The organism is Streptomyces sp. MA5143a (assembly GCF_900290235.1).
In the GTDB taxonomy this organism is placed as follows: Bacteria; Actinomycetota; Actinomycetes; order Streptomycetales; family Streptomycetaceae; genus Streptomyces.
Genome location: NZ_OLMK01000088.1, coordinates 1 through 56,892, shown reverse-complemented (window position 1 = coordinate 56,892; position 56,892 = coordinate 1). Strand labels below are relative to the sequence as shown.

Here is a 56,892-nt window from a genome sequence, read left to right as displayed (position 1 = left end):
GAAGTCGGTGGCCAGCCCCGCGAGTCCGGACGCGTATCCCTGTCCCACGGCGCGGAACTTCCACTGACCGGCCCGCCGGTACAGTTCTCCGCCGATGAACGCGGTCTCCGTCGTCGCCTGCATCTCGAACAACGCCAGCTGCCCGCCCGTCGCGGCGTCCAGCAGCCGCAGCCGCAGACCGGACAACTGGCCGAAGGTACCGCCGTCCGCGGAAGCGCCGAGAACGACCCGGTCGATCCCCGGCTCCAGGGCCTCCAGGTCCACCCCGACGGTGTCCGTCGTCCCGGCACCGTCGCTCCGCTTGCCCAGGTGGCGCACGGCACCCGAAGCGTGCTGGGGCTGGTTGTAGAAGACGAAGTCCCCGTCGTCCCTCACGCGCCCGTCGGTGCCGAGCAGCAGCGCCGAGGCATCGGCGTCCGGCCCTCCGGGGCTCCCGGACCAGCCGAGCTCGACGTGCACCGCCTTGGCGGCGACGGGAAGGTTGCCGCCTTTGGCCATCGATGTTGCTGTCATGCGCCCAGTCTGCCCAGAGAACCCGCCACCGGGAAGCTTCGGCGGATCCGTTGACGGTCTTGGCCGACGGCACGCAGTACCAGCAGCGAGTGTCAGATCCATCATGCCTGTTCGGAGGCGGTTTCGGTAGGACGGAGCGCACGTCCGTTCGGGCTTGTCGCGGGTGGTGGTCCGCCCGCAGACTCGTCGTCATCCACTCTCCGACGTCCGTGTCGGCATCCGTTCCCGGCTGCCGGCGCGTTCGCTGTGCTGTCCCGTCGCGCGACGGGACGGGTCGGAGGGGGTGAGGGTACGAAGGGGGATCGATGGATCAGGACATGGTTCTGCGGGCGAAGGTCCAGCTGCTCAGCGCGAACCGGCGGGTGGTGCGCGGCGTCGAAGGGCTGTGGATCTACCGCCTGCTGACGCAGGTCGAGCCGGAGGTGTACGGGTCGAAGTTGGCGTACGTCCTGGTGGAGGCCAGCGCCTCGCCGCTGGTGCGGGAGCTGCCCGGGCAGCGGCTGGCCCTCCTGGACGAGGCGGTGGCGGTGGCGACGGCCCTCGACGCCGCGAACCCCTACCGCGCCAAGATGCTGGCCAGAGCGCTCGCCGCCCGACGGGAACTTGACGGCCCGCAGGCCATGTAGCGGCGGGAAACGCCCCATTGGATGCGCGTCAGGTCCGCGGCACACGCGGACCTGACGCGCACCACCAACGCCCCCTGGCGCTCAGACCGCCGCACTCTCCTCGGCGAGGAGCTTCTCCACGAACTCCTCGGCACGGCGGTCGAAGTCCGCGTACTGCGCCTCCCGTTCGGCGCCGGTGACCGCGTCGCCGACCAGGAGGTTGCCCTCGGCGTCGACGCGCTGCGGGCGCTCCTCCGCGTCGGTGAGAAGGCCGACGGTGGAGTGGGAGAAGCCGCAGTAGGAGGCGATGCCCTCGCTCAGACTGGTCTCGAGGACGCTCCGCATCCCCTCCACGAGGGGATCGTCGGCAGTGGCGCCGGCCAGGCCCAGCCACAGGATGCGTTTGCCGGCGAGGCGGGGCTCGCTGCGTCCGTAGGCGAACCCGTAGTTCCATACGCGGTCGATCCAGCCCTTGAGGATGGCGGGCACGCTCTGCCAGTACACCGGGAAGACGGCGACGACGGCATCGGCGTCGAGGACGCGCCGCATGTGCGCGTGCACCTCGTCCGAGTACCTCTTCTCCCGGTCGCCCCAGTCCGGCTGGTCCGCCACGTTCATCCGAGGGTCGAACCCCTCGGCGTGCAGGTCGAGAAGGTCGACGCGGTAGCCGGCGGCCTCGAGCCGGGCGGCGGCCCGCCCGGCCGTGTGCGCGGTGAGGGAATCGGTGCGGTGGTGTGCGACGACGACGAGTGCTGTGGCACGGCTGTCGGCTTGCGTCACGGTGTCTCCCGCTGGTCTCGGTCGGTCCGATGAACGACTCCAGTACAGCCCCGACGGCGTAGATGATCCATGGGAGATCCGCTCGGAAACATAGGAGATCGTCTACGATGTGCGCCGTGGATCCTCTGAGTTCGCTGCTGAGCGGCATCCGGGCCGAGGGCTCGGTCGTCTGTCACGCCGTACTGGCGGCGCCCTGGACCATCCGCTTCGCCGACGCCGCGCCGCTCGTCATGATCAGCGTGCTGCGGGGCGGTGGCACGCTGCTGCTCCCCGACGGAACGGAACGGACGATCGGTGCCGGTGACACCGCCATCGTGCGCGGACCCGAACCGTTCCATCTCGTGGACCACCCCACCACCGTGCGCGGGCCCCGTGCCGCGTACGAGATCGCCTGTTTCACCGAGAGTGCCGACTGCACCGCCCAGGAACTGGCCGGTATCCACTGGGGCGCCGACTCGCAGGAGGCGACCGCGTTGATCGTGGGCGCCTACCGCGCCTCGGGCCACCGCCATGAGCGGCTCCTGCGTGCCCTGCCTCCCGTCCTGGTGGTCGAGGAGGACGCCGAGGTCTGCGCCTGGCTGGAGACGGCCGCCGCCGACGCCGCCCAACACTCGGCCGGCTCACAGGCGTTGATGGACCGGCTCCTCGACTGGGCCCTGGTGTGCACCCTGCGCAGCTGGTTCGGCAAGGCGGGCGCCGACGCGCCCAGTTGGTACCGCGGCCTCGCCGACCCGGTCCTCGCGCCCGCCTTGCAGTCCTTCCACGACCGGCCCGCCGCACGCTGGACGGTGGCCTCCCTGGCCGCTCGCTCCGGCGTCTCACGGGCACTGTTCGCCAAGCGCTTCACCCTGCTGATGGGCCGTCCGCCGCTCGCCTACCTCACCGAATGCCGCATGGACGAGGCCGAAGTGCTGCTGTCCGACACCGACCTCGGCATCGCCGAGATCGCCAGGTCGGTCGGTTACGCCGACGCCTTCGGCTTCAGCGCCGCGTTCAAACGCCTCAAGGGCCTGAGCCCCAGCGGCTACCGCGCCACCACGGCCGCAAGGCCGGGTTCTCTGCTACCGGCAGACCGACCCTTGTCAGTGAATCCTCGGCCTCACTTGCCGTAGTAGGCGTTGTGGATCGAGATCGTCGACCTGTTGCCCTTCCTGTCGATGATCTCGGCGCGGAGGGAGATCCCCTTCCCCTTCGCCGGGTTCTTCACCGTGATCCCTCCGTTCCGGACTTCGGTCTTCTTCCAGGTCCTGCCGACGTCGTACGAGACGTACACCGACAGCGACTTGAGGTTCCGGCCCCTCGCCGCGCCCAACCGTACGGGCTCCCGGACCGGCGGCACCGGCCTCGGCCTGACCATCGCCACCGGTCAGGCCCGCCTGCTCGGCGCCCGCCTGACGTTCCGCAACCACCCGGAGGGGGGCGCGGAGACGGAGCTGCGCCTGCCCCCGGACTGACCCGCCGGGCTGACCCGCCGGGCTGACCCGCCGGACTGACCCGCCGGACCGACCGCCGCCGGACGGGTCGAGGTCTGACGGCACGGCGAAGGCGCCCCCTCCTTGATATACGTCCCGGCCGCGCCGAGCAGGCCCGGTGGGAGGGTCGCCGCCACCACGGCGGCGACCCCGAACCCCCAGCGATCAGGTGCGGGTCCAGCGCTGGCTGCCGCTGTTCGAGCAGGTGGAGATCTGGATCGGGGTGCCGTTGGCGGTGCCGCCCGACGCGGTGTCGAGGCACAGGCCGGACTGGACGCCGACGATGGTTCCGTCGGAGTTGAGGCGCCACTTCTGGTTGTCCCCGCCCCAGCACCCGTAGATCTGGACCTTGGTGCCGTTGCCGGTCCCGGCCGCGTCCAGACACTTGTTGCCGTAGACCCTCAGTTCGCCGGCCGCGGTGTACGTCCACTGCTGGTTGGTGCCGCTGTGGCAGTCCCACAGTTGGACCTGGGTGCCGTCGGCGGTAGCGCTACCGGGCACGTCGACACAGCGGCCCGAACCGACGCCCTTGACCGGTTTGGCGTCCGAAGGCGGCGTGGGGGTACCGCCGTTCAGTGCGTTGAGGACGGAGGTGTAGGCGGGCTTCTTGCTTCCGTCGCGGTTGAACAGCAGCGGCGAGTGCTCCGGTCGCCAGGAGTCGGAGTCGCGCACACCCCAGACGGTGATGCCGAGGCAGCGCGGGACGGCCAGGCAGTCGTTGACCACGTTGGCGTAGGTCGTGCCCGAGGCGCCCTGGATGTCGAGTTCGGTGATGGCCACGTCGACGCCGAGGGCGGCGAAGTTCTGCAGGGTGGTGCGGAAGTTGCTGTTGTACGGGCTGTCGTTGTTGAAGTGCGACTGGAAGCCCACGCAGTCGATGGGCACGCCACGCTGCTTGAAGTCCCGGACCATGGAGTACATCGCCTGGGTCTTGGCCCAGGTCCAGTTCTCGACGTTGTAGTCGTTGTAGCAGAGCTTGGCGGCCGGGTCGGCGGCACGCGCGGTGCGGAAGGCGACCTCGATCCAGTCGTTGCCGGTGCGTTGCAGGTTGGAGTCGCGACGGGCTCCCGAGTTGCCGTCGGCGAAGGCCTCGTTCACGACGTCCCACTGAACGATCTTGCCCTTGTAGTGCGCCATCACGCCGTTGATGTGGCCGATCATCGCCTGGCGCAGGTTGCTGCCGCTGAGGCTCTGCATCCAGCCGGGCTGCTGGGAGTGCCAGGCCAGGGTGTGGCCGCGCACCTGCTTGCCGTTCTGCACCGCCCAGTTGAAGACGCGGTCGGCGCCGGAGAAGTTGAACTGACCCCGCTGCGGCTCGGTGGCGTCGATCTTCATCTCGTTCTCGGCCGTCACCGAGTTGAACTCACGGTTCGCGATCGTCGTGTACGCGGAGTCGCCCAGCCTGCCCGAGGCGATGGCGGTACCGAAGTAGCGGCCGCTCTGCGCCGCCGCGGCGCCGAGCGTGCTCTCGGCGGCGTGTGCGGTCGGCGGCGCGACCAGCGCGGCGGCCGCGGCGAGCACGCCGACGAACAGTGCCGGCAGCAGGCCGCGGATCTTGCGGCGGACACCTGGTCCTGGAAGGGCGTACAAGCCCATGACTGTGCCTCCAAGGTAGAGATCACGGAATGGCTGTAGCGCGGGGGAACGTCTCGACACGGGTATGGGGGGGACTCCATAGCGGCTCGCCGACGCGGTCGAGGGCACGGTTTCTGGTCGGCTTCCCGACACGGATGATTGAGGGATTGACGATGAATCGTCAATACTCGCCACACAAAAAGTTTCAGCTTTCGCTTCGAAACATTCGGAAACCCGCAGGGTGGCGGGAGCGCACCTTCGGGGCCGCCGACCGTCGAACGGCATAGGCCTCGGGTCGAGTCCGGAGCAGGCGCGCGGAAACCTCTGGCGCCGCCCTCAACTGCCGTCCTTCACACTCCTGGGTCGGGAAGCCGTGTGGGGACTGCCGGTCTGACGCCGGTCGGATTCCCGGCTCGGCAAGCTCGAGGAAGAGGCCAGTTTGTAGACAGATCAGCCAGAGCCCTTGACCGCAGGGCTCCGCATTCCTAGGTTGTGGCGTCAAAGATTCTGGGAAATCTTCGAAACTTTCGAGACCGGCAAGGAGGCAATCCGACTTCACGTGCCGACCGCAGGTCGTTACGCCTCGTCGCGCTGCTTCTTGGCGATGGCCGCGAGGTCGGCACGGCGGACGACCCGTCCCCCCGCCCCCCAGGTCCCGTCGGGCTGCTCGTGCACCAGCACCCATACCCGCGGTGCGTCCGTCCGGGAGAGTCCGGCCGCCGACAGGACGACCTCGGTGGCTTCCGCCACCAAGCCGGCGGTGCCCTCCGCGGAGAGCACTCCCTGGGGGACCGTGACGTCGACGAGGAAGCGGGACGCGTCATCCTCGGCGGTGGTCTGGGCCCCTTCGGGCAGTTCGACGAGGTAGCTCCACAACTGGGCGCGGAAGAACGACGCGTCGGGCGCCCCCTCCCAACGCAGCAGGGCAGCGGCCAGATCGCGCTGGACGGACTTGCGGCCCTCCTCGGTGAGGGAGTGTGCCGGAGCCGTGAGCCGGATCATCGACATGCCGAGTTCTCCCTTGTCGGCCGTGCGCACCACCCAGCGCCGCACGGCAAGATCTACGACGGTCGTTCACGACCAGGCCGACACGACGGTGACGTGAGAGACACCCGGAGGACCCCGGTCCTGAGACCCGCCACTTCATCGCGCGAACGCATCGTAGCCGGTTCACCATCTCGTTCGATCACCACCTCTCTCCCGCTTCCGCACCTGATGCCGGCAAGCCCAGGGCGGCCCTGTAGGAGCCCCCGTTGTCAGTGGCGCCTGCAAGGCTTGGTCGGATGAACGGCGACGAGCAGCTGCTGAACGGCCGGGTGTACGGCGCGGAGCACGACGACCCCCACCCCGGCCCGCTCCCACACCGGACCTACGCCGCACTCGTCGGCGGACCCCTGGACGGTCTGCTGCTGGACATCCACGGCTGGCGAACCGAAGAAGTCGACGACGGCGCGGCCCTGTCCACCGAACTCGGACGCTGGCCCGGCGGCCGCGCCCTGTACGACCCCCGCCCCGGTGAACCCCGCACGCCGGGCCCGGGTGTGAGCTGCCGCTTCTACTACTCCGGCGACACCCCCTGACCGTCAGCGGCCCGACCACGGCGGGTCAGCCGCGACGTCGGCGGCTGCTGTCGAACGCAACCGGGCCGCGAGCCGCTGCGTCGATCACTGACGGAACTTCAGACGCACGTCGATGAAGGAGTGAACGATGTTACGGACGAGCGGCCCTCTTGCCTCTGCGATGAACCGGCGCACGCTGCTGGTGGCCGGTACGGCCACCGCCACAGCCCTGCTCACGACCCCGCCCGCTCGCGCGTCCGACGGTGTCACCGACGGTCTTCGCGCGCTGGAGGGGCAGTACGGGGCCCGGCTGGGGGTCTACGCCCACCATGTCCGTACCGGAAAAACGATCCGGCACCGTGCCGACACACTGTTCCCGATCTGTTCGCTGTTCAAGACGCTCGCCGCGGCGGCGGTGCTGCGCGACCTGGACCGCGACGGCGAGGTGCTGTCCCGCCGGATCCACTACACCGCGGCCGACCTCCTCGAGAACTCGGACGTGACCAGGGAGCACCTGGCCACGGGCATGACGATCGCCGAGCTGTGCGACGCCACGATCCGCCACAGTGACAACACCGCCGGCAATCTGCTCCTGCGCGAACTGGGCGGCCCCACGGCGATCACCCGTTTCGCCCGGTCCCTCGGTGACCCGGTGACCCGGCTGGACCGGTGGGAGACGGAGCTGAACTCGGGCGAGCCGTGGCGGATCACGGACACCACCAGCCCGCGCGCGATCGGCCGCACCTACGCCCGGCTCGTCCTCGGCGACGCGCTCAGCCGGCCCGACCGCGCGCTCCTCACCCACTGGCTGCTGCACAACCAGACCAGCGGCACCCGCCTGCGCGCGGGTCTGCCGTCCTCATGGGCCGTCGCGGACAAGACGGGTGGCGGTTCCTACGGCACCAACAACAACGTGGGTATCGCCTGGACCGAGGACGGCACCCCGCTGGTCCTCTCCATCATGTCCCGCAAGTTCGACCAGGACGCCACGACGGAGAACAAGCTGATCGCGGACACCGCCCACCTCCTGGCCGGCGCCCTGCGCTAGCACCGCCTGCCGCACATCTCCGTAGGCAGACAGACAGGCCCGGCCCTGACGCGAGCGTCAGGGCCGGGCCCACGGGCGGTTCTCAGGAGACGGTGAACATCTGGTGGTCGCCGCCGTCGAACGGGCGTTGCTCCAACTGGTCGCCCTGGGCGTTGCCCGCGGTGAGATAGAGACCGCTGTGGCGGTTGAGGAGCCGGACACGGCCGTCGCCCGCGTCCTCGGCCAGCCATTCGTCGTTGGTGTTCGCGTTGGCCTCGTAGGTGTACTGGATCGCCTTCGCGCCCGCGTCGCGCGACGCGTACCGGATGACGACGTCCCTGCCACTGGCCTGGTTGACGATCCGTGTGTATCCGTCGTCGAGGGGCACGAACGCGAAGCGCTGGTTGGCGCCGCCGGTGCTGGGCCAGCGGATGATCGCGGCGTCGTTCGCGAGGCTCGCGCTCCTCACGTCGAGTACGTGGTTGCTGCCGGCGATGGTCACCGTGCGGTTGCCGGTGGGGAAGGCCGCGACCTTGGTCAGTCTGACCGCGTGGCCGCCGCCCGCGACCGCCGGGACGCTCAACGTGTCACCGGCCTGGATGACCTTGCTGGTGCGGGTCAGGCCGTCGGGACCGTCGGTGATGATCTCCGCGTGCCAGGTACCGGAGCCGAGGAACGTCGTCGGGTAGCTGATGGTGGTGGCGCCGCCGCGCCTGAGCGCGCCGACGAACCACCGGTCACCGCTGCGGCGCGCGATGACCCCTCCGGTGAGCGGGTCGCCCGAGACGTACTTCGTCTCGTCCCACACGGTCGGCAGCATACGCAGCCACCGCTGTGCCTCGGGACGGGCCTGGTAGTCCGAGATACGGCCGCCGGGCAGCATGATGCCGCTGTCCAGGAGTACGCCGAGGGCGAGTTCGGCTCCGTCGCTGTTCGGGTTGCCCTGCTGGAAGCTCATCGGCGAGTAGTCGGCCGGGCCGAGGACACCGCGCGTGAACGGGAGGGCGGCCACGTGCCCGATGTTCCGGCCACCGGGGTATTCCTCGCCCCGGACGGCCTCGTTGGTCAGCACGTGCGGCCAGGTGCGGTGGACGCCGACGGACAGGCGCGAGCCGTGCAGGTCGACCATCAGCTTGTAGCGGGCGGTGTCGGCCAGGGTCGCGTCGTACCACTGCTGTCGGGCTTGGGACTCGGACCCCATGAAGTCCATCTTGACGCCGGCGACACCCCACCCTGTGATCTTGGTGAACTGGGTGTCCCGCTCGGCGGCGGTGTCCAGGTCCTGCCAGTGGTACCAGAGCATGATCCGCACGCCGCGCTCCCGAGCGTAGGTCACGAGCTCGGGGATGATCGCCTGGTTGTCCTTCCACCCGTCGTCGACCAGGAGATAGGGCCAGCCCTGCGAGGAGGCGTAGTCGGCCCACTGCTTGAGCTTGGTCAGATCGCGCTGGGTGTTCCACATGCCGTCCAGCCATGGCCACGCGGCGATACCCGGCTTGATCCACGAGGTGTCGGAGACCTTCGACGCGGGCGCCACGTCGTCGACCAGCGTGGACTCCACGACCGTCGCCGTGCTGCCGATGGCGGCGGTGCGCCAGGCCGTGGCGAACGCGCCGGACCGCACGATCTGCGCGTCGGCCAGCGCGACGGTGAACCGGTCGGTGCCCTGGGTGTGCGTGAACCGGCCACCCGAGTAGCCGCCGTCCACACCGGACTCGGCGAGCAGCACCCGCGCGCCGTTGGACTGCTGGGCGAACATGCCCATGTCGTAGGAGCCCGTCGCCACGTCGGCGACCGAAGAGGTCACATAGCCCCTTTCGTGATCGGCGCTGAACTCCTGCCGGGACAGCTGGGCGTCGGCCGGCAGATCGAACGAGGTCGCCTCGCGCAGCACCGTCGCACCCGACGGCAGCTCGTAGCGCAGCGCCATGCCGTCCGGGGAGGTGCGGACGTGCACGGTCATCCGCGCGGAGCCCTTCGCGAACACCAGTCTCGTCTCGGTCGCGGACCGCGTCCGGACACGGGACTTCCCCGCTTGGACCTCGTAGGTGGAGGTGACGGGCGCATCCGTGCGGCTGACGAAGTCCAGTCCGGTGGTGAAGTCGACCTGGCTGGTCACCAGACCGATCGGAGCGGGTGTCAGTGCCTGGCGGCAGTTCCAGGTCGCGCCGAGCGAGAGGGCGCCGTTCGCGTCCAGCGCGACGGTGGCGCGTACGCCGTCACAGCCGGTCTGTGCGACACCGGGCTGGACCGAGGTCCAGCTTCCCGGCGTGGCGGCGGATGCGGGCACGGCGGTCACCGTGCCGAGGACGGCCAGGACGGCGGTGGCCGTCCCGGCGACTCGGGTACCGCTTCGTCGAGGGACTTTCATGCGGCCTTCCTGATTACCGGGCGTGGGAGGGGAATCGATCAGGCCCAGGGGCCGACCGCCTTGAAGGAACTGTCGGCGCGGAAGGTGGCGTTGTCCTGGAAGGTGTCCAGGCGCAGCTCGTAGTTGTAGTGGCGGAGGTAGCGGCCGGGGTAGTTGTACGACTCCAGGCTGACCGAACCGGTGGCCGAGCCCGACCGGGCGCAGTAGGTGGCGTCCTTGTTGAAGAGGGTCGTGCCGTTGCTGGCGTCGGCGCGGATCCGGAGGTCTTTGTGGCGCAGGTAGCGGCCGGAGGCGTCACGGAACGAGTAGCAGCTTCCGTCGGCCAGACCGGGGACGATCGTGAAGGTGGCGCTCTGCTTGACCGCCGTCGTGCTGGAGGACGTCACCGGGTCGAGGTAGCCGAGGCTGTCGGAGCGTACGGCGGCGTAGCGGCCGGGGAAGTTGACGGACTGGAGCGAGCGGGTGGTGTTCGTCGGCAGGGCGATGCCGCCGGAGACCGGGGCGATGCTGCTCAGGGTGGGGACGACCGTCTTGATCAGGCCGTCGGCGTCGAACTCCATCTTGTCGATGGTGGTTTCGCGGTGGGTGCCGTCTCCGCCGGGGATGGCGAAGCGGTGGTAGGCGATGTACCAGTCGTCGGTGCCCGGTACCTGCACCACGGAGTGGTGGCCGGGGCCCTTGATGCCGAGCGAGAGGTCCTTCTCCAGGATCACGCCCCGCTTGGTCCAGGGACCGGTGGGCGAGGAGCCGGTGGCGTAGGCGACCCGGTAGTTCTCGTCACGTGTGTCGTTCTCCGACCACATGAAGTAGTAGGTGCCCTTGCGCTTGACGACGAAGGAGCCCTCCCTGTAGCCGCTGGGGGTGATGTTGGTGACCTTGGAGGCGTCGAAGGAGACCATGTCGTCGTTCAGGGGAACCACGTACGCCTGGCCGTTGGCGAAGTAGAGGTAGGACTGGCCGTCGTCGTCGGTGAAGACCGCCGGGTCGATCATCTGGCCCGAGTAGGCGCCGCGGGCGATCAGCGGCTTGCCCAGGGGGTCCTTGAACGGGCCGGTGGGCGAGTCGGAGACCGCGACGCCGATGTTCCCGTCGGCGGAGTAGTAGAAGTAGTACTTCCCGTTCTTGGCGGTCATCGTCGGGGCCCAGGCCCGGCTGTTGGTCCACGAGATGTCGGGACCCAGGTCCAGGATGACGCCGTGGTCCGTCCAGTGGACCAGGTCCTTGGAGGAGTACGCCTTGAACTGCGTACCGCTCCAGTTCGCGAAGCCGTCGGTGGTCGGGTAGATGTAGTAGGTGTCGCCGAAGCGGACGATGTTCGGGTCGGCGGTGAGCCCCGGCAGAACCGGGCTCCTGATGACCAGCGCCTCCACCGTCCAGGTGCGCTTCGTTCCGTCGGAGCCGGTGACCTCGTACGTCACGGGCTCGGTGAAGTCGCGGGGGGTGCCGGAGGCCGGGCTGATGGACGCGCCCTGGGCGAGGGTGAACTGCGGGGCGAGCGCGGTGAGGTCCGTGCCCTCCTTCACCGGCAGCGTGATCTTGCTGCGGGTGTCGTCGATGAGGGCGTCGATCTTCAGCGAGGGATGGGTGACCGCGGCGATGTGCGTGGTGTTCCCGCTGATCTCGAGGACCTCGCCGGGCGCCAGCGCGCGGTTGTAGACCCTGAAGTCCCTCATCTTGCCCTTGAAGAGCTTGTCACCGCTGTAGAGGGACTTGCCGATGTAGTTGGCCGTGGTGATGCCGGAGCCGATGGAACCGGGGGTGGTGGTGACCGACGTGTTGCGGGCCACCTCCACGCCGTCCTGGTACAGGACGCCCGTGGTGCCGGTCTGTGTGTAGGTGACGTGCTTCCAGACGGAGCGCGGCAGCGCGTCGGTGGTCCGGGTGTTCTGCTCGGTGGAGAAGGCCCCGGAGGCGATGGCGGTCCGGAACGTGTTGCCGGTGGTGAACAGGTACCCGTTGCCGGCTCCGTTGGCGGAGTTGCCGAACCCGTAGAGGAAGTACGGCGTGGCCTGGCCCGCGTCGATCTGCACGTCCATCGAGACGGTGATCGAGTTCATGCCGCTCATGATGTTGTCCGGCACCTTGATGTAGGTGTCGGAGCCGTTGAACGTGAGCCCTTCCCCGGAACCCGACCAGCCGGCGGTTCCGTTCACCGTTCCGTTCCGGCCGTTGCCCGAGGCGTCCGCCGCCACGGTTCCCGAGGTGGCGTCGAGCTTGTACCAGAGAGCCAGACCATCGGTGATCTCCGCTGCCTGGGCGGGGGCCGCCGGGCCGGCGACGCCCACCAGGAGCGAGGCGGCGGCCACGGCGGCGACAGCGCCCGGTCGGAATCTCCTGCGGCCCTGAGGTCTCAGGCTGAACATCGGTTCACATCCCTCTTGTTTCGAACGGTGTTCGACATGTCGGACAGCTTGCTTGGGTGGGCGGGTGTATCGGGACGGCTTGTGGAAGGGAGGAAGCCGGCGCCTCCCGCGCCGGTGGGGCGCGTCGGGGGCGAAGGGCACCGCGGAGGCGCCGGCATTCCTGTTCCGTGCGGGTCAGTTCGTCACGCGGAAGGTGGCGTCTCCGCGTGCTGTCGCGGTGGTGATCGGGTCGAGCTTCAGGTAGTACGCGTAGTGGCGGATGTACCGGTCGGGGTGGTTGTACGACTGGAACGAGGACCAGCTGGAGTCGGCGAGGCCGGCGACCTGGTTGAAGGTGGCGTCGGCGGCGAACTGGGCGGTGCCGTCGTTGCGGACCAGCTGGAAGTCGTAGTTGGCGTGCCGCAGGAAGTAGCCGGGGTAGTTCACCGACTCGAAGGAGACGGTGCCGGAGCCGGCCAGGCCGGGTCGCAGCCGGAACTGGGCGTCAGGACCGGTGATGTTCTGGTCGATGCGCACGTCGAAGTTGGCGTGCCGCACGTACCGGTCCTGGAAGTTGAACGACTGGAGCCGCTTGACCGGGGTGCTGGGCCAGCGTGCGAGGACGCGGGACTCCTCGGCGGCCGTGAGGTTCAGGATCGAGCCGTGCCGCTTCTTGTTGACGCCCATGTTGTAGCTGCCCGATGCCGGGAGCTGGTAGGTGCCGACAGCGGAGGGATTGGTCGTCGTGACCGGCATGTACCCGCCGCGGGTGGCGTACTGGTCGAGGTACAGGGTCCACTCGTTGCGGTCGCGGAACTTCATCCACATCGGACCCTCGACCGCCGTGCCGGTCGTGCCCGTCGCGCCGGTCAGGCCGATGCCGGAGAGGTTGCCGAGGTTCGTCCACGTGCCGAGGATCGAGTTGCTGCCTTCGATGGTGATCTCGCCGTCACCGGAGGCCCGCACGTAACGGTAGTCTCCGACGCCGGCCGGGACTTCGACGATCTGGGTGTCGATGAGCTCCTGGGTACCGGGACGGTCGATGTAGATCTGGGGCGTGGTGATGGTGCGGAAGTCGCTGGTGCGGGCGTAGAAGATGCGGTGCTTGGTCTTGCCGTTGAGGGGCACGTTCGTCGCCCAGTACAGGACGTAGTCATTGGTCTCGGGGTTCCAGATCGCCTCGGGCGCCCAGGCGTTGCGTCCGTCGGGGATCGCGCCGGCCACGTTGAGCAGCCATGGCTGCGACCAGTTGACCAGGTCCGTCGACTCCCAGACCACGATGCTGCGGCTGCCGTTGTTGATGGAGCCGTCCACGGTCGACCCGCAACCCCAGCACAGGTCGGTCGCGATGATCCAGTACTTGCTGCCGTCGGGCGATCTCACCAGAGCGGGGTCGCGTACCCCCTTCGTGCCGACGGTGGAGCGCAGGATCGACGCTCCGTCGTTGAGGTCGTTCCAGTGCAGGCCGTCCGTGCTGTGGGAGAGGTACATCTGCTGACCGGTCGCCCCTTCACCGGTGAAGTGCAGCATCAGGTAGCCCGGGTCTGCCGCGCTCGCCCGCTCCGGTGTGATCAGGATCTGGGACGTGAGGAGCAGGCATGCGGCGAACAAGATCGCCCACAGCCTGGAGAGAAGAGCGGACATGTACATCTCCTGTCGTTCTGCCAGTGCCGCCGTCGAGCGTGGAGGGCCCACCCCGGGGTGGGCGGGGAAGCTCGGTCTCGGTGTCGACGGGACGGAGCGGCTGCCGCGCGACGGGGGGAGGGGCGACTGGGTCCGGGTGACGGTGTGTCTGCCGTGCGCGGTGCGCCTCACCGTGGGTGACGGGGGGCCTTGGCACAGGGCGCCGGTGTGCTTGTGGTGACGGCTTGCGGGGTGATGGCACGGTTGCCGCCGGGGTGGGGCGGCCGCGGCGCCGCGGTGAGTGGGCGGTTGTCGAATACGAGCGTGCGGGGGCGCGGTGCGGCGAGACGGCCTCCCAGCCCTCGACGGACGGGCGACCGTCCGTGGCCGACTCCTCGGTCCTCAGTGCGAGTTGTCCGATAAATCGAACGTTGTTCGTAAGGTCGGGCAGACGTTAAATGTGGGGAGCGGGGTGCGTCAATACTTCCGACAGCGGTAGTCCGTGGACCTGAGAAGGCCGGTCGCGGTAGGTGAAGGGGCCACGCATGGCGTCTTTGCTCACCCTGCGGCCGTGAGGCAGCCCGCTCGGGTTCTGCTCCAGACATTGCATGTCTACGGATGAACAAATAGCAACTTATCTACCTAGAACGGCATCTTCTGATTCCGTCGAGAGCACTTTCATCCACTTACCCGTTGACACAGGGCTGTTGCGTCATCGAACTTCTTGCGTAACATCCGGCGCCTTGGAGCCCTGAGGGAGCCCGCGCCAGAAGGGCCTGGAGACCGAAGGTCCTCGGGCTGCCCACCTCCTGCCTCAACCCGAACCACAGAGCCAACCGAACAGGGAGTCAACATGCCGTCAGGAAGACTGTCCCGTCGCGCGCTTCTGGGTGCTGTCGGCGCCGCCGCGGCCACGACCGCCCTGCCCGTGATGCCCGCGCTGTCCCCCCTGCTCGCGGAGGCGGCCGCGGCGGACGCGCAGACCAACCTGGAGAAGCTGGCGAACATGCGGTTCGGCATGTTCAACCACTTCAGCCTGGGCACGTTCACCAACGAGGAGTGGGCCGCGCCCAACCAGAACCCCGCCCTGTTCGCCCCCACGGCCGTGGACTGCGCGCAGTGGGCGGACGCTGCCGCGGCGGCGAAGATGAGCTACGGCATCCTGACCACCAAGCACCACGACGGCTTCGCGCTGTGGCCGAGCGCCTACGGCACCCAGAACGTCGCGAACAGCTCCTACAAGCAGGACGTGGTGAAGGCGTACTGCGACGCCTTCCGCGCGAAGGGGCTCCGGGTCGCGTTCTACTACTCGATCTGGGACCGCACCTTCGGTGTCGAGGCGTGGGAGAGCCGCCACAAGGTGTCCGGCCTGGAGATCACGGACGCCATCCAGCCCGCCGACATGACCTTCATACTCGGGCAGATCACCGAACTGCTCACCAACTACGGCACCATCGACATGTTCATCACCGACGGCTACGCATGGCAGATGGGCCAGCAGGCCATCTCCTACCAGCGCATCCGCGAGCACGTGAAGTCGCTCCAGCCGGACATCATCATGATCGACCACGGTGCCCTGTCGGTGCCCTGGCTCGGCGACGCGATCTACTTCGAGGAGCCGCTGGGCGTCTCGGCGCCGGCCGGAAACACCTACGCCGCCACGCAGGGGCAGACGATCAGCAACGGCTGGTTCTGGCACCCGCACACGCCGACCCAGGACCCGATGAGCAAGGACGCGATCCTCTCCCACCTGGCGGACCTGGAGCCGAAGTACACCTCGTTCATCCTCAACTGCCCGCCCAACCGCAACGGCAAGCTGGACACCAACATCGTCAACCGGCTCGCCGAAGTCGGAGCGGCCTGGAGCCCCGACACCTCCCGGCCGCCGCTGCCCACCCAGCCGCTGCGCGCCGAGCACCCCGTGACACCCGTCAGCGCCTACGCGACCGGGTTCCGCGACCGCGAGGGACCGCTCAACGCCATCGACGGACTGAGCGACAGGGGCTACGAGACCTGCTGGTCGACGTGGGGACTGCCCAACGCCCTGCCCCACTCGATCACGATCGACCTGGGCGGGGTGTGGAGCAACGTCTCCACTCTGGAGTACCTGCCCAAACAATGGGGCCGCACCGACTCGACCGACGGCGACATCACCTCGTACACCATCTCCACCAGCACCGACGGCACGAACTTCACCCAGGTCGCCACCGGCACCTGGGCCGGCAACCGTGCCCCCAAGGTGGTCGAGTGGTCGGCCCGGAACGTCGGCTTCGTGCGGATCCAGGCCAACGCGGCCACCGGCGGCTACGCCAACATGGGCGGCGTCCACATCGGCGGCCGGACGGCCAAGCCGGCCCTGCTGTCCACCACGCTGCCCGGAGACGGCACCACCTACCGGCTGGTCGCCCGGCACAGCGGCAAGGTCGCCGACGTGAAGGGCAACGGCACGGCGAACAACACCCCCGTTCTGCAGTGGCCGTGGCTCGACAAGGCGAACCAGAAGTGGACCTTCGCCAAGACCGGCGACGGCTACTACGAGATCAAGGGTGTGGGCAGCGGCAAGCTCATGGAGGTGCAGGGGCTCTCCCGTGCCGACGGTGGCACCGTCGGCATCTGGTCGGACGACAACGTCCCCCAGCAGCACTGGGCCGTCACACCCACCGGTGACGGCTACTACTTCCTCACCAACCGCTACAGCGGGCTCTGCCTCGCCGTCGACGAGGGCAGCACCGCCGACGGAGCCGCCCTCGAGCAGCAGCCGTACACGTCACTGACGCGCCAGCAGTGGCAGATCGTCGCCCTCTGACCATCCCGACGGCGGGCGTCGAGTACGTCGACGCCCGCCGTCGGCGCTGAGGCGGGACCGCGCGGGATGGACCGGACGAGCGGGGGAGATGTCGCCACAGGCGAGGCGACCGTCACTCCGTTCGACGATCGGGATCGACGTCGGGGCCGGGGGCGGGACCGCCTTCCACGGGGCGGAAGCATGCCGTCACCGTCTTGCCCTGCCGCTGGCACCGGATCCCCCACTCGTCGGCGAGCTTCCGCACGATGGCCACTCCGCGGCCCGAGACCTCACCCGGCTCCGGTTCGCGCTGGCGCGGCAGCGTCGGGTCCTCGTCGTGGACACTCACATGGAGGCAGTCGCCGTCCCAGGTGAGGACCAGATGTGCGTCGCTGTGCGCGTGGATGTGCGCATTGGTGATCAGCTCGGACACCGCCAGCACGATGGCGTCCACGGTGTGCGGCTCGGTGGCGGCCCAGTCCAGGGACTCCAGACGCCTGCGTGTCCACTCCCGCCCCGCGCGTACTCCCTTGGACATCGGGAACGAGTGCGCCCACCCCATCGCCTTCACCGCCACTGCTCCGGCTCCTTCCCCTTCGACCGTCCCGGCACGTGCACACACCGTGTACCCGGCACCCGACGCGACAGGCATGGGACCCCCGTGAGCCGAGACCGGGATCAGGCCGCGGCGAGCTCCCGTTCGCGGTCAGGCGTCTGGACCTTCGGGTTCTTGTTCGGCAGCGACAGCCGGAAGACCTTGCGCCACGCGGAGAACACCTGCTTGGGCAGCGGCCCGCTGACGTACTCCAGCTCGTACTTCTCGAACAAGGCGCGCACCTTGACCGCGACCTCGGCGTACCGGTTGCTCGGCAGGTCCGGGAACAGGTGGTGCTCGATCTGGTGCGACAGGTTGCCGGTCATGAAGTGCATGGCCTTGCTGCCGCTGATGTTCGCCGAGCCCATCATCTGGCGCAGATACCACTGGCCGCGTGTCTCGCCCTTGATAGACCGGCGTTCGAAGACCTGCACACCCTCGGGGAAGTGCCCGCACATGATCACCGAGTGGGACCAGATGTTGCGGACCAGGTTCGCGGTGAACGTCGCGGCGAGCGTGGTGAGGAACGACGGGCCCGACAGCAGCGGGTGGATCACGTAGTCCTTGAGCACCTGCTTGCGGATCTTGCGGCCCACGGCCCTGGCCCGCGCGCGGAACTCCGGGTCCTTGCGGCGGCGCTTGCGCAGGTTCTTGCCGAGCTCCAGGTCGTACGCCGCGATGCCGTACTCGAAGAAGCAGGCGTTGATGAAGTTCCACACCGGCTGGCCGAGGTGGAACGGGTACCACCTCTGGTCCTCGTCGACGCGCATGATGCCGTAGCCGAGGTCGTTGTCCTTGCCGATCACGTTGGTGTACGTGTGGTGCAGCTCGTTGTGCGAGTGCTTCCACTGGTCGGCCGGCGAGACGTGATCCCATTCCCAGGTGGTGGAGTGGATCTTCGGGTCCCTCATCCAGTCCCACTGGCCGTGCAGGATGTTGTGGCCGATCTCCATGTTGTCCATGATCTTCGCCACGGACAGACCCGCGGTGCCGATGATCCACGCGGGCGGGAAGAACGAGAACAGCAGCACACCCCTGCTGACCAGCTCCAGCTTGCGCTGCGCCGAGATGACCTTGCGGATGTAGGCGGCGTCCTTCTCGCCGCGGCTCGCGATCACCTCGTCGCGGATCGCGTCCAGCTCGCGGCCGAGCTCCTCGATCTGCTCCGCGGTCAGATGGGCGGTGGGGTCGATGGCGGTCAAGGTGCTCCTACCGTTCGATGTCGCAGGGGCCCGCCGCGGCGGACACGCAGGTCTGGATGAGGACGCCCGGCTCGGCCTCGGTGATCTCGCCGGTGCGCAGGTCGCGGACGGCGCCCGCCTTGAGCGGGGTGACGCAGCCGAAGCAGATGCCCATGCGGCACCCGGACGGCATGAGCACGCCGGCCTCCTCGCCGACGTCCAGCAACGGCGTCGCGCCGTCCGCGTCGACGGTCCTGCCGGTGGTGCTGAACGTGACCTCGCCACCGCCACCGTCGCCGGTGACGACGACGCCGGGGCGGAAGCGTTCGGTGTGCAGGCGTTCCGCGACGCCGTGCCTGCTCCAGTGCTGCTCGGCGGCGTCGAGCAGACCCGCGGGACCGCAGGCCCAGGTCTCGCGCTCGGCCCAGTCGGGCACGAGCTCGTCGAGGCGGGCGATGTCGAGCATGCCGTCGGTGTCGGTGTGCAGCTCGGTCAGACGCAGCTTCTTGTCCGCGACCAGGTCGTGCAGATCCTTGCGGAAGATCACGTCGCGGGGCCCTGGCGCGGAGTGGACCATGACGACGTCGTCGAACTCGGTGTCGCGCAGCATGCCCATCACGGGCGTGATGCCGCTGCCGGCCGTCAGGTAGAGCACCTTGGCGGGCTTGGCCCGAGGCAGTACGAAGTCACCGGTCGCCTGGTCGAGCTGGATCAGTGTGCCGGGTTTCACCCTGCGGACCAGGTGGTTGCTGACCTTGCCGTCCGGGATCGCCTTCACGGTGATCGTGACGCGGCCGTCCCGGCGGTTCGTCGGCGAGGTGAGCGAGTAGGCACGCCACAGGCGCACTCCGTCGACGTCGACCCCGATCCGCACGTACTGACCGGCTGTGTGGCCGCGCCAGCCCCGTCCCGGTCTGATCACGATGGTCGCGGCGTCGGCCGTCTCGGGATGCACGGCCTCGATACGCCCCCGCAGGTCGGCGCCCGCACGCAGCGGGCTGACCAGATCGAGGTAGTCCGACGGCAGCACCGGCGTCGTGACCATCTCCAGCAGTTTCCACGCCCTGCTGCGGAGGGCAGTACTCGTCATGACTCCAGCTTGATGTACCGCAGGGCGTAAAGTCCTGACCGTAGGACGTGAATCTGGTCGGCTGAATTGTTCGCGGGGAACAAAAGATGAGCCAAGCAATCCGGAGGGCCACCGAACTGGCCCTCGATGAGACGACGGTCACGGCACTGCGGGCCGAGCTGAGGACCACCGCCGACGAGGTCGTCCAGGCGATCATCGACGAGGTCCCTCCCTACGCCAACGCCCTGTCGGGCAGCATGGGCGGCACCATCCGCCGAGCCGTCCGCACCGCCCTGGGGCACTACCTGGACCTCGCGAGCGGGAACGCGACGGGTGGCGACGCCGGTGACGCGGCCTACGAGCTGGGCCGCGGCGAGGTGCGCGACGGCCGTTCGATGGACGCCCTGCTCAGCGCCTACCGCGTCGGTGCCCGCGTGGCCTGGCGATGCCTGGCCGCGGGCGCCGTACCCGCGGGTCTGCCCGCCGCCGACGTCGCCAAGTTCGCCGAGCTGACCTTCGCCTACATCGACGAGCTCTCCGCCGCGAGCGCCGCGGGCCACGCCGACGAACTGGCGGCCCGGGGCCGGGCCCACGAGCGCCACCTGGAACAGCTGGTCCGCGACCTCCTGTCCGGCGCGAGCCCGGACGTGCTGCTGGCCTCTGCTCAGCGGGCGGGGTGGCAGCCTCCGGTTTCCCTGACCGCGGTCCTGCTGCCCGCCGCCGATGCCCGGCCCGCCTACCGTGTCCTCGACCCCAGCACCCTCGTCCTCGACGATCTGCCGGACGCCTTCGGCGTGCTGCTCGTCCCCGATGCCGACCGATCACATCTCCTGAGGCAGCTGACGGACCGCACCGTCGTGGTCGGCCCGGCCCGGCCATGGACTCGCGCGTCCGCCTCGTACGCACGAGCCGTACGCGCGCGGTCCCTCTCCTCCGACATCCGCGACACCGAGGAACACCTGCCCGAGCTGGTGCTGAGCGCCGACATGGACGCGTTCGCAGACCTGCGTGCCCGAGCGCTCGCCCCGCTGCGGACCTTGCCCGTCGCGACCGCGCGGCGGCTGGAGGAGACGTTGCGGGCGTGGCTGCTGCACCAGGGCAGACGGGAGGAGGTGGCGGCGGCACTGTTCGTCCATCCCCAGACCGTCCGCTACCGGATGTCACAGCTGAGGGAGCTGTTCCCGGACCTCGCATCGCCGCAGCGGGTCCTCGAACTGACGCTGGCGGTCGGCCTTCGGGACAGCTGACGGAAACCTGCGCGGGAAGACTGAGTTCCCGCAGCAAGCACCGACCGCCCCAGCGTTGGCACGATGCACCCCATGGATGTCGAGAACCTCGGTGAACTTCAAGTGGACCGCGCGGAGCCGTCGGACTGGGCCGCTTTGGCCAAGATCGATTCGATTGCGGCGGGAGGCGACCAAGCACGACGGGACACCATCCGGCGCTGGTGCGAACAGGGTGTGGCCCTCATGGCCCGAGACTCGTCGGGACCTATCGGTTACAGCGTGCTGGAGTACAACTTCTTCGAGCAGGGCTTCGTCCCCATGCTGATGGTCGCCCCCAGTGCCCGCCGACGAGGAGTGGGCGCACGTCTCCTCACGGCCGTCGAGACCGTCTGCTCCACCACGAAGCTGTTCACCTCGACCAACGTCTCCAACCACCCCATGCAGCAGCTCCTACAGCGCGCCGGCTGGCACCCCGTCGGTCTGCTCCACGGCCTCGACGAGGGAGATCCCGAACTCTTCTACCTCTGCCCGAGCACCCGACTCCGCGACGCCACGGTCATCGGAGGTTGAGGGCGGTCCCGCACCAGCCGCCCTTCGGCCAACCGGCGTGACGCACACCGGCGCACGCGCCCTGGGGTGGGGGGTGTCGGCCACCCCGTTCCCCGTGCGCGTGCGCCAAGGCGTCAGGGCCTCATCTCGTACGCCCCCGACAGAGCCTCCACCCGCTGCCAGACCCGCTCCGCACGCGTCCCGTCGACGACCGGGCGGCGGACCGCGCCGAGTGCCCAGAGCTGCTGCTCCTCGGTCGCGGAGTCCTTGCCGTGCAGTTCGACGGCGTGGGCGGAGAAGTCCCGCACGAGGACGGCGAACAGCTCGTCGAGCACGTCCTCGTCGAGGTCGGACAGGGCTGCCTGCTCCAGGACCAGCTGCCCGTGGACGACGAGCGCGAAGAGCTGCCCGACGGAGAGGAGCAGGTCGAGATCCCGGCTCTGCTTCTCGTCGGGCGCGGCCTTGAGTACGAAGTCACAGAGTGCGTCGGCCTGTTCGCGGAACCGGGCGACATTGGGCAGGTGGGCGTACGTGTCGAAGGCCGGCCGCCAGTCGTGGAAGCGCACCGAGCCGAGACCGCGGGCCGGCCCCTGCCGGAAGAGGAAGACGTCGTCGGTCGCGTCGAGCCGGGTCGGGACGGGCTCGTACGCCACCGGGTCGAGGAGGTGGTTGCGCATGAACTTGAGGATCAGCGCCAGGTTGACGTGGACGGTGCCCTCCAGCTTCGGCAGTCCGCGGATCTCGACGGCGGCCTGGGCGAAGTAGTTGTCCTTCTCGAAGCCCTTGGCGGCGATGACGTCCCACATCAGGTCGATGACCTTCTCGCCCTCGGTGGTCACCTTCATCTTCGTCATCGGGTTGAAGAGGAGGTAGCGGCGGTCGTGGGGGCCCGCGGTGCGGAAGTAGTCGACGGCGCGGTCGCTGAACAGCTTCATCCCGACGAGCCGTACGTACGCGTCGGTCAACTCCCGTCGCACGTGCGGGAAGGCGGTGACGGGACGGCCGTAGAGTATGCGGTTCTGCGCGTGCGTGACGGCCTCGTACATCGCGTGCTCGCAGATGCCGATCGAGGCGGTGCAGAGGTTGAACTTGCCGACGTTGACGGTGTTGAGGGCGGCGTCGAAGGCGGCGCGGCCGGTGTGCAGGACGTCTTCCGGGGCGACGGGGTAGTCCTCGAGGCGGAACTCGCTGACGAACTTCGACGAGTCGACGACGTTCTTGACCAGGTGGTACGCCGGGTGGCGGCTGTCGGCGGCGAAGAAGACGTAGCCGTCGGGGCCCTCGATGTCGGTGCGCCGGCCGAAGACCGACACGAGCCCGGCCGCGTTGCCGTTGCCGATGTAGTACTTGGAGCCGGTGGCCCGGAAACCGCCCGTGCCGTCCGGCTCCAGGAGCATGTCGGTGGAGTAGATGTCGGCGCCGTGCGCCTTCTCGGACAGACCGAAGGCGAACACCTCGCCCTGGGAGAGCAGTTCGGCGGCGCGGGCACGGGCGGCGGGGTTGTCGCTCTGCCAGACCGGGCCGAGTCCGAGGATGGTGACCTGCCAGGCGTACCAGTAGTCGAGGCCGTAGAAGCCGAGTATCTCGTTGAGCGCGGCGATGCGGGCGGTGTCCCAGCGCTTGTCGCCCTCGCCCTCGCCCTCCCCGGCGGCGGAGGCGGGCGTGAGGAACGTCGCGAACAGCCCTTCCTCGGCGGCGAAGGCGAGGAAGTCCCCGAGCCAGGCACGGGTCCGGTAGTCCTCGATCAGCCGGCGCTTGCCTCGTTCCTCGAACCAGTCGACGGTGGCGCGCAGCAGCCTGCGGGTCTCCGGGTCGAAGTGCGCGGGGTCGTAGGTCCGCGGGTTGAAGAGCAGCGCGTCGGTCATGAGAGCCGCCTTTCGGTTGAGGGTTGAGGGGTGAAGGACGAGGGATGAGGGTGAGTGCGAACGCATGTCCCGGGTCAGGTCCGGGGTCACCTTCTGGAGGACCGTTCCGGGATCGCGTTCCGGGGGTCGGGCTCGGCCGGTCAGTGACCGGGGGCGAAGCCGGCGAGTGTGGCGAGGACATCGTCGAGCCAGGCGATCATCATGCGCTCGTACGCGATACCGCCGCGCAGTACGACGTGCTGGAGTTCCCGTTCGGCGTCGATCGGACCGTCCGCCGGGGTGTCCCCGAAGTCGCGGGCCGCGCCCGCGAGGTAGTGGTCCAGGCGGTCCGTGTGCGCCTGTCGGTGTCGCTCGACCTCACTGATCAGGGCGGCCGGGTCGTCGAAGGCGGCGCCGCGGATCTTCACCGCGAGATCGTGCCGGACGCTGTCGGGCTCGGTCGGCTCGTGGAGCCACGCGGAGAGCGCGTCCCGTCCGGGCCCTGCCACGGAGTACTCCTTCTTGTCCGGGCGCCCGTACTGCGGGACCTCGCGGACGTCGACCCAGCCGTCGCTCTCCATCCGCTTGAGCACGCGGTAGATCTGCTGGTGGGTGGCGGTCCAGAAGTACCCGATGGACCGCTCGAACCGCCGGGCCAGCTCATAGCCGGAGCCCGGCTTCTCCAACAGGGAGACGAGGATCGCGTGCTCGAGCGCCATGCGCACGATCCTGCTATGCACCTCGTTGCATAGCAACGCCGTGAAGGTGAGACGCCGCTCACCCGGTGCGGTCACATGGACCAGTGGCAGGCTGCGACCGGGCGATCCGCAGAACCGCCCGGCGAGCCACCGCCCCCTGGCAAAACGGCGGCGGGTCACCTTGCGCGAGGTGGTCGCCCACCCGATCGTGTGCAGGAACCCGCCGGTCCGTCCCCTGATATTCAGGCGACGGATCTTCCTCCCGCCGGTGTCGCGTCGGCGGGGCGGGAGGCATCCTCAGCACCGGCTGCGCAACTCCTGCGTGGCCCGGCGTATCTCGTCCGCCAACTGTGTCAGGACCGCGGGGAGGGGGGTGTCGTCATGAGACGTCCACGGCCGCCGTGCGGTGGCAGCGGCTTCGATGTCCTGGCAGAGTTCCGCCGCGCGGGTGGCTCCCACGGTCGCGCAGCTGCCTTTGAGGCGGTGGGCCAACAGGCGTGCCGCGTCGAAGTCCCCGGCCTCCAGCGTCCGGCGGAGCCGGCCGAGGACATCGGGGGTCGACGCCGCGAACGCGTCCGCGATATCCGCGATGTCCTCGGCGGGCAGACCGTCGAGCTCCGCCGGTGTGCCTGCCGTGGTCGGCGGGGCGGACTCGACGGGCGGTTCCGCCGCCACCCACACGGCGATACGGGCGAGCACCTGTGTCCAGTCCACCGGCTTGGTGAGGTGGTCGTCCATGCCCGCCTCGATGCATCGGACCCGGTCGTCCGGCATGGCCGCCGCCGTCATCGCGATGATCGGGACGCGCTCGGGTCCGGTCTGGCGCCGCCTGATCTCGGCCGTAGCGGCGAGGCCGTCGAGTCCCGGCAGTTGGCAGTCCATGAGGACCAGGTCGTACCGCTTGCGGAGGACGGCCCGCACGGCACGCTCACCGTCGTCGACCACGTCGACATGGTGGCCGGCCTTCTGCAGGACGAGCCGTGCGACCTGGGAACTGACGTCGTCGTCCTCGACGACCAGGACACGTGCCGGGCGGACCGGGCGTGCGCCAACGCCCGGGTGATCTTGTGTTCCGCCGTCGTACAGCAGGGGGAGAAGCGACTGGGGGAGGAGCGCCTGGGGAAGGGGGTCGGGGGATCCCGTCGCGCCGAGCGCGTTCTGGGCCGCCGCCAGGAGAAGGCGTCGGCTCAGGGGCAGCGTCACCGACTGGACGATCCGGTCCTTGGTGCGGGAGGCGGCCGGCCATGCGACACCGGTGCGTCCCGGAGTGATCAGCACGATGACGCTGGTCGCTCGGAGTCGAGGGTCGGCGAGGACGGCCTCGGCCAGCGACCCACTGTCGTCGTCATCCGGCCGGGCCGGACGCGTACCGGTCCCGGCGAGGGACATGTGGAGGTCGACGACGGCCAGGTCGAACGGCGCCCCAGCCGCTGCCGCCGCCCGAAGTGCGGCTGTGGCTGCGGCGGCGTCCGCCGCCTCTTCCACCTCCAGACCGGCACCGGCCAGAATGCGGCGCGCCAGGTCCCGGTTGTCCTCGTCCGCGTCGGCGATGAGGACGCGGCGACCGTGCAGCTCCTCGTGGGCAGGGGCGGTCCGGGCGAGGGCGTCCAGGGGCAGGGTCACCCAGAAACGGCTGCCGACGCCCTTCACGCTGTCCAGCCCGATCCTGCCGCCCATCAGCTCGACCAACTGCCGGCTGATGGCAAGCCCCAATCCGCTGCCGCCGGTGCGGCGCGTGATGGGCGAGTCGAGCCGACGGAAGGTCTCGAAAACGCGGTCCCGGTCCTCCGGGCCGACACCGATGCCCGTGTCGCGAACGGTGAACCGCAAGGTCACCCGGTCGACGGCGGACGGGGCACGTCGATCGAGGCCGGGCTCCGGGGACGGGGCACGTCGATCGAGGCCGGGCTCCAGGGACGGGGCACGTCGATCGAGGCCGGGCTCCGGCGACAGGGCACGTCGATCGTGGTCGGACTCCGACGACGAGGCACGTTGATCTCGGCCCGGTTCCAGCGACAGGGCACACCGATCATGGTCCGGTTCCACCCACGGAGCACCTCGATCGCGGTCCGCCTCCAGCGTGACCTCGAGGTCGATCCCGCCCTGGACGGTGAACTTCATGGCGTTGCCGATGATGTTGGTCAGCACCTGCCGGAGCCGGACCGGATCGCCGGCCACATGCTGGGGGAGGTCCTCGGCCAGACGGAGCGTCAGCCACAGGCCCTGCCGGTAGGCGTGCGGGGCGAACAGGGCCACGACCTCGTCGCACAACCGGGGCAGATCGAAGGCCACCCTCTCGATCTTCAGACGGCCCGCCTCGACCTTCGACAGATCGAGGAAGTCGTCCAGCAGCCGGAGCAGGTTCCGCGCGGACTCCTGCACGGTGTTCGCGTAGTGGCGCTGCTCGTCGTCCATGCGGGTGTCGAGCAGAAGCGTGTTCATGCCCAGTACGCCGTTGATCGGCGTACGGATCTCGTGGCTGACCTTGGCCAGGAACTCGGACTTGGCGGCCGAGGCCCGCACCGCCTCGTCCCGCGCCGTGGCGAGCGCGTCCGCGTATCGCGCCAGGGTCCGCTGCGCCCGTCGACGGCTGCGGCTGGTGTGGATCTGGAAGCCGAGCCCGGCCAGGATCAAGGCGGCGAGCAGCGCGGCGATGAACAGGACCCGGCCGCGCAGATGTTCCGCGGAGGCCAGTGCCTCGTCGGCGGGCACCTCCGCGGTGACCGTCCAGCCGATGCCCGGGATGGGCTCGGAGGCCGACAGTACCGCGCCCTCGGTGCCGCGCCAGTTGGTGAAGACCCTGCGTCCGGCCAGCGCCGCGTCGACCCGCGCGTCCTCCCGCAGGGAGGTGAGCGCGAACAGCCGGCCCGCCGGGTCCGCCACCAGAACCCCGGCCCGGTCCGTGATCAGCAGCCGGATCCCTTGAGCCGCGGCGGCCTCGGAAGCGTACGCCTGGATCGCGTCCAGGCTGTAGACGGCGGTCAGGATGCCCACCATCTTTCGGCCGTCCTCGTCCGGGATCGGTGCCGCGACCGCCACGGCACGGGAGACACCCCGCATGGTGGGCGTGTACGCCTGCGACACATATGGCTGCATGTCGTCGCGCACCGCGCGGTACCAGTCGGTTCTGCTGACGTCCTGGAACAGCTGGGCCGAGGGCTGGGCGTCGATCAGTCGGCCATCGGGAGCGGCCACGATCACTCCGCTGATCCCGGGCCGCATCCGGGCCAGCTCCGCCAGCGCGTCGGCCAGCCCCGGCCCGGCCGCCCGGTCACCGGAGCCGGCCGAGGCGCGTATCTCGGGCCGCTCCGCGTAGGCGCTGACAAGCTGCTTCAGCGTCCCCATCTGCTGCTCCACGACCACCCGGCTCACCGCGGCGGTCGTCTCCACCCGGTCACGCACCTCGCTGCGGACGGCCCGGTCGGACAGCGTCACACTCGACGAGGTCAGCAGCCCGAGCGGCAGCAGGCCGAGCAGCACCCACAGCGCGGCCACCGCGAACAGCCATCCCCGGTCGCCGTCACCGCGGCGCGCAAACGACCAGGTACGCCGTCCGGTCCTGGAGAGTCGCCCTCCCAAAGCGTTCACCTCCAGGTGAACCGGCGGCTCATCGAGATGCTGCCGCAGTACAAGAGTGGTTGCCGGGAAAAAATAGTAGGTCAAGCGGTTGAAAGAGACATTTGCGATGAGCACAATGCTCAAAATGCCAAGGGGACACCGCGTCGATTGAGAATCTATGGGGTCGTCTGGACGGTCGCCGAAACGAGGAGCGTGGCGATGGCGTCGAAGGAGATAACCCTTCTCATCGTGGACGACGACCCGGTCGTCACCACTACCCTGCGGGCGCAGGTCAACCGGATCCCCGGGTTCAAGGTCGTGGCCATCGCGCACACCGGACGCGAGGCGCTGGCCGCCGCGCGCCGGTTCGCACCGCGCCTGGTCCTCCTTGATCTGCATCTGCCCGACATCTCGGGTTTGGACGTGGCCCATCAGCTTCGGCGGCCCGACTACGCGCCCACGGACGTCATCGTGATCTCCGGCAGGAGGGAGTCCGCCGCCGTACAGGCGGCGATGCAGCGCGGCGCCCTCTACTACCTGATCAAGCCCGCCCGAACAGGCACCGTGGAACAGACCCTCCTCAGATACGCGGCAGCCTCGGAACACCTGTCGGCCGGCGAGGGGATGGTGGAGCAGCGCGCGATCGACCGTGTCTTCCGCTCCCTGCACCTCGACGCGGTCGTCCGGCCCAAGAGCATCTCGGCCGCGACCGAGCGGGTGGTGCTCGACGCTCTGGCCGCCGCGGGACGGGATCTGTCGGCTCACGAGACCGCTGAGGCCGTCGGCATCAGCAGGGCCACCGCCAGGCGGTATCTCGAGTATCTGGCCGACCGGGGAGACGTCGTGACGAGCCTGCGCTACGGGTCGTCGGGGCGGCCGCAGCACCGCTACCGCTTCTGCGATTCATGACCTCCCGCCGCGCGGCACTGGCCGCGCTGAGCTGTCTGGTGCTCGGAGGCTGCGGTCTGCCCGGTCCGGACACCGGGCCACGCTTCCCCGGGGGGTCGGCCATGGCCCGCATCGAGGACCGGGGCACGTTCACCGTCGGCATCAAGTTCGATCACCCGCTCTTCGGGTACAAGGACCCCTCCACCGGCCGGATCACCGGATTCGACGCGGAGATCGCCCGCATGGTGGCGAAGGACCTCACCGGCAGCGAGCGCAACATCCGGTTCATCGAGACCATGCCCCGCAACCGTGAGGACTTCCTGCGCCGCGGGGTCGTCGACATCGTCGTGGCGACGTACTCGATCAGCGAACAGCGCCGCAGACTCGTGGACTTCACCGACCCCTACTACTACTCCCGTCAGGACGTGCTGGTCCGCCGCGACGAACGGGGCATTCACGACCTCGCCGACCTCGCCGGCCGGGACGTGTGCACGGCGGCGGGCTCCACGTCCGCGCAGCGGTTGCGGGGCGAGGTCTCGCACGCCCGTCTGGTCCTCGTCGACACCTACAGCGAGTGCATGTCGGCGCTGGTCGACGGGCGGATCGACGCGATCAGCACGGACGAGTCCATCCTGCTGGGCTTGATGAGCCAGTACCCCGACACGGTCCGGCTCGTCGGCAAGCCGTTCGGAAGGGAGCCCTACGCCATCGGCGTGCGCCGGGGCGACACCGACTTCCGTGACTATCTCAGCGGGCTGATCCAGCGGTACGTGCGCGACGGCCGATGGGACAAGGCATTCCGGGACACCATCGGCGTGATGAACGTGTCCGCGAAGGCGGCCAAGCCGTCCCTTTCCCCTTCTTCACTCTCCCTTTCCCGCTCCTCACTCTCCCTTTCCTCACCCTCCCGCTGAGCAGAAAGCGCACAAGCCCAATGCGGGAGTGCGCTTTTCCTACGGTGACGCCATCGCCGCCGAGAACGGCATCGCGGTCGGCGAATCCGAGGAAGGGAGGAATGTGTTCCCATGACCAAGGTTATGTCCGCGACGCATCAACGGGCGGTGCCGAGCACCGACTTGGTGGTGCTCGACAAGGTCAACAAGCACTACGGGCCCCTGCATGTGCTGAAGGACATCGACCTGTCCGTGCGTCGCGGTGAGGTCGTGGTGCTGATCGGTCCCTCGGGATCCGGCAAGTCCACGCTCTGCCGCGCCATCAACCGGCTGGAGACGATCGACTCCGGCGCCATCACCGTCGACGGCACGCCGTTGCCCACCGAAGGCAGGCAGCTCGCCCGACTGCGCGCCGAAGTGGGCATGGTCTTCCAGGGCTTCAACCTCTTCGCCCACAAGACCGTCCTGGACAACGTCACCCTCGCCCCGGTCAAGGTGCTGAAGCAGAACCGGAGGGCCGCCGAGCAGCGCGCCCACGAACTCCTCGACCGGGTCGGTATCGGCAGCCAGGCCCACAAGTACCCGGCCCAACTGTCCGGAGGACAGCAGCAGCGGGTGGCCATCGCCCGGGCGCTGGCCATGGACCCGAAGGTGATCCTCTTCGACGAGCCGACCTCCGCCCTCGACCCCGAGATGGTCAACGAGGTGCTGGACGTGATGACGGCCCTCGCCCGCGACGGCATGACCATGGTCGTCGTGACGCACGAGATGGGCTTCGCCCGCCGGGCCGCCGATCGCGTGGTGTTCATGGCCGACGGCCAGATCGTCGAGGAGAACACCCCCCACGAGTTCTTCGACAACCCGCGCAGCGAACGCGCCCAGGCGTTCCTCGCCAAGATCCTCACCCACTGACACCCGGACCCGCCCGGCCGTCCGAGCGCCGGGCGCACCCGCACCTCCAGCGCCCCTCCCGCACGTCCAGAACCCCTTCCCGTCTGCCATCGAAGGAATCAGCATGTCCAAGAGACTGATCAGCGTCGCTCTCACCTCCGTGATCGTCGGACTGAGCGTCGGTGCCTGCGCAAACGGCGGCGACGACACCGGATCGTCCGTCGTCGACCGGGCCGCGAAGGACAAGAAGCTCGTCATCGGCGTCAAGGCCGACCAGCCCGGGCTCGGCCTGCGCACCCCTGACGGCTCCTTCACCGGCTTCGACATCGACGTCGCCAAGTACGTCGCCAAGGAACTGGGAGTCGACCAGAAGGACATCACCTTCAAGGAGGCCGTGTCCGCCAACAGGGAGGCGTTCCTCCAGCAGGGTCAGGTCGACATGGTCGTCGCCACCTACTCCATCAACGACGCCCGCAAACAGAAGGTCTCCTTCGCCGGGCCCTACCTGGTCGCCGGCCAGGACCTGCTGGTCCGCGAGGACAACAAGGGCATCACGGGCCCGAAGTCGCTCAACGGCAAGAAGCTGTGTTCCGTCGCGGGCTCGACCTCCGCGCAACTGATCAAGGACAAGTACGCCAAGGACGTGCAGCTCCAGGAGGAACGGACCTACTCCGCCTGTGTGGACCGGGTGCTCACCGGCCAGTTGGACGCGGTCACCACCGACAACTCCATCCTCTACGGCTACGCGGCCCAGCACCCCGGCAAGCTGAAGGTGCTCAACTCGCCCTTCAGCGAGGAGAAGTACGGCATCGGGCTGAAGAAGGACGACAAGAAGGGCCGGGACGCGGTCAACGACGCGCTGGCCAAGATGGTGTCCGACGGCTCCTGGGAGATTGCGCTCAAGTCCAACCTCTCCTCCTCCGGATTCTCCGTCCCGCGCCTCGACCGGTACTGACGACGACGCCGAACGGCGGGCCACCGGGCGGCGCGTGCGACCGCACAGCCCGGTCCCGCCCCGATTGAAGGTACTGATGGACGCACTGTTCACCGAGCGAGCAACGATCCTCGCCGCGTTCTGGATGACCCTGCGGCTCACCGCTGTCAGCGCCCTCGGCTCACTCGTGCTGGGCACCGTGCTGAGCGGAATGCGCGTCTCCCCTCTCCCCGTGCTGCGCACCGCCTCGCAGGTCTATGTGACGGTGGCGCGCAACACCCCGCTCACCCTGGTGCTGTTGTTCACCAGCCTGGGCGTGGGCGCCAATCTGGGCGTGGAGTTCTCCACGCAGATCAGCGTCAACAACTACTGGCTCGCCGTCCTCGGCCTGACCGCGTACACGTCGGCGTTCGTGTGCGAGGCCCTGCGGGCGGGCATCAACACCGTCCCCGTCGGGCAGGCGGAGGCGGCCCGCGCCGTAGGGCTCGGGTTCGGTCAGACCCTGGGCTTCGTCGTTCTGCCCCAGGCGTTCCGGGCGGTGATTCCACCCCTCGGAAGCATTCTGATCGCGCTGACCAAGAACACCACCGTCGCCCTCGTGGCAGGGGTCGCGGAAGCCTCCGTCCGGATGCGGGAGATGATCGAAATCTACGGCGACCAAGTGATCCAGATCTTCCTCGGCTTCGCGGCGGGCTTCGTGGTGCTGTGCCTGCCCACCGGTCTGCTGTTCGGCTGGCTCTCGCGTCGCCTGGCGGTGGCCCGATGAGCGGTCACGCGAATCTGTACGAGGTCCCCGGCCGCCGGGGCGTCATCCGCAACCGGGCGCTGGCGGCCGTGATCACCGCCGCCTTCGTCTGGCTCGGATACGTGGTGTACGCGCGGTTCGACGAGCGTGACCAGTGGGCGGCCGAGAAATGGCGGCCCCTGCTGCGCGCGGACGTCTGGACCACGTTCATCCTCCCGGGCCTGGAAGGCACGCTGAAGGCCGCGGGGCTGGGGATCGTGCTCGCGGGCGCCTTCGGGCTGGTCTTCGCGACCGCCCGGATGTCCGACCACGCCTGGATCCGTGTACCCGCGGCAGCGGTCGTGGAATTCTTCCGGGCCGTCCCTCTCCTGCTGCTCATCTTCTGCGCGTTCTTCGGCTCCTTCGCGCTCACCGGGACGACCATGTCCCCGTTCGCCGCCGTGGTCCTCGGCCTCACCCTCTACAACGGGTCGGTGATCGCGGAGACGCTCCGGGCCGGAGTGAACAGCCTTCCCAAGGGGCAGGCGGAGGCCGCACGGGCGCTCGGCATGCCCAAGGGCCAGATGATGGTGCTCGTTCTGATGCCCCAGGCGATCGTCGCCATGATGCCGGCCATCATCAGCCAGTTCGTCGTCCTGCTGAAGGACTCCGCCCTGGGCTTCATCGTCGGTTACGACGAACTCGTCGACCGGGGCCTCAACGGCATCGCCGCCAACTTCTCCAACGTGATCCCGGCCGCGCTGCTCGTGGCGGCGATATTCATCGCGATCAACACGGCCCTCGACACGTTGGCGCACTGGCTCCAGCAGCGGATCAGCAAAGGCAGAAAGGTGACGCGCGAGCCCGGCAGGGACACGGCCGCACCTCAGCCCGCCGCCCTGGACAACGCCCTCGTCAAACCGCTCTGACACGGGCGAAGACAACGAACCCCCGGGCTGGCCGCAGTCCCACCGCCCGCGCGGGCCTGCGGCCCACCGGAGCACGGGGCCGCGCCGCGCCCCGACTCAGCCACCGCGCCGCAGGACTGACCCGAAGCCGGCGTGACCAGCAGCCGGTGTGACCCGAAGCCTGCGTGACCCGCATCGGGCCCGGCCCGCATCCGGCCCGGCCAGAAGCCGGCCGCAGACTCACGGTGATCACGATGATCCGCCCAGATCAGGAGTACCCCCTCATGGACGACGAGTTCCGCTACGAGCACGACCTCCTCGGCGACCTTCCGGTGCCCCGGTACGCCTACTTCGGCATCCACACCCTCCGGGCCGTGCACAACTTCCCCATCACCGGCACCCGTATCTCCGCCCACCGTGACCTGGTCAACGGGCTGGCGGCCGTCAAGCAGGCCGCGGCGCTGGCCAATCGCGACCTGGGACTCCTGGAGGCCGACAAGGCCGAGGCCATCGTCACCGCCTGCGAGGAGATCCGCTCCGGCAAACTCCACGACCAGTTCGTCGTGGACGTCATGCAGGGCGGCGCGGGCACGTCCACCAACATGAACGCGAACGAGGTCATAGCCAACCGGGCACTCGAACTCCTCGGCCACCGCCGCGGCGACTACCACCACCTGCACCCCCTCGACGACGTGAACGCCGGGCAGAGCACCAACGACGCCTACCCGACGGCGGTCAAGGTGGCCCTCCAGGCCAGCACGCACCGTCTTCAACAGGCCATGGCCACCCTGCGGCAGGCCTTCCGTGCGAAGGCGGACGAGTTCGCCGACGTCGTCAAGACCGGCCGCACCCAGTTGCAGGACGCGGTACCCATGACGCTCGGTCAGGAGTTCGGCGCGTACGCGGTGATGCTGGCCGAGGACGAACAGCGCCTGGCCGAGGCGAGTGCCCTCATCCGGGAGATCAACCTCGGAGGTACGGCCATCGGGACCGGCCTCAACTCCCACCCCCGCTACGCGGCACTGGCTTGCGCACACCTCAGCACCATCACCGGGGAACCCTTGTCCACCGCCGCCGACCTCGTGGAGGCGACCCAGGACGCGGGAGCGTTCGTCCAGCTCTCCGGGGTGCTCAAGCGCATCGCGGTGAAACTCTCCAAGACCTGCAACGACTTGCGTCTGCTGTCCTCGGGGCCCCGCGCCGGCCTCGGCGAGATCAACCTCCCCGCCGTGCAGGCCGGCTCCAGCATCATGCCCGGCAAGGTCAACCCGGTGATTCCCGAGGTCGTCAACCAGATCGCCTTCAAGGCCATCGGCAACGACATCACCATCACGATGGCCGCCGAAGCGGGTCAGCTCCAGCTCAACGCCTTCGAACCGGTCATCGCCCACTGCCTGTTCGAAAGCATCGGCCAGCTGGAGGCCGGATGCCTGACGCTGGCCGACCGCTGCGTGAAGGGCATCACCGCCAACCGCGAGCACCTGCGCGCGGTCGTGCACAACACCATCGGGATCGTCACCGCGCTCACCCCCGTCATCGGCTACGCGAAGGCCAGCGCCGCCGCACAGGAGGCCCTGGACAGAGGCCTGCCGGTGGCCGACGTCGTCCTGGGCCAGGACCTCCTCACCGCCGACGAACTCCAGCGCGTACTACGCCCCGAGACGCTCGCCAGGATCAACGACCGGGAGACACACGCACACACGACGGACTGACCCGGCGCCCTGGACCACGACACCGCCCTGGGCACCCGCAACCGCCAGGTCGCCGGGGCCGCGCTCCGGCCGTGGACGCCCGCACTGCCGTCACCAAGTGTGTCCATGCGACTACATGGCGGCGTTGTGGTGCGCCCCAGGGGGCGGGGGAGCCGCTTCGGGCAGTGAGCGTGGAGGCGACCAGGTGACCAGGCGAAGCAGCATCCGAATCTGCCATGTCCCCCGCCCCTGCGTTCACTCGCCCTGGCCATGGCGACCGCACACGCCGACATCTGGGCATGGGCCTGCTGCGTCATCTGCGCGGCCCACGGCTCCAGCCCCTTCACCGAGGCCGGCACCGGAGCCATCATCCGCCGCATCGTCGACACCGGCCCGGACACCACCGCTCTCGACGCCCTCCACGGGCGCCACCGGCTGGCACACCCTCATGCTGTGACGCGCACCTTGAAGGCGTTCCGCGCCGCTCGGTATGCCGCTGCCCGCCTTGCTGGAGGTGCCGGAGCCGAGTGACATGGTCCACCCTCCGTGCCGTTTCACGGCACGGAGGGCTGCGCGTGGGCATTCCGTCCATTTTCCTGGTGCTGGCCGAGAAACGCGTGTCCTGGCCTCGGACGGTCAGGCGATCCGACCACGATCTTCGAGGGCGCCCATCGGCTCTGGTGGCACTCCGCTGCTTGCGGTGGTCCTCGAGCGAAGGGAATTCCATATGCCGCAGCGCAACCCGTCCTTGAGGGGCCGTGACAGGGAGTTGGCGCACTTCAGGCAGCTCGTGGCCGCAGTCGCGTCCGGCCGGAGCGTGGTGGTGCTGATCGAGGGACCGCCGGGGGTCGGCCGGAGCAGGCTCCTGACCGAATTCGTTCGAGTGGCGACGGAGTGGGGCTTCAGCCTCGGGGGTAGCCAGTTCTGCTCCCGCGATCCCGCGCCGCGGCTTGTCCCGGACGGGGAGCCGACGGGACCGGTGTGCTGTCGGCGGGCTGCTCCGGAGGCGAGGGACCGGGACGGGAGCGACGGCGAAGACCGACTTCCGGTACTCATCCCGCGGGATGACGTGAAGCACGGTGACGAAGCACGGCTGCTCTCATTCTGGTCACCGTTTCTTCCTCACCCGTATCCCGTGCTCTGGATTCTGGCCCGCGACACCGAACTGGCGGTCAGACCGGCCCGTACCTGTTCTCTTCCGCCCGGTTTGGGACGGGTACGAATGGAGCTGGATCCCCTGGACGAGGACGCGGTAGTGGAACTCGTGGCCGACCTCCTCGGCGCTCGGCCGAGTTCCGAACTCCTGGCGACGGCCGCAGGCGCGTGCGGAAATCCGCTGCTTCTTGTCGAGCTGATCAGCGGACTACAGGAGGAAGGCCTGATCGCGGTGGAGGAGGACGGGCAGGCGGTCCTGGTGGCGGCCCGGATTCCCGCGCGCGTCAGGAGGGTGTGCGAGGAATGGGTGAGAAGAGCGGACCTCGCCACCCGCTCGCTGATCTATTCGGCCGCCACCTGTCACACCTTCTTCACCGTCGACGAGGTTTCCGATCTCCTCGGAACAACAGTGGTCCGTGCCCTTCCCCTCTTCGAAGAGGCGGCTGACAAGGGCATTCTCGTCCCCCATGACAACGGGACCTGGTCGTTCCGCATCAGCCTTCTGCGGCAAGTGCTGAGAGAAGCGATGCCCGTTGTTTCCCGCAGTGCCCGCGAAGTGGAGCAAGGCACGGCCGAAGCAGTCCCTCCCCTGTGGGAGTTACTGAACGAGCGGCAGAGGGCGATCGCCTCCCTGGTGCGTCAGGGGCTGACGAACCAGCAGGTGGCCAGTCGTATCGGCATTTCACTGCACACGGTCAGCTACCACCTACGGAACATCTTCTTCCTGCTGGGCATCAGTTCGCGCACGCAGCTTTCCCATGTGCTCGGGGCGGAATCATCGAGCCGGATGACCGGAACCGTACAGATTTCCAGGGTCCGGCAAATGAGCGCCCCCGTTCGTTCCGGTCGCAGGCCCTGACCGTGTTCGCCTCCGGATCTATATTTGGAGCTCCGAGGGCGAAAAGAACGGAGGTGTGATCATGCGTTACCTTCACTGATGGAGGCGCGACAGAGGTGGAGGTCGGCCCGGACACGGGCCGACTTCGTTTCGACCCCGTCCTGCCGGTGAGCCGCGCGGATCACCTCCGTTCTCATAGGTCGGGCAGCGGCCGACGCGGCCACTCAAGCATCCGTGCTCCCCGCAGCGCCGTCTCCAGGGCGAACCTCTGCTCCGGCACATTGACGTCATGGTTCGTGAGGTCCCTGACCCGGACCAGCCGGTAGGTCACGGCGCGCACGCTGAGGTGAAGTGCCCGTGCCGCCTGGGTCGTCATGCACCCCGCCGCGAAATAGGCCTCCAGGGTGTCCAGCAGCGGCCCCGGGCCGTGGTGCGCACTGGTGAGTGGGAGGAGTACGGCACGGACGAGCTCCGCCATCGCCGCCCGATCGCGGCCGAGCACCCGGCGAAGGAGCAGTTCGGAGTCGTCGGGACCGAGGCATTCGACGTCGGTGCGCCGTGCGATCTCGAGTGCTTCGCGCGCCTCTTCGTAGGAGGCACGGATGCCGTGTACGCCGGGCCTCGGGCGGCCGATCCCGATCCGCCAGGAGGTCTGCCGCGACGGCCGTGCCTTCAGCGCCTCGGTGACCGCGTCGCGAAGGGCCTTCGCGCTGGTCGCCGGCTCCGCCGAGGCCATCGCCACCAGGGCCACGATGTTGTCCGCGTACCGTCCCACGACGACGCCGCCGGAGGTGAACCGCGTGCGCAGTGAGTGTTCCAGTGAGGGGAGTTCGGGCCACGCCGCGGCACGTAACGGTTTGTCAGGGGAGAGGGCGACCACCGCGTGGCCGGCTCCGAGTTGGAGACCCAGGCGTTCGCCGTGTTCCAGCAGGTCGGGGTAGGTGGCCCGGCAGGCGAGCAGTTCGTCGAGGAAGCGATCGCCTCGCCGGAGGTCCTGTTCCGTGGCTCTCCGGGCGGCTGCCGCGTGCCCGGACAGAATCGATGAGAGCGCTACTTCGGAGGCAGCCCTCATCACATCACGGTGGGGTGCGGCGCCCGCCTTCCTGGACGACAGGGCGCGGACGCCGAGCTTCCGTTCGAGTTCGGGGAGTCTTTCCCAGAGGCGATACGTTTCCGCACTGCACTGGATGAAGATCGTTTGCAGCGGTACCGCATGGTCGGCCGCCTTCATCGCCAAGGAACGGCAGGTTTCCAGCTCGCGCCGGGACGGCATCTCGCGCCGGGTCGCCGCCTTCGACAGGACGGTGGCGTAGCGCACGACCAGTCGCTTCAGAACGTCCTCTGAGGCAAGGGGCGGGTCAAGCGCCGGTGGTTGGTTCCTCAGGCGGCCGGCCAACGATTGGACCACCGATGTCATGGATTCCTGCTGAAGGTGGCTCACAGTGTGCTCCTCGGAATACATGTTCTGTACGAAGAAGCTACCAACGAGCTCTGGAAATAAGGCTGCAAGAACAGGTGGTTTGAGCTACAGGGATCGACTGTTCGTGTGGCGGCTCCACTTTTAGCAGGTTGACTTCCTGATTGAATGGGTGGGAGTCACGGCCGACATGGTGAGTGATGTTTGGAGGTCACATCGTGAGCGCCCTCGAAGTCAACCGGCATGTGCGGGATTCGGCGTCCTGGTCGATGGCCGACCCGCTCGGGGTCGACCGGCGCAGCTGCCTGAGGCTGGACCGCAACGAAAGTACTCGACCGGTCTCCGGGACGGTCGCCGCCGCCCTTTCCGCACATCTTTCCGGAGCGGGTTTCCACTGGTACCCGTCGGACGAGCGCCTTACCGCGAGGATAGCCGAGTACTGCGGGGTGCCGGCCCAGTCCGTGTTGGTGACGAACGGCTCCGACCAGGCCATCGACATCACACTTCGTACGTTCTTGCAGCCGGGCAGCAGAATGCTGGTGGCGACACCCGAGTTCATTCCCTTCCGACGGGTCGCCGGATTGCTGGGCGCGCAGGTCGAGGGAGTTCCGTACGAGCCGGACTTCACCTTTCCGTACGTGGGATTCCGAGCAGCCGCCCGGCGGAGACCCGAAGTCATCGTGTTCATCAACCCGAACAACCCGACCGGAACGCTGGTGGACCCGGAGTTCGTTCGGGAGATCCTCGTCGAGTACCCGGACGTTCCGGTGATCGTCGACGAAGCATATTATGAATTCACTGGGGTGACCGTCGCGCCATGGGTGAATCGGTACCGCAACCTGATCGTTTTCCGGACCTTCTCCAAGGCGTTCGCCATGGCTGGCCTCCGGCTCGGGTACGCCGTCGCCGACCCCGCGGTTCTCGAGCAGATCCGCAAGCTGCGCAACCCGTTCGACGTCAATGAGCCGGCGATCGTCGCCGGTGAGGCCCAGCTGTCCGCCATGGACGAAGTCGACGGCCATACCGAGGAGATCATGTCGAAGGTGAAGCCGATGGTTCTGGAATTCTTCCGCGACCTCGACGTCCCGGTCGTCCCCGGATCCGCCAACTTCCTGCTGGTGCGGCCCGAGGACGGCGCGGGCACCGTCCGGCTGCTCCGGGAGTCCCGGGTGCTGGTCCAGCCGTTGCACGGCCCGTTGGTCGAGGGCATGTTCCGACTGACAGTGGGACAGCGGCAGGAGATGGAGGAATTCGCCCGCGTCTTCACGCATGTCCACCGGGAGACCGGTGGTCGGACGGGGCCGCGTACCCCGTCCGGCCCGGTCACCCGCGCGGAACCAGATGGAACATGAAGCTGTTCGCCGGTGTCCCGATGAGATGCCGGTCGAGGCAGTGCCAGCCCGACTCCTCGAAGACGGCGTCCCACTCGTCCAGGGTGGGCAGGTAGACGCCCATCACCGCATGGGCCGTCTCGAATCCGAGGCTGAAGATCGGCATGTCCTGGTCGGAGAACGCCGTCGTACGCGCGGTGTCCGCGAGCAGGAAATGCCGGACGTCGGGGAAGACCTCGCGGATACGCCGGAACGAGGCGACACACGCGTCCCTCGGCCAGAAGTCATGGGCCATCATGAACGAGGTGACCAGATCGACCCCGGCGAACTCGGGTCGCTCCTCCAACGCGGTCACGTCCGACCTGGCCAGGGTGACCCTGTCCGCCACTCCGGCCTTGTCCACCTCGTTCTGGGCGAGTCGCAGGACGTCCGCCGAGACGTCGATGCCGACGCCGCGGACACCGGGCCGGTCCCGGGTGATGTCGATCAGGCGCTCACCGCTCCCACATCCGAGGTCCGCGATCGCGGAGAACTCCAGCGACGCGATCACCGGTTTGAACGCCGGATCGAAGAAGACCTTGTTGTTCTGCCGGCAGGCGACGCCGATGGCGGCCCCGTCGCGCCGGTAGAAGTCTCCTGAGCGGTTCTCCGCACGGAGCAGACGGGGCAACTGCCCGAAGAGCTCGCCGCATCCGGCGGTGAGCCAGTAGAAGAACCCCTTGGTGCGGTCGGCCTCGGCGAAGTTGGGGCCGGGCGTCACCTGGTCACCCTCGCGGCGCACCACATCGGCGGCGGACAGCGCGGTGAGAACCGCCCGCGTGGCGTCGGCGTCGAGGCCGTGCCGGGAGGCGAAGTCGGCGGCGTCCAACCGCTCGGCCTCCCGCAGTTCGTCGAACACGCCCACGTCCCAGGCGGCACTGATGGCCGCCGCGGCGATCGCGGAGTTGAAGATCTGGGCACACGCCCGCTCGGGGTCGTGAGGCGCCGGGGCTGCCGTCATGTCGTGGGCCTCTCCTCGTTCGGATGCTGAAGGACGTGCTGGATGCCGTGGCGAACGGTCAGTTCACCGCCACCGGAAGGCTGCGAAGGCCGCGTAGCGTGGCATTGGGGCGAGGCACCGCGGGGCCGCTGCGGCGCAGCGACGGCAGGTGACGGACCACCGCCGACATCACCGCGGAGGCCTCGGCCCGGCCGATCACGGACCCCAGACAGGAATGCGACCCACGGCCGAAGCCCAGGTGCGGATTGGGGTCCCGGTCGACGCGGATCGCATCCGGGTCGGAGAACTGCGCGGGATCCCGGTTCGCCGCGCCGATGAGTGCCACGACGATCTCACCGCGGCGTACGGTCTTCCCACCGATCGAGGTGTCCTCGGTGCAGGCCCGGCTCAGGGCCTGCACCGGACCGCTGAAACGGATCAGTTCCTCGATCGCCGGTCCCGTCGGGGCGCCCTCCCGCAGCGCGGCGAACGCGTCGGGGTGGTCCAGAAGCGCGGCGATCGCGTTGGACAGGAACCGGCTGGGTACCTCGAAGCCGGCGTGGAAGAAGGCCCGGACCGAGTTCACCAGCACATCCCGGGAGACCCCTCCTTCCGCTTCGTGCTCGACCAGATGGGCGATGACACCGTGCTTCGGCGGGTGCGCGAGCCACGACTCCACCAGTGCGTTGAACCGTTCGCGCGCCCGGATACCCGCGGCTTCCGCGTCGGGGTCGAGACCGGAGTCCATGCTGCGGTCGAGATCCGCGTTGAGCCGATGGAACGTGTCGTCCTCCGCGGGTCCGGGAACCCCGAGCAACGAGGTCATGGCGGTCAGCGTGAACGAGTCGGTGAAGTCCCGGACGAAGTCGAACTCGCCCCGCCCGGCCAGTGCGGCCAGGTCGGCTTCCGCCCGTGCCAGGAGCTCGGCCGTGAGCGCGTCGACGTCCAGGGAACGCAGGGCGCCGAGGCCGAGGTGGCGCAGCGGCGTGTGCGCCGGCGGGTCGAGGGTCTGGAGACTGAGCAGGGTCTCGGGCGTGGGAATCCCCACCCGGCGGAAGTCCGCCGCGAACCGTTCGGAGTCACGCAGCACCGCCTGGCAGTCCGTGAACCGGGTCAGCAGCCAGGCCCCCAGCTGCTGGTGCCAGTACACCGGAGCCTGCTCCCGGAGCCGGCGGTACACGGGGTACGGGTCGGCGATCATCTCGGCGGAGAGCGGATTGAAGAACTCGTCCTCCAGAGACTGCTCGGAGGCTGCCAGAACAGAGGCATCGGCCATGAAGGGTCCTTTCCGGGGAACCTGGTGGCGGGAGACCGACCCGTGCCTCGGCGCAACGCCGGTGGTGTGGCACGCGGAGTGGCGGCAACAGAAGGGGACGGGCCGCCGTGGCCCCATGAACAGGCTAGGGAACCAGGCGACACGCGGGCAGTTGCCGCCGCCGGACGAACAGCGGCACCGGGATTGCCGCTCACTGGCAGACACGCAGAGTGATCCGTCGGAGTGCCCGGCATTCCCGTCGTCGCGGTCGCCGACCGGTGGCCCCCGCCGGCGCGCGCCGTCAGTGGCGGGCGGTCGTACCCCCGGCCGACGCCAGATCGAGCGCGATGTCCACGATCATGTCCTCCTGGCCGCCGACGAGGCCCCGACGGCCGACCTCCAGCAGGAGCGTGCGGGCGTCGACCCCGTAGCGGGTGGCGGCGACCTCCGCGTGCCGCAGGAACGACGAGTACACGCCCGCGTAGCCGAGCGTCAGCGTCTCGCGGTCGACCGTCACGGGGCGGTCGCGCAACGGCCGGACCAGGTCGTCCGCCGCGTCCTGCAGGGCGAACAGATCGCAGCCGTGCTTCCAGCCCTGTAGGTTCGCCACGGCGACGAACGCCTCGATCGGGCAGTTTCCCGCCCCCGCGCCCTGACCGGCGAGGGAGGCGTCCACCCGGGTGACGCCCTCCTCCACGGCGACGACGCTGTTGGCGACGGACAGGGACAGGTTCTCGTGCGCGTGCACACCGATCTCGGTGGCCGCGTCCAGTACGTCGCGGTAGGCGCGGACGCGCTCGCGCATCCCGTCCAGGGTGAGCCGGCCACCCGAGTCCGTGACGTACACGCACGTGGCGCCGTAGGACTCCATCAGCCGGGCCTGCGCGGCCAGTTCGGCGGCCGGGGCCATATGGCTCATCATCAGGAACCCGGCGACGTCCATCCCCAGCTCGCGGGCCTTGGCGATGTGCTGGGCGGCGATGTCGGCCTCGGTGCAGTGGGTCGCCACGCGCACCGAGCGGACACCCAGCGCGTACGCACGCTCCAGTTCCGCGATGGTGCCGATGCCGGGCAGGAGGAGCGTGGTGAGGACCGCGGTGCGGATGTTGTCGGCCGCGGCCTCGATCCACTCCCAGTCGGTGTGGCTGCCGGGGCCGTAGTTCAGCGAGCCGCCCGCCAGGCCGTCGCCATGGGCGACCTCGATGGCGTCGACCCCGGCCGCGTCGAGCGCGGCCGTGATACGGCCCACGTCGGCAGGGTCGATACGGTGCCGGATGGCGTGCATGCCGTCCCGCAGCGTGACGTCCTGGATGTACAGCTTCCGGTCCACGAGGGGCGTCGCGTCCTCGGCGACCGGCGCTCCGCCGGCCGGCGTTCCGCTGGTCGTCGCTTCGCTCGTCATCGGGTTGCCTCCGTGAGGGCCGTGGTGCGCTCGGCGATCGACTCGGCGACCCGCAGAGCGGCCGACGTCATGATGTCCAGGTTCCCGGCGTACGCGGGCAGATAGTGGGCGGCGCCCTCCACTTCGAGGAACACGGACACCTTGGTGCTGACCGGGCCCGCCCCGTCCGGCACCAGGGTGTGCACGGGTTCACCCGCGGGGACCGGAGTGAACTGCACCTCCTGCTTGAGGCGGTAGCCGGGCACGTACCGCGCGACCCGCTCGGCCATGGCCGCCACCGAGGCGCGTACGGCGTCGTGGTCGACGTCGCCGGTCAGGCAGAACACGGTGTCCCGCATGATCAGCGGTGGCTCCGCCGGGTTCAGGATGATGACCGCCTTGCCGCGGGCGGCGCCGCCGACGGACTCGATGGCCTGGGAGGTCGTCTCGGTGAACTCGTCGATGTTGGCGCGGGTGCCCGGCCCCGCCGACCTGGAGGCGATGGAGGCCACGATCTCCGCGTAGTGGACGGGGGTCACCGCGGAGACGGCCGCGACCATCGGAATCGTTGCCTGACCGCCGCAGGTGACCATGTTGAGGTTGTCGGCCCCCAGCTCCAGGTGCGCGTCCAGGTTGACCGGTGGGACCACGAACGGACCGATCGCCGCAGGGGTGAGGTCGATGAGCCGCTTCCCGTACGGGGCGAGCTTCGCGGCGTTCGCGAGGTGGGCCTTGGCGGAGGTCGCGTCGAAGACGACGCCGATCTCGTCGAAGTGGGGGAGCGCGATCAGACCGTCGACGCCCTCGTGCGTGGTCGGGATGCCGAGCCGTGCGGCGCGGGCGAGACCGTCGGAGGCCGGGTCGATGCCGACCATGGCACCCATCTCCAGGGTGTCCGACAGGCGCAGTACCTTGATCATCAGGTCGGTGCCGATGTTGCCCGACCCGATGATGGCGACCTTCGTCTTCGTCATGCGTCTCTCTTCTCGGAGAATACGGCGGTGACCTCGCCCAGCGAGCTGATCTCGGCCCGGATCCGGGTGCCGGGCGGGGCCGGGACCATGGGGCCCAGCGCGCCCGACAGAACGACCTGGCCGGCGCGCAGGGGATCCCCGAACTCCAGCGCCGTACGGGCCAGCCAGGCAAGGGCGTTGAGCGGGTCGCCCAGGCAGGCGGCGCCGCTCCCCTCGGAGACCGGCACATCGTCCGCGTACAGCCGCATGGTGGTGTCGCGCGGCTCGAACTCGTCGAGGCCGAGCCGGCGGTCCGCGAGGACGAACAGTCCGCTGGAGGCGTTGTCCGCGACCGTGTCGGTGAGGCGGATGTCCCAGGAGGCGATACGGCTGTCCACGATCTCCAGCGCGGCGACCGCGTAGTCGACCGCGGACCGCACACGGGCCGCGTCCATGTCCCCGTCGGTCAGGTCCTCCTTGAGCACGAAGGCGATCTCGGCCTCGGCCTTGGGCTGGAGCAGCCGCTCGGAGGGCACCTCGGCCTCGGCCGACACGTCCATGTCGTCGAAGAGCACCCCGAAGTCGGGCTGGTCGACGCCCAGTTGCCGCTGGACGGCGGGCGAGGTCAGCCCGATCTTCCGGCCCACCACGACCGCCCCGCCGTCCAGTCGCCGACGGGTCAGCTCCCGCTGCACGGCGTAGGCGGCGGCCAGGTCGTGCTCGCCGATCAGATCCCGGACGGGGGCGACGGGACGGCCCTCGTCGAGGGCGGCGGTGAGCCGGGCGACGGCCTGTGCCACGACGTCCGTACCTGCCTGTGCGTGTGTCATGTGGTTCACCGCCCCTGTGCCGTCGCGACGGCGAACCCGGCGATCCACGCGGGGATCGCCTCGTAGAAACGGGACGTCATGTCGTACGGACCGGTCGCCGCGAGAGAGGCGAAGGCCGCGATCCAGGCGCGGACCTCGTGCGCCGAGCCGCCACCCTCCTTGGCCATCCACTCCACCGTCCACGCGTCGAACTCCGTGAGCTCGCCGCGCTCCAGGTGGTCGAGGAGGCGGTTGTCCCACGCGGGGTTGATCGGGACCATCGCGGTCGACCCGGCGGCGTACTCGCGTCCCGCCTCGACCACGCGCTGTTCGCCCCTGGCGCGCTGCTCGGGCGTCGGCGGACGGCCCTCGATGAGCGCGTCGGCGACCCGCGGCGGTGCGCCCTCCAGGACCGGGACGGGCGGGTCGTGCGAGAGACCGCCCGAGGCGAGGAACAGCACGCGCCGGTCGAGTGCCGCGGCGGCCTCGCCCACCGCCGTCCCCAGGGCCCTGATACGGGTCACGGGACACAGCGGGGTGGCCACCCCGTTGACGAAGACCGGCACCACGGGCACCCGGTCGATGCCGCCGAAAAGCACCTCCAGAGGCTGCGCGAACCCGTGGTCGACGGTCATCCGGGCGGACACGGTGAGGTCGACGCCCCGGTCGAGGACACCCTGCGCCAGGGCCTTGGCCGCGCCCGTGTCGACCGACAACGGGCCCGCCTGAGAACCGAAGTCGCCCACCGCGTGGGCCTCGGTCGCCAGGCAGAACGGCGGCATCTCCTTGTAGAAGAACCCGTTGTAGTGGTCGGGCGCGTACAGCACCACGAGGTCCGGGTCGAAGGCGCGGACGAACTCCCGCGCGCCCGCGACGGCCCGGTCGACACGGGCCAGGACATCGGCATCCGGGTCGTTCCTGCCGATGAGGGGTGAGTGGGACAGCCCCACGGCTGCTGCGGTCATGGTCGGTCGTTCCTTACTGGCGGAGAGCCGGCGGGTGGATGACGAGCTTTCCGGTCAGCCCGCCGTCGATCATGAGCTGGAAGCCCTTGTGGATGTCGGACAGCGGCAGAGCCCGGTCGATCACCGGACGGGCGCCGGTGGCGTCGAGCATCCGCAGCATCGAGACCAACTCGGCGCGGGTGCAGCCGGTGGAGCCGATCACGCGCTGCTGGAGGTAGAAGATCCGGCCCAGGTCCGCGGGCGGGTTGGTGCCGCTCGTCGCACCGGCGATGACGACCGTGCCGCCCGGCCGCAGCGACTTCAGGGAGTGCGACCAGGTCGCCTCCCCGACGGTCTCGATGACGACGTCGACGCGCTCAGGCAGTCGCTCACCGCTGGGCACGACCGCACGGGCGCCCCACGACAGGGCCTCGGCGCGCTTGGTCTCGCTGCGGCTGGTGGCGTAGACGACGGCCCCGGCGGCCACCGCCAGCTTGATCGCGGCGGAGGCCACGCCGCCGCCCGCGCCCTGCACGAGCACCCGGTCGCCCGCGGTGATGCGCGCCTGGGTGAACAGCATGCGGTAGGCCGTGGTCCAGGCGACGGGCAGGCAGGCGGCCTCGTCGAAGGACAGCCAGGCCGGCTTCGGCACCAGATTGCGGGTCGGGACGACGAGATACTCCGCGAAGGCGCCGTTGTGCCGTTCGGACAGCAGAGCACGGTTCGGGTCGAGGGTCTCGTCGCCGCGTCCGGCGTCCGGGTCGCCGATCACCGGGTGGACGATGACCTCGTTGCCGTCCTCGTCGTAGCCGGCGGCGTCGCAGCCGAGGACGATCGGGAGGCGGTCGGGGGGATGGCCCACGCCTCGCAGCGTCCACAGGTCGTGCATGTTCAGTGACGAGGCCACGACGCGGACGCGGGACCAGCCGGGCTCGGGCTCGGGCTTCGGTACGTCGCGCAGGCACAGCCCCGACAGCGGGTCGGTGGCACTCTGGGAGATGGCGGTTGCAGCTAGCACGCATTCACGTTCGCCCCGACCGGGTACGGATCCATAGCTGGTGTGCCGCTGTGCAGCACACGCCGTGGGCGGACGCGCACGGTGCCCGCGCCTTCGATCGAGATCCGCACGGTCCCGGCGGTCCCGGAGGTGCGGACAGCCCGCTGACCCGGCCTGCCGGAAGGCGGGTCGGGTCAGCGGGCGGCGAGGGGCGGTCAGTGGGGCATGTCGTCCAGAGCCGTGGACAGCCCGGCGACAGCGGGTGGCTCCACGGCGAACAGCACCACGGTGTCACCGGGCAGATCGGCCTCCCCGATCCGCCGGAACCCGCCCGCCTCCAGGGCGAGTTGCGTGGCTGTGTCGTCCTCGTCCGGCGCGGCGACCACCCGGCGGCACCGCGGGGACAGGGCGAACAGGACGGGGACGAGGTCGCGCAGCAGACGGGCGGCCAGAGCGGGGCCGTTCTCGGCCGGATCCGGTCCCGGCAGCACCAGGCCGACCACGAGATCCCGCGCGCCGAACGGGTAGCAGGCGCGCACCGGATGGTCCGCCACGGGATGCAGGTCCACGAGCAGCTCCGGGCCGCCCTCGGCGGAGCGCACGACGTACGTACGACGGGGACGCCGGGGGCGCCGGGGGCGCTCGGACGGGGGATCGGCGACGGAGCGAACGGCCCACCGCGCCCCGAGTCGAAGGCCGTCCGGCGTCGCCACGGCGTCGAGAGCGGAAGCCATGCGGGGGCTCACACGGTCTCGGCGGGCTGATGTTCCTCGACCCAGCGCCGCAGCTCGCCCTTGACCAGCTTGCCGCTGGCGTTGCGGGGCAGCTGCTCGGCCACCACGACCCGCGTGGGCAGCTTGTAGCGGGCCAGGTGGTCGCCGGCGAACGCGCGGACCTCTTCCACGGTGGGCACCGTGCCGGCGTCACAGGTGAGAACCGCGAGCACGGTCTCGCCCCACTTCGCGTCCGACACCCCTATGACGGCGGCCTCGCGGACACCGGGGTAGGCGGCGAGGACGCGCTCCACCTCGGCGGGGTACACGTTCTCCCCACCACTGATGATCATGTCCTGGAGGCGGTCGACGATGTAGTAGAAGCCGTCCTCGTCCCGGTGCGCTATGTCGCCGCTGTGGAACCAGCCGGCGTCGTCGATGGCCGCGCGGGTGGCGTCCGGGTTGTTCCAGTAGCCGACGGTGACGTTCGGGCCGCGTACGCAGATCTCGCCGCTCGTGTCCGCCTCATGGATGCGCATCCCGGTGACGGGGTCGACGAGGCAGATCTCGGTGTACGGCATGGGTGCGCCCGCCGACCCCGTCTTCCGCAGTGTCAGCTCGGCGGGCAGATAGGTCGCGAACGGTGCCGTCTCGGTCAGCCCCCAGGCCTGCTGGAGCAGCACGTCCCGCTCGGCGTAGTCCCTGATGAGCTGAGGCGGTACGGGAGCTCCGGCGACGATCGCGGAGCGCAGGGCGCTCAGGTCGGCCTCGGCGAAGCCGGGAACACGGGCGAGCGCCGCGAACATGGCGGGCACCGCGAAGAAGGTGGAGACCCCGTGCCGCACCAGATCGTCGAGGCACTGCGCAGGGTCGAAGCCGCGGCGCAGGACCACGGTGCCGCCCCGCAGGAGGGTGCGCAGGGTGAGGGCGTTGAGCCCGCCGATGTGGAACAGCGGGGCCATCGCCAGATTGACGTCGTCGGCGCGGGTGTCGACGACGCTGTCGACGTTGACCGCGTTCCACCAGATGTTGCCGTGGGTGAGCATGACGCCCTTGGGCCGCCCCGTGGTGCCGGAGGTGTACATGAGCATGGCGAGGTCGTCGTCGTGCAGTGCCACGGGTTCCCGTGCTGCCAGGCCGGGGGCCAGCAAGGACGACAGAGGGTCCCAGAGCGCGGCGGGGGAGGCGGTCGCCGGGCAGGCGGGGTCGGTGTCGACCAGGAGGTGCCGGCGTGCCGGCACCTCCTGCGCGATCGACTCGACGAGTTCGCGGTGGCCTTCCTCGACGACGAGGGTGTGGGCACCGCAGTCGTTGAGGATGTGGCGCACCTCGTCGGCGGCGAGCCGGAAGTTGACCGGGACGAAGACCGCCCCGAGGTGCGCTGCCGCGATCATCGTCTCGAAGAACGTCACGCTGTTGAAGCCGAGGTAGGCGATCCGGTCGCCCCGGCGCAGACCGGCCTCGGCCAGACCGGCGGCGAACGCGTCCACCGTCGCGGTGAGTCGGCCGGCGGAGATCTCACGGCCCTCGTACAGGACGGCGGTACGGGCGGGGGACTGGGCTCTGCGGCGCAGTGCGGCGGCGGGGCTGATGTCGACGGCGGCCATGGCGTCGGCTCCTTCGATGGCTCTCGGACGGGAAGCGGGCGGATTTCAGAGGCCGGCGCCGCCGGCGGGGGAGCGGAAGCCGCGGACGGCGATTCCGCCGTCCGCGGGGATGACCGCACCGGTGACGGTGCCGCTGTCGGTGCGGGAGGCGAGCAGGACGTAGGGGCCGGTGAAGTCCGCCGGCTCGACGCTGGAGTCGTACAGCGGGATCAGCGGGGGCTGTTCGACACCGGAGGCCTCGTTCCTGGCGAAGGACGCGGCCAGGGTACGGTCCTGAAGGCCCAGGCTCCGCGGGCCGCGCAGCTGGGTGCGCATGCCGCCGACGGCGACGCCGTTGACCCGGACGCTGGGGGCCAGTTCGTAGGCGAACTGGCGGAGCAGGCCGAGGCAGGCGTGCTTGCTGGCGGTGTAGAGGACACCGCCGCCGTCGGTGTGGAAGGAGGCGTTGGACAGGGTCATCACGATGCTGCCGCGGGTGGCGACCAGCTCGCGCCAGGCGGCCTCCACCGCCAGGAGGTAGCCCTTGACGTTGATGGCGAATATCTCGTCGAAGGCCTCGGAGAACTCCTTGCCGGTCAGCCGGGTGAGGCTGCGGTGGTAGTCCCAGATGCCGGCGTTGGGGACGAGGATGTCCAGCTTGCCGAACCGTCCGACGGTGGCTTCGACCGCGCGGTGCAGGTCGTCCGGGGAGCGCACGTCTCCCGGCACGGTCAGCACGCGGCCCCCGAGTTCGCCCGCGGCACGCACCACGTCCTGAAGCTGCTCGGCGCTGCGGCCGACGATGGCGACGTCGGCGCCCTCGGCGAGGTAGCGGAGCGCGACGGCGCGGCCGATGCCGGAGCCGCCGCCGGTGATGAGGGCGACCTCGCCCTTCAGCCAGCCCATGGGTCAGTGCTCCCTGAGGAAGTCGGTGACCAGACGCTCGAACTCGGCCTGGCGCTCAAGCTGCACCCAGTGGCCGCAGCCGCCGAAGACGTGCAGCTGGACATCGCGGATCTGCTTGAGCATGAGCTGCGCGCCGTCCAGGGTGATCGTGCGGTCGTCACGGCCCCAGAGCAGGAGGGTGGGCGCCTTGACCTTGTGGACGCGCTGCCAGAGCGGGTCCATGCCGTGCCGCTTGGCGAAGGCGGCGTTGTAGCGGTGGTAGAAGGCGATGTGGGACTCGTCGAGGGACGCCTCGTAGCGGGCCTGCGCGGTGTCCGTCCAGCGCTTGGGCTCGGCGGTCATCACGCCGATGAAGTCCCGCATCTTCTTCAGGGTCGGGCCCTCGCCGTTGTAGTAGCGGAACATCGCCTTCTGGCCCTCGGTCGGGGTGGGCCCGAACGGCAGCCAGCCGCCGCCCGGCGCCATCAGCACCAGCTTCTCCACCCGCTCGGGGACGGCGAGCGCGGTGGCGATGGCGGCCGCTCCGCCGAGGCTGTTGCCGAGCAGATGGAAGCGCTCGACACCGAGCGCGTCGAGGGTCTGCACCAGCGCGTCGACGGTGATCTCGGTGATGCTGCGGGCGTCGAGGTCGTCCTCGGTGGGGCGGTAACTGCCGCCGAAACCGGGCTGGTCGGGCAGCACCACCCTGAAGTACCGGGTGAGGGCGGGCAGGTTCTGGTGGTAGTTGGCGACCGCGCCGGCGCCGGGCCCGCCGCCGTGCAGCATCACCAGCACCGGCCCCTCACCGGCTTCGCTGACGGCGATGGGACCGAGCGTGGTCTCCACCGTGTGCTCGACGAGCTTCACGTCGGTCGTCTCTTCAGTGGTCACGAGCGGACTCCGGTTCACAGGAAGGTGCTGATGTTCTTGGCGAGCAGGACGTTCTGGTCGAGCAGGATCGTGCGGCGGGCGATCAGCAGCCGCCCGTCGTCCGGATCGCGGCGCAGGACGTCGGTGCGCCCGCCGGCGTAGAGGTCGACCTCGCGTTCCAGGCGGTTGCGGTAGCAGAGGAAGGACGACTCGGCGACGTACTCACCCGGCTCGTCGGCCGTCCGGACCAGGACGTTGGTGATCAGGTGCCGAGTGCGGGAGGGCGGGTCCTCGGCCCAGGCCATACCGGAGTCGAAGCGGCGGATCCGCCAGGCCAGGCTCGCCTTCGTCTCGTCGAAGATCGCCACCTCGCCGGGTGCCCCGTCGGCCAGCGCCTGCTGCCGGCGCAGCCGGTTGGTGCGCACCGGCGCCCAGTAGTGCAGGTCGTCGGCGAGCAGCTCCAGCCAGTCCGCGTAGCGGTGCTGGTCGAGGAGCCGCGCCTCGGTGGCGTACAGCCGCTGCACCTCGAAGTGGAGCCGGATGTCCTCGTCGAAGGACAGGGACGAGGTGTCCCTGACCGTCGGCTCCGGGGGGTGAATGCTCATCGGTTGAGTCCTCCTGCGGGCCGCGCCCCATGCTGTGATGCCGGCGCGGAGAGGGTGGTTCGGGAGGGAGCCGTGCCGGTGGGGGGCACGGCGGCGCGTCACCGCTTCAGCAGCGCGCGCAGGTCGACGCCCTCGTCGGCGAGGCGGGCGGGGTCGACCGTCACACCCCGGTCGACGAGCCGCCGGGCGGCCTTGATGTCGCGTGCGCGGTCGATGGCCGCCGCCGCGACCAGCCGGTCGCCGCGCAGGCCGAAGACGGTGAAGGCGCCGCTGTCCGGGGCACCGCGCACCACGGTCCGCCCGGCGTCCGCCATGGTGCCGACCGCCTCCAGACGTGAGCCGTGGCGGTCCGACCAGAACCACGGGGCGCCGGCCTGCCGAAGCGGCCGGCCCAGGATGCCGCTCGCGGCGGCCTCGCCGCCCTGCTGGGCGGCCTCCCAGTGCTCGTGCCGGACGCGGTGGCCGTCGAGGCGGGCCACGTCTCCGACAGCGAAGACGTTCGGGTGCGAGGTGCGCTGCCCGGCGTGGACGACGACGCCGTTGTCCACGCGCAGTCCGGCGGCCTCGGCCAGCCCCGTGGCGGGGCGGATGCCGATGCCCACCACCACGGTGTCGGCGACGACGACCCGGCTGCCGCCCGTGAGGCGGACGAGGACCTCGCCGGCGGCGGGGCGGCGTTCGACGCGCTCGACACCCGAGGTGATCACCTCGATGCCCTCGGCGGTGTGCCTGCCGTGCAGGGCCCGGGCGACGTCCTCGCCGACCACCGCGGCCAGCGGCACCGGCACCGGGTCGACCAGGGTGACGCGGCAGCCGAGGGCCACCGCGACCGCGGCCGTCTCGGCGCCGATCAGCCCGCCGCCGACGACCGTCACCCGCGCGTCGGGCAGCAGCCGTTCCCGCAGCCGCTCGGCGTCCTCCCAGGTGCGCAGCACCCGCACGGCCGGGTCGTCGCCCCCGGGCACGGGCAGCGCCCGCGGGGTGCCGCCGGTGGCCAGCACGACGCGGTCGGCGCCCACCACCGAGCCGTCGGCCAGTTCGATGCCGCTCTCCCCGGGGCGGATCGCCCGGACTGGGGTGCCGTCCCGCAGGTCGACGCGCTGTCCCTCGTACCACTGCTCGGGGCGCAGCAGGATGTCGTCGCGCCCGGACTTGCCCAGCAGCACGTCCTTGCTGAGCGGTGGCCGGTCGTACGGTAGTCCCCGCTCGTCGCAGTACAGCACCAGTTCACCGTCGTACCCCTGGGCACGCAGCGCGTCGCAGGTGGAGACGGCGGCCAGGCCGGCGCCGACGACGGCGACGCGGCGCGGCGAGCTCATCCGCCGGCCTCCTCGGCGGAGTCGAGCGCCGGGTGCACCCAGATCCAGCCGTCCCGCACCTCGACGCGATGGGCACGGACGGTGACGGTGGCGGGCATGCACAACGGTCGACCCGAGCTGAGACAGAAGCGGGCGCTGTGGAGCGGGCACTCGACCTCGCCGTCCTCGATCCAGCCGTCGGCGAGGGACGCCTGACCGTGGGAGCAGGTGTCGTCGAGGGCGTAGTAGACGCCGCCGTCGTGGAAGACGGCGATGGCGTCGCCGTGGCCGGTGATCTCGGCGGGCACCTTCAGGGCCTCGCCGTCCTCGATGTCGCCGACGGCGGCCACGCGGATACCGGTGTGGGTGATGCTCATCAGGTGTCCTTCTGGTGCTCGTGCCAGGCGGGCGTGTTCATCAGATCGCGCCAGCGGGCGTAGAAGCCGCGGGCGGCGCCGTCGCTGTAGAGACGGCCGGTGGTGCCGGGATGGACACCGTCCTCGGTCTGGAGCCCGATCCCCATCTGGTAGTTGAGGGTCATGGACCCGGCCATGAAGCCGTGGGCGGTGGCCTGGCACTCGCTCCAGTTCTCGCCGTCGTCCTGCTCGAAGATGCCGGTCGGCCCGAACGTCCGCAGGTTGTACAGCCGTTGGGCCTCCTTCACCTCGGCCGGCATGGACCGGTCGACGATCGTCCAGGCCCACACCTCCATCCGGTCCGGTCCCTTGGGGTGCCAGACCCGGATGGAGCCGTTGACGGGCAGGTAGGAGAAGTTGGGGAAGACGGTGGCGTGACCGGTGGTCATCGGCCCTTCCACCCGTGCGTCGCCGAGCCGTTCGCGCAGCGCCTCGTAGTCGTAGTAGCCGTGCACGACCCGGTCGTCGAAGCGGCTCTTGGCGTGGGTGGGGAAACCGGCGCCGTGACCGAGCGGATCGGTGTACTGCCGTCCCGGGGTCTGCACGATCTCCGTCTTCGGCCCCTTGCCGGACGGCGACATGACCATCAGCGCCGACGCGTGCGAGATGTTGACGTGGTACCAGTCGGAGGCGAACTGCTCCGCCGCCAGCTTCCAGTTGCCCTCCAGGACCCACTTGTGGACGCCGCCGACGACCTCGGTGCCCTCGGGATCGCGGTCGAGCATCGCGTCCATGTACCAGGTCATGCCGCCGAGCGCCTCGGCCAGCGGCGGCGCCTCGGGGTTCCAGGTCCCGAAGACGAGCCCCTTGTACGTGTCGAGCTGCGCGACCTCGGTGAGTCCCCACTGCTCGCGGTCGAACTCCGTCGGGTAGTCCTCGGCGTTGGGGACGTTGACCAGCTTGCCCGCCATGTCGTACGACCAGCCGTGGTAGCTGCAGGTGAACGCCTTCGTCGCGCCCGCGTCGGCCCGGCAGATCCGCATCCCCCGGTGCCGGCAGGCGTTGAGGAACGCCCGGATCCTGCGGTCCCGGCCCATGGCGACGATGACCGGGTCCTCCCCCATGTACGTGGTGAAGAAGTCGCCCGGCTTGGTGAACTGGCTCTCGTGCGCGAGGAACAGCCAGCTCGGCGCGAACACACGGCGCAACTCCTGCCGGTAGAGCGCCTGGTCACCGAAGATCGTGCGGTCGATCAGACCGCGGTCGAGGGCGAAGTACCCGCTCACGTCGACGGCCGGCTCGGCAACCCGGGCCAGGGGGCGCGCCGCGGGGCGGGCGGGGGTGGACGTCATCGCTGGGCCTCCTCGGACGGGGCCGGGCCCGCCGGGCGCCGCCGGTCCGAGCGGGCGCCGGCGCCGTCGGTGTGGTGTCGCTGCATGGGCCCAGCACACGTCACCACCCGGAGACCGGTACAGCCGCTGTTCCGTGTCGTGGCACGCCGCCGCGGTGGCCTCGTCACGCCGGCGGGACATGAGTGTCGGATGCGCCCCAAGTGTCGTGCCGCAGTGCGGGACACGGACCTTTTCAGCGACCGCCGCGCCTCTACAGTCCCCGCTCAGGTCCCCACCGTGTGTCCTGGATCACTGCGCATCCGGGCCTGACCGGAATCGAGCCGCCTCATGTCCTCAGAGACCACCCGCGACGCCGCACCGGCCGGCGTCACCACCACCGCGGCATCCACCGCACAGAAAACCAACGTGTCGCGCGTCGCCGTCGCGAGCCTCATCGGCACGACCATCGAGTACTACGACTTCGCCGTGTACGGTACGGCCGCGGCCCTCGTCCTGGGCCCGGCCTTCTTCCCCGCCGGAAACGCCACGGTCTCCACACTCGCCGCGTTCCTCACCTTCGCCGCCGCCTTCCTCGCCCGCCCCGTCGGCGTGGTGCTGTTCGGAGGCATCGGCGACCGGGTCGGCCGTAAGCGGGCCCTCTTCCTCTCGCTGGTGCTGATGGGCCTGTCCACGGTCGGCGTCGGACTGCTGCCGACCTACGAGACCGCCGGCCTCGTCGCCCCCGTCCTCCTGGTCGTGCTCCGCCTGTTGCAGGGCGTGAGCCTGGGCGGCGAGTGGGGCGGGGCCGTGCTGCTGGCGGCGGAGCACGCGCCTCCCGGACGCCGCGCCCTGTTCGCGTCGATCCCGCAGGCCGGCCCGCCGCTCGGTTTCCTGCTGTCCAGCGCCGTGATCCTTCCGACGCTGTCGATCGCGGGCAAGGACGGTTTCGCCGAGTGGGCCTGGCGCATACCGTTCCTGCTGAGCACCGTCCTCATCGTCGTCGGCCTCTGGGTGCGCTCCCGGGTCACCGAGTCCCCGGTCTTCGAACAGCGCCCCGCCGGCGCCGCCGCGCCGCGTTTCCCCCTCGGTGTCCTGGTCAAGGAGTACCCGGGAAGACTGCTCCTCGGCATCGGCGCGGCGATCGGCGGCTCCGCGGTGTACTACCTGACGATCGTGTACAGCATCTCCTACGGGCCGGCCGCCCTCGGCATCCCCCAGCCCACGATGCTGACCGCCACGAGCATCGCCGCCGCGGCCGTCGTGGCCGCCACGGTGCCGGTGGCGAAGCTCGCCGACCGGGTGGGCAGACGCCCGGTGATGCTGACGGGCGCGGCCGGTTGCGCCCTGTGGGCGCTGCCCATGTTCGGCTCCCTGAACACCGGCGACGGTGTACTGATCACCGGGGCCTTCAGCCTCGGGCTCGTGCTGTTCATCATGATGTTCTCCCCGATGGCCGCGTTCCTCCCGGAGCTGTTCCCGGCCCGGCTGCGCTACACCGGGGCGTCGGCGACGTTCATCCTCGCCGCCACTCTCGGCGGCGGCTTCGCCCCGCTGGTCGCCACCTGGCTGAACACCCACTGGAAGTCGCCCCTGATCCTGGGCCTGTACGCGGGCGCTCTCTGCCTGGTCAGCCTGGTCTGTGTGCTGGCCCTGCCCGAGACCCGCGACGAGGACTTCAGCGCCTGACGTCCCTCGTCCGAAGACCCTCGAACCGCCCGTCGTGCCGCCGACGCACGACGGGCGGTTCCGGCTTTTCCGGCCTTGGCGGGCGGCGGGACCGCCCAGGCCGTAACCGCTGTGGCACGCGCCGTTTACAAGCCCGACCCGGTCTCCTACATTGGACATGCGTCCATTTCAGTGGTCGCTCAGACCTTCCCGGTGCCCTCGGTCCTTCCTCGGAGTCTGCCCATGCGCGTCACCGCCCTTCGTCCCGAGCATGCTGACCCCCCGCACCCCGGTGCGCCGAGCCCCGTGCCCGAGCAACAGACAGCGGTCGACAAGGCGCTGGTCCTCCTGAAGTCGCTCGCCGAACAGGACAGGGAGGTCGGCGTCAGCGAGCTGGCCCGCTGCGCCCGTCTCAGCAAGTCGACGGCGTTCCGCCTGCTGGGCATCCTTCAGCGCAACGATCTCGTCGAGCGGGTCGGCAGCAACTACCGGCTCGGCATCCAGCTCTTCGACATGGGCAACCGCGTCCATGGGCCGACACCGTTACTGCTCCAGGAACGGTTGCTGCCCCATCTCGCCGATCTGTACGAGCTGACGCACGAGACGGTGCATCTGGCCGTGCTGCACGGCACCGAGATCGTGTACGTCAACAAGATCCACGGTCACCGCGCGGCCCGCACGCCCTCACGGATCGGCGCGCGGCTGCCCGCGTACTGCACCGCCGTCGGCAAGGCGCTGCTGGCCTTCGACCACGACGCCGCGGAGGCGGCCATCGAGGCGGGGCTGTCCGCTCTCACCGAGTACACCCTCACCGACGCCGACAGCTTCCGGGCCGAGCTGCGACGTATCCGCCGGGACGGCATCGCCTACGACCGCCAGGAGGCCACCCTCGGACTGACCTGCGTGGCCGTACCGATCATGGGTCCCGTCGGCCGCCCCCTGGCCGCGGTCTCCGTCGCCGGCGCCGACCACCGCTTCGACCCCTCGCGCTACGCCGGGGCACTGCGCCGCGTGGCCCACGAAGCGGCGCGCACGGTGACCGCGGCCAAGGCGCGCGGATCGATCCCGACCGGACGCGGCGGCCTGCCGATGGCCTGACCTCCTGGGCCAGCCGCCTCGATCCCCGGCCCCGTGCGCCTGACGGCGCGCGGGGCCGCATCGACATACCGCTCCGGGCGAACTTCGCCTGTCGCAACACGACCTAGAAGGCTGATGAAGATCTT

The 56,892-nt window shown here is 69.7% G+C and carries 48 protein-coding genes and 1 pseudogene (1 of these 49 only partly in view); 20 read left to right on the top strand and 29 right to left on the bottom strand.

The window, feature by feature from the left end:
• Window positions 1-513 carry the beginning of a VWA domain-containing protein gene (locus SMA5143A_RS32715; RefSeq protein WP_107466470.1) on the bottom strand. The gene continues 876 nt to the left of window position 1, outside the view, so only the first 513 of its 1,389 coding nucleotides appear in the window; its start codon is at window positions 511-513; the stop codon falls past the left edge of the window.
• 305 nt (window positions 514-818) lie between these two features.
• On the opposite strand from SMA5143A_RS32715, the gene SMA5143A_RS32710 reads away from it, so the two are divergent.
• Window positions 819-1,139, top strand: coding sequence for a hypothetical protein (locus SMA5143A_RS32710; protein WP_107466469.1), 321 nt, complete (start codon window positions 819-821; stop codon window positions 1,137-1,139).
• Between the two features lie 81 nt (window positions 1,140-1,220).
• Here SMA5143A_RS32710 and SMA5143A_RS32705 read toward each other — a convergent pair whose 3' ends face one another.
• Window positions 1,221-1,898, bottom strand: coding sequence for an NAD(P)H oxidoreductase (locus SMA5143A_RS32705; RefSeq protein ID WP_181362110.1), 678 nt, complete (start codon window positions 1,896-1,898; stop codon window positions 1,221-1,223).
• A 116-nt stretch (window positions 1,899-2,014) separates the two neighbouring features.
• On the opposite strand from SMA5143A_RS32705, the gene SMA5143A_RS32700 reads away from it, so the two are divergent.
• Window positions 2,015-3,010, top strand: a complete 996-nt coding sequence (locus SMA5143A_RS32700; RefSeq protein ID WP_441349510.1) for an AraC family transcriptional regulator — start codon at window positions 2,015-2,017, stop codon at window positions 3,008-3,010.
• Window positions 3,011-3,016: 6 nt separating this feature from the next.
• Window positions 3,017-3,352: a hypothetical protein gene (locus tag SMA5143A_RS44840; RefSeq protein WP_375136574.1), complete on the top strand. Its 336-nt coding sequence runs from the start codon at window positions 3,017-3,019 to the stop codon at window positions 3,350-3,352.
• Window positions 3,353-3,535: 183 nt separating this feature from the next.
• On the opposite strand, the gene SMA5143A_RS32685 is transcribed toward SMA5143A_RS44840, so the two are convergent.
• On the bottom strand, window positions 3,536-4,966 hold the full coding sequence (locus tag SMA5143A_RS32685; protein ID WP_107466466.1) for an endo-1,4-beta-xylanase: 1,431 nt from the start codon (window positions 4,964-4,966) through the stop codon (window positions 3,536-3,538).
• Window positions 4,967-5,521: 555 nt separating this feature from the next.
• A complete protein-coding gene (locus SMA5143A_RS32680) occupies window positions 5,522-5,953 on the bottom strand; it encodes a tautomerase family protein (protein WP_107466533.1) in 432 nt (143 codons plus the stop codon).
• Window positions 5,954-6,228: 275 nt separating this feature from the next.
• On the opposite strand from SMA5143A_RS32680, the gene SMA5143A_RS32675 reads away from it, so the two are divergent.
• Both SMA5143A_RS32675 and bla read left to right on the top strand, forming a co-directional pair.
• The gene (locus SMA5143A_RS32675) at window positions 6,229-6,525 is read left to right on the top strand and encodes a hypothetical protein (protein WP_107466465.1); all 297 of its coding nucleotides are present in this window, start codon (window positions 6,229-6,231) and stop codon (window positions 6,523-6,525) included.
• Between the two features lie 160 nt (window positions 6,526-6,685).
• On the top strand, window positions 6,686-7,552 hold the full coding sequence (gene bla, locus SMA5143A_RS32670) for a class A beta-lactamase (protein WP_258193865.1): 867 nt from the start codon (window positions 6,686-6,688) through the stop codon (window positions 7,550-7,552).
• Window positions 7,553-7,634: 82 nt separating this feature from the next.
• On the opposite strand, the gene SMA5143A_RS32665 is transcribed toward bla, so the two are convergent.
• The 3 genes and pseudogenes from SMA5143A_RS32665 to SMA5143A_RS32655 all read right to left on the bottom strand — a co-directional run bounded on the left by SMA5143A_RS32665 (window position 7,635) and on the right by SMA5143A_RS32655 (window position 13,888).
• Window positions 7,635-9,902, bottom strand: coding sequence for a glycoside hydrolase family 97 protein (locus tag SMA5143A_RS32665; protein WP_107466463.1), 2,268 nt, complete (start codon window positions 9,900-9,902; stop codon window positions 7,635-7,637).
• Window positions 9,903-9,940: 38 nt separating this feature from the next.
• Window positions 9,941-12,226, bottom strand: a pseudogene (locus SMA5143A_RS32660) (family 43 glycosylhydrolase); the annotation flags it as partial.
• A gap of 213 nt (window positions 12,227-12,439) precedes the next feature.
• Complete coding sequence (locus SMA5143A_RS32655; RefSeq protein ID WP_107466532.1) at window positions 12,440-13,888, bottom strand: glycoside hydrolase family 43 protein; 1,449 nt, start codon at window positions 13,886-13,888, stop codon at window positions 12,440-12,442.
• An 832-nt stretch (window positions 13,889-14,720) separates the two neighbouring features.
• Between SMA5143A_RS32655 and SMA5143A_RS32650 the strand changes: the two genes are divergently transcribed.
• A complete protein-coding gene (locus tag SMA5143A_RS32650) occupies window positions 14,721-16,673 on the top strand; it encodes an alpha-L-fucosidase (RefSeq protein ID WP_107466462.1) in 1,953 nt (650 codons plus the stop codon).
• Window positions 16,674-16,785: 112 nt separating this feature from the next.
• Here the strand turns inward: SMA5143A_RS32650 and SMA5143A_RS32645 are convergent, their stop codons facing one another.
• The 3 genes from SMA5143A_RS32645 to SMA5143A_RS32635 all read right to left on the bottom strand — a co-directional run bounded on the left by SMA5143A_RS32645 (window position 16,786) and on the right by SMA5143A_RS32635 (window position 19,518).
• Window positions 16,786-17,229 (bottom strand): ATP-binding protein, encoded by a 444-nt coding sequence (locus SMA5143A_RS32645; RefSeq protein WP_181362108.1) that lies wholly within the window; start codon window positions 17,227-17,229, stop codon window positions 16,786-16,788.
• Window positions 17,230-17,330: 101 nt separating this feature from the next.
• Window positions 17,331-18,449, bottom strand: coding sequence for a fatty acid desaturase family protein (locus tag SMA5143A_RS32640; RefSeq protein ID WP_107466461.1), 1,119 nt, complete (start codon window positions 18,447-18,449; stop codon window positions 17,331-17,333).
• A gap of 7 nt (window positions 18,450-18,456) precedes the next feature.
• Window positions 18,457-19,518: a ferredoxin reductase gene (locus SMA5143A_RS32635; protein WP_107466460.1), complete on the bottom strand. Its 1,062-nt coding sequence runs from the start codon at window positions 19,516-19,518 to the stop codon at window positions 18,457-18,459.
• Between the two features lie 86 nt (window positions 19,519-19,604).
• Between SMA5143A_RS32635 and SMA5143A_RS32630 the strand changes: the two genes are divergently transcribed.
• Window positions 19,605-20,744, top strand: coding sequence for a PucR family transcriptional regulator (locus SMA5143A_RS32630; RefSeq protein WP_107466459.1), 1,140 nt, complete (start codon window positions 19,605-19,607; stop codon window positions 20,742-20,744).
• Between the two features lie 72 nt (window positions 20,745-20,816).
• Entirely contained in the window at window positions 20,817-21,293 is a 477-nt protein-coding gene (locus SMA5143A_RS32625) for a GNAT family N-acetyltransferase (RefSeq protein ID WP_107466458.1), read from the top strand.
• A gap of 113 nt (window positions 21,294-21,406) precedes the next feature.
• On the opposite strand, the gene SMA5143A_RS32620 is transcribed toward SMA5143A_RS32625, so the two are convergent.
• From SMA5143A_RS32620 to SMA5143A_RS32605, 3 genes are all read right to left on the bottom strand, one after another.
• The gene (locus tag SMA5143A_RS32620) at window positions 21,407-23,137 is read right to left on the bottom strand and encodes an acyl-CoA dehydrogenase family protein (protein ID WP_107466457.1); all 1,731 of its coding nucleotides are present in this window, start codon (window positions 23,135-23,137) and stop codon (window positions 21,407-21,409) included.
• Window positions 23,138-23,277: 140 nt separating this feature from the next.
• Entirely contained in the window at window positions 23,278-23,835 is a 558-nt protein-coding gene (locus tag SMA5143A_RS32615) for a PadR family transcriptional regulator (RefSeq protein ID WP_107466456.1), read from the bottom strand.
• Between the two features lie 276 nt (window positions 23,836-24,111).
• Window positions 24,112-27,393: a hybrid sensor histidine kinase/response regulator gene (locus SMA5143A_RS32605; RefSeq protein ID WP_258193864.1), complete on the bottom strand. Its 3,282-nt coding sequence runs from the start codon at window positions 27,391-27,393 to the stop codon at window positions 24,112-24,114.
• Window positions 27,394-27,591: 198 nt separating this feature from the next.
• Between SMA5143A_RS32605 and SMA5143A_RS32600 the strand changes: the two genes are divergently transcribed.
• The 9 genes from SMA5143A_RS32600 (at window position 27,592) to SMA5143A_RS32565 (ending at window position 36,315) form a co-directional block, all read left to right on the top strand.
• The gene (locus tag SMA5143A_RS32600; protein WP_258193863.1) at window positions 27,592-28,281 is read left to right on the top strand and encodes a response regulator; all 690 of its coding nucleotides are present in this window, start codon (window positions 27,592-27,594) and stop codon (window positions 28,279-28,281) included.
• The gene (locus SMA5143A_RS32595) at window positions 28,278-29,174 is read left to right on the top strand and encodes a glutamate ABC transporter substrate-binding protein (RefSeq protein WP_107466452.1); all 897 of its coding nucleotides are present in this window, start codon (window positions 28,278-28,280) and stop codon (window positions 29,172-29,174) included. Before SMA5143A_RS32600 ends, SMA5143A_RS32595 begins: the two co-directional genes overlap by 4 nt.
• Window positions 29,175-29,285: 111 nt before the next feature.
• The gene (locus tag SMA5143A_RS32590) at window positions 29,286-30,065 is read left to right on the top strand and encodes an amino acid ABC transporter ATP-binding protein (RefSeq protein WP_107466451.1); all 780 of its coding nucleotides are present in this window, start codon (window positions 29,286-29,288) and stop codon (window positions 30,063-30,065) included.
• 103 nt (window positions 30,066-30,168) lie between these two features.
• Window positions 30,169-30,999, top strand: a complete 831-nt coding sequence (locus SMA5143A_RS32585) for a glutamate ABC transporter substrate-binding protein (RefSeq protein WP_107466450.1) — start codon at window positions 30,169-30,171, stop codon at window positions 30,997-30,999.
• A gap of 76 nt (window positions 31,000-31,075) precedes the next feature.
• Entirely contained in the window at window positions 31,076-31,744 is a 669-nt protein-coding gene (locus SMA5143A_RS32580) for an amino acid ABC transporter permease (RefSeq protein WP_107466449.1), read from the top strand.
• Window positions 31,741-32,631 carry an amino acid ABC transporter permease gene (locus SMA5143A_RS32575; RefSeq protein ID WP_107466448.1) on the top strand — a complete coding sequence of 297 codons (891 nt, stop codon included), beginning with the start codon at window positions 31,741-31,743 and terminating at the stop codon, window positions 32,629-32,631. Before SMA5143A_RS32580 ends, SMA5143A_RS32575 begins: the two co-directional genes overlap by 4 nt.
• Before the next feature lie 233 nt (window positions 32,632-32,864).
• Window positions 32,865-34,322, top strand: coding sequence for an aspartate ammonia-lyase (locus SMA5143A_RS32570; protein WP_375136573.1), 1,458 nt, complete (start codon window positions 32,865-32,867; stop codon window positions 34,320-34,322).
• 249 nt (window positions 34,323-34,571) lie between these two features.
• On the top strand, window positions 34,572-34,832 hold the full coding sequence (locus SMA5143A_RS42710) for a hypothetical protein (protein WP_146193986.1): 261 nt from the start codon (window positions 34,572-34,574) through the stop codon (window positions 34,830-34,832).
• Between the two features lie 196 nt (window positions 34,833-35,028).
• The gene (locus SMA5143A_RS32565; protein ID WP_181362107.1) at window positions 35,029-36,315 is read left to right on the top strand and encodes a helix-turn-helix transcriptional regulator; all 1,287 of its coding nucleotides are present in this window, start codon (window positions 35,029-35,031) and stop codon (window positions 36,313-36,315) included.
• 172 nt (window positions 36,316-36,487) lie between these two features.
• Here SMA5143A_RS32565 and SMA5143A_RS32560 read toward each other — a convergent pair whose 3' ends face one another.
• Window positions 36,488-37,756 (bottom strand): PucR family transcriptional regulator, encoded by a 1,269-nt coding sequence (locus tag SMA5143A_RS32560; protein WP_107466445.1) that lies wholly within the window; start codon window positions 37,754-37,756, stop codon window positions 36,488-36,490.
• Window positions 37,757-37,980: 224 nt separating this feature from the next.
• Here SMA5143A_RS32560 and SMA5143A_RS32555 point away from each other — a divergent pair, with 224 nt between their 5' ends.
• Window positions 37,981-39,063, top strand: coding sequence for a pyridoxal phosphate-dependent aminotransferase (locus tag SMA5143A_RS32555; protein WP_181362106.1), 1,083 nt, complete (start codon window positions 37,981-37,983; stop codon window positions 39,061-39,063).
• On the opposite strand, the gene SMA5143A_RS32550 is transcribed toward SMA5143A_RS32555, so the two are convergent.
• The 15 genes from SMA5143A_RS32550 to SMA5143A_RS32480 all read right to left on the bottom strand — a co-directional run bounded on the left by SMA5143A_RS32550 (window position 39,035) and on the right by SMA5143A_RS32480 (window position 54,025).
• A complete protein-coding gene (locus SMA5143A_RS32550; protein WP_107466443.1) occupies window positions 39,035-40,042 on the bottom strand; it encodes a class I SAM-dependent methyltransferase in 1,008 nt (335 codons plus the stop codon). The two genes, SMA5143A_RS32555 and SMA5143A_RS32550, sit on opposite strands and share 29 nt — an antisense overlap.
• Window positions 40,043-40,100: 58 nt before the next feature.
• A complete protein-coding gene (locus SMA5143A_RS32545) occupies window positions 40,101-41,297 on the bottom strand; it encodes a cytochrome P450 (RefSeq protein ID WP_181362105.1) in 1,197 nt (398 codons plus the stop codon).
• Between the two features lie 280 nt (window positions 41,298-41,577).
• Window positions 41,578-42,606 carry a 4-hydroxy-2-oxovalerate aldolase gene (gene dmpG / locus SMA5143A_RS32540; protein ID WP_107466530.1) on the bottom strand — a complete coding sequence of 343 codons (1,029 nt, stop codon included), beginning with the start codon at window positions 42,604-42,606 and terminating at the stop codon, window positions 41,578-41,580.
• A gap of 68 nt (window positions 42,607-42,674) precedes the next feature.
• Complete coding sequence (locus SMA5143A_RS32535) at window positions 42,675-43,631, bottom strand: acetaldehyde dehydrogenase (acetylating) (protein ID WP_107466441.1); 957 nt, start codon at window positions 43,629-43,631, stop codon at window positions 42,675-42,677.
• The gene (locus tag SMA5143A_RS32530; protein WP_107466529.1) at window positions 43,628-44,440 is read right to left on the bottom strand and encodes a 2-keto-4-pentenoate hydratase; all 813 of its coding nucleotides are present in this window, start codon (window positions 44,438-44,440) and stop codon (window positions 43,628-43,630) included. The genes SMA5143A_RS32535 and SMA5143A_RS32530 overlap by 4 nt, the downstream gene beginning before the upstream one ends.
• A 5-nt stretch (window positions 44,441-44,445) precedes the next feature.
• The gene (locus tag SMA5143A_RS32525) at window positions 44,446-45,384 is read right to left on the bottom strand and encodes a 3-carboxyethylcatechol 2,3-dioxygenase (protein WP_107466440.1); all 939 of its coding nucleotides are present in this window, start codon (window positions 45,382-45,384) and stop codon (window positions 44,446-44,448) included.
• A gap of 13 nt (window positions 45,385-45,397) precedes the next feature.
• The gene (locus SMA5143A_RS32520; RefSeq protein WP_107466439.1) at window positions 45,398-46,381 is read right to left on the bottom strand and encodes a zinc-binding dehydrogenase; all 984 of its coding nucleotides are present in this window, start codon (window positions 46,379-46,381) and stop codon (window positions 45,398-45,400) included.
• Between the two features lie 194 nt (window positions 46,382-46,575).
• The gene (locus SMA5143A_RS32515; protein ID WP_107466438.1) at window positions 46,576-47,094 is read right to left on the bottom strand and encodes a GNAT family N-acetyltransferase; all 519 of its coding nucleotides are present in this window, start codon (window positions 47,092-47,094) and stop codon (window positions 46,576-46,578) included.
• An 8-nt stretch (window positions 47,095-47,102) separates the two neighbouring features.
• Window positions 47,103-48,680, bottom strand: coding sequence for an acyl-CoA synthetase (locus SMA5143A_RS32510; RefSeq protein ID WP_107466437.1), 1,578 nt, complete (start codon window positions 48,678-48,680; stop codon window positions 47,103-47,105).
• Between the two features lie 45 nt (window positions 48,681-48,725).
• Window positions 48,726-49,565 (bottom strand): SDR family NAD(P)-dependent oxidoreductase, encoded by an 840-nt coding sequence (locus SMA5143A_RS32505; protein WP_107466436.1) that lies wholly within the window; start codon window positions 49,563-49,565, stop codon window positions 48,726-48,728.
• A 3-nt stretch (window positions 49,566-49,568) separates the two neighbouring features.
• Window positions 49,569-50,435: an alpha/beta fold hydrolase gene (locus tag SMA5143A_RS32500; protein ID WP_107466435.1), complete on the bottom strand. Its 867-nt coding sequence runs from the start codon at window positions 50,433-50,435 to the stop codon at window positions 49,569-49,571.
• A 14-nt stretch (window positions 50,436-50,449) separates the two neighbouring features.
• A complete protein-coding gene (locus SMA5143A_RS32495; protein ID WP_107466434.1) occupies window positions 50,450-51,019 on the bottom strand; it encodes a 3-phenylpropionate/cinnamic acid dioxygenase subunit beta in 570 nt (189 codons plus the stop codon).
• 98 nt (window positions 51,020-51,117) lie between these two features.
• Window positions 51,118-52,338, bottom strand: coding sequence for an NAD(P)/FAD-dependent oxidoreductase (locus SMA5143A_RS32490; protein WP_107466433.1), 1,221 nt, complete (start codon window positions 52,336-52,338; stop codon window positions 51,118-51,120).
• The gene (locus tag SMA5143A_RS32485; RefSeq protein WP_055713551.1) at window positions 52,335-52,694 is read right to left on the bottom strand and encodes a bifunctional 3-phenylpropionate/cinnamic acid dioxygenase ferredoxin subunit; all 360 of its coding nucleotides are present in this window, start codon (window positions 52,692-52,694) and stop codon (window positions 52,335-52,337) included. Before SMA5143A_RS32485 ends, SMA5143A_RS32490 begins: the two co-directional genes overlap by 4 nt.
• Window positions 52,694-54,025 (bottom strand): aromatic ring-hydroxylating dioxygenase subunit alpha, encoded by a 1,332-nt coding sequence (locus tag SMA5143A_RS32480; protein WP_107466432.1) that lies wholly within the window; start codon window positions 54,023-54,025, stop codon window positions 52,694-52,696. The genes SMA5143A_RS32485 and SMA5143A_RS32480 overlap by 1 nt, the downstream gene beginning before the upstream one ends.
• 327 nt (window positions 54,026-54,352) lie before the next feature.
• Between SMA5143A_RS32480 and SMA5143A_RS32475 the strand changes: the two genes are divergently transcribed.
• Window positions 54,353-55,690 (top strand): MFS transporter, encoded by a 1,338-nt coding sequence (locus SMA5143A_RS32475; protein WP_107466431.1) that lies wholly within the window; start codon window positions 54,353-54,355, stop codon window positions 55,688-55,690.
• Window positions 55,691-55,975: 285 nt separating this feature from the next.
• Entirely contained in the window at window positions 55,976-56,767 is a 792-nt protein-coding gene (locus tag SMA5143A_RS32470) for an IclR family transcriptional regulator (protein WP_258193862.1), read from the top strand.
• Window positions 56,768-56,892 lie beyond the last annotated feature (125 nt).

What these genes read in the sequence shown, in the direction of transcription:
- SMA5143A_RS32545 (WP_181362105.1), bottom strand. Translation starts at nt 41,297, where the DNA reads ATGGCCGATGCCTCTGTTCTGGCAGCCTCCGAGCAGTCTCTGGAGGAC.
- bla (WP_258193865.1), top strand. Translation starts at nt 6,686, where the DNA reads ATGAACCGGCGCACGCTGCTGGTGGCCGGTACGGCCACCGCCACAGCC.
- SMA5143A_RS32630 (WP_107466459.1), top strand. Translation starts at nt 19,605, where the DNA reads ATGAGCCAAGCAATCCGGAGGGCCACCGAACTGGCCCTCGATGAGACG.
- SMA5143A_RS32560 (WP_107466445.1), bottom strand. Translation starts at nt 37,756, where the DNA reads ATGTATTCCGAGGAGCACACTGTGAGCCACCTTCAGCAGGAATCCATG.
- SMA5143A_RS32490 (WP_107466433.1), bottom strand. Translation starts at nt 52,338, where the DNA reads ATGAGCTCGCCGCGCCGCGTCGCCGTCGTCGGCGCCGGCCTGGCCGCC.
- SMA5143A_RS42710 (WP_146193986.1), top strand. Translation starts at nt 34,572, where the DNA reads ATGGCGACCGCACACGCCGACATCTGGGCATGGGCCTGCTGCGTCATC.
- SMA5143A_RS32535 (WP_107466441.1), bottom strand. Translation starts at nt 43,631, where the DNA reads ATGACGAAGACGAAGGTCGCCATCATCGGGTCGGGCAACATCGGCACC.
- SMA5143A_RS32495 (WP_107466434.1), bottom strand. Translation starts at nt 51,019, where the DNA reads ATGAGCATTCACCCCCCGGAGCCGACGGTCAGGGACACCTCGTCCCTG.
- SMA5143A_RS32675 (WP_107466465.1), top strand. Translation starts at nt 6,229, where the DNA reads ATGAACGGCGACGAGCAGCTGCTGAACGGCCGGGTGTACGGCGCGGAG.
- SMA5143A_RS32550 (WP_107466443.1), bottom strand. Translation starts at nt 40,042, where the DNA reads ATGACGGCAGCCCCGGCGCCTCACGACCCCGAGCGGGCGTGTGCCCAG.
- SMA5143A_RS32585 (WP_107466450.1), top strand. Translation starts at nt 30,169, where the DNA reads ATGTCCAAGAGACTGATCAGCGTCGCTCTCACCTCCGTGATCGTCGGA.
- SMA5143A_RS32485 (WP_055713551.1), bottom strand. Translation starts at nt 52,694, where the DNA reads ATGAGCATCACCCACACCGGTATCCGCGTGGCCGCCGTCGGCGACATC.
- SMA5143A_RS32575 (WP_107466448.1), top strand. Translation starts at nt 31,741, where the DNA reads ATGAGCGGTCACGCGAATCTGTACGAGGTCCCCGGCCGCCGGGGCGTC.
- SMA5143A_RS32480 (WP_107466432.1), bottom strand. Translation starts at nt 54,025, where the DNA reads ATGACGTCCACCCCCGCCCGCCCCGCGGCGCGCCCCCTGGCCCGGGTT.
- SMA5143A_RS32685 (WP_107466466.1), bottom strand. Translation starts at nt 4,966, where the DNA reads ATGGGCTTGTACGCCCTTCCAGGACCAGGTGTCCGCCGCAAGATCCGC.
- SMA5143A_RS32515 (WP_107466438.1), bottom strand. Translation starts at nt 47,094, where the DNA reads ATGGCTTCCGCTCTCGACGCCGTGGCGACGCCGGACGGCCTTCGACTC.
- SMA5143A_RS32555 (WP_181362106.1), top strand. Translation starts at nt 37,981, where the DNA reads ATGGCCGACCCGCTCGGGGTCGACCGGCGCAGCTGCCTGAGGCTGGAC.
- SMA5143A_RS32655 (WP_107466532.1), bottom strand. Translation starts at nt 13,888, where the DNA reads ATGTCCGCTCTTCTCTCCAGGCTGTGGGCGATCTTGTTCGCCGCATGC.
- SMA5143A_RS32510 (WP_107466437.1), bottom strand. Translation starts at nt 48,680, where the DNA reads ATGGCCGCCGTCGACATCAGCCCCGCCGCCGCACTGCGCCGCAGAGCC.
- SMA5143A_RS32590 (WP_107466451.1), top strand. Translation starts at nt 29,286, where the DNA reads ATGACCAAGGTTATGTCCGCGACGCATCAACGGGCGGTGCCGAGCACC.
- SMA5143A_RS32620 (WP_107466457.1), bottom strand. Translation starts at nt 23,137, where the DNA reads ATGACCGACGCGCTGCTCTTCAACCCGCGGACCTACGACCCCGCGCAC.
- SMA5143A_RS32625 (WP_107466458.1), top strand. Translation starts at nt 20,817, where the DNA reads ATGGATGTCGAGAACCTCGGTGAACTTCAAGTGGACCGCGCGGAGCCG.
- SMA5143A_RS32475 (WP_107466431.1), top strand. Translation starts at nt 54,353, where the DNA reads ATGTCCTCAGAGACCACCCGCGACGCCGCACCGGCCGGCGTCACCACC.
- SMA5143A_RS32580 (WP_107466449.1), top strand. Translation starts at nt 31,076, where the DNA reads ATGGACGCACTGTTCACCGAGCGAGCAACGATCCTCGCCGCGTTCTGG.
- SMA5143A_RS32525 (WP_107466440.1), bottom strand. Translation starts at nt 45,384, where the DNA reads ATGACCGCAGCAGCCGTGGGGCTGTCCCACTCACCCCTCATCGGCAGG.
- SMA5143A_RS32680 (WP_107466533.1), bottom strand. Translation starts at nt 5,953, where the DNA reads ATGTCGATGATCCGGCTCACGGCTCCGGCACACTCCCTCACCGAGGAG.
- SMA5143A_RS32570 (WP_375136573.1), top strand. Translation starts at nt 32,865, where the DNA reads ATGATCCGCCCAGATCAGGAGTACCCCCTCATGGACGACGAGTTCCGC.
- SMA5143A_RS32710 (WP_107466469.1), top strand. Translation starts at nt 819, where the DNA reads ATGGATCAGGACATGGTTCTGCGGGCGAAGGTCCAGCTGCTCAGCGCG.
- SMA5143A_RS32635 (WP_107466460.1), bottom strand. Translation starts at nt 19,518, where the DNA reads ATGACGAGTACTGCCCTCCGCAGCAGGGCGTGGAAACTGCTGGAGATG.
- SMA5143A_RS32595 (WP_107466452.1), top strand. Translation starts at nt 28,278, where the DNA reads ATGACCTCCCGCCGCGCGGCACTGGCCGCGCTGAGCTGTCTGGTGCTC.
- SMA5143A_RS32600 (WP_258193863.1), top strand. Translation starts at nt 27,592, where the DNA reads ATGGCGTCGAAGGAGATAACCCTTCTCATCGTGGACGACGACCCGGTC.
- SMA5143A_RS32665 (WP_107466463.1), bottom strand. Translation starts at nt 9,902, where the DNA reads ATGAAAGTCCCTCGACGAAGCGGTACCCGAGTCGCCGGGACGGCCACC.
- SMA5143A_RS32505 (WP_107466436.1), bottom strand. Translation starts at nt 49,565, where the DNA reads ATGGGCTGGCTGAAGGGCGAGGTCGCCCTCATCACCGGCGGCGGCTCC.
- SMA5143A_RS32615 (WP_107466456.1), bottom strand. Translation starts at nt 23,835, where the DNA reads ATGGCGCTCGAGCACGCGATCCTCGTCTCCCTGTTGGAGAAGCCGGGC.
- SMA5143A_RS32530 (WP_107466529.1), bottom strand. Translation starts at nt 44,440, where the DNA reads ATGACACACGCACAGGCAGGTACGGACGTCGTGGCACAGGCCGTCGCC.
- SMA5143A_RS32650 (WP_107466462.1), top strand. Translation starts at nt 14,721, where the DNA reads ATGCCGTCAGGAAGACTGTCCCGTCGCGCGCTTCTGGGTGCTGTCGGC.
- SMA5143A_RS32565 (WP_181362107.1), top strand. Translation starts at nt 35,029, where the DNA reads ATGCCGCAGCGCAACCCGTCCTTGAGGGGCCGTGACAGGGAGTTGGCG.